General features: G+C 64.6%; 48 protein-coding genes and 1 tRNA gene (1 of these 49 running past the window's edge). 27 read left to right on the top strand and 22 right to left on the bottom strand.

All coding sequences use genetic code 11. The features are described 5' to 3' along the window. Window positions 1-427 carry the 5' portion of a TetR/AcrR family transcriptional regulator gene (locus tag QA645_RS05890; RefSeq protein ID WP_283048839.1) on the bottom strand. The gene continues 182 nt to the left of window position 1, outside the view, so 427 of the gene's 609 nt are visible here — the first part of the coding sequence; the start codon lies at window positions 425-427; its stop codon lies beyond the left edge, outside the window. A gap of 141 nt (window positions 428-568) precedes the next feature. Between QA645_RS05890 and QA645_RS05885 the strand changes: the two genes are divergently transcribed. The 3 genes from QA645_RS05885 (at window position 569) to QA645_RS05875 (ending at window position 5,222) form a co-directional block, all read left to right on the top strand. Continuing rightward, the gene (locus tag QA645_RS05885; protein ID WP_283048838.1) at window positions 569-1,825 is read left to right on the top strand and encodes an HlyD family secretion protein; all 1,257 of its coding nucleotides are present in this window, start codon (window positions 569-571) and stop codon (window positions 1,823-1,825) included. A gap of 61 nt (window positions 1,826-1,886) precedes the next feature. After that, complete coding sequence (locus tag QA645_RS05880; protein ID WP_283053098.1) at window positions 1,887-3,389, top strand: MDR family MFS transporter; 1,503 nt, start codon at window positions 1,887-1,889, stop codon at window positions 3,387-3,389. Between the two features lie 111 nt (window positions 3,390-3,500). After that, entirely contained in the window at window positions 3,501-5,222 is a 1,722-nt protein-coding gene (locus QA645_RS05875) for an ATP-dependent Clp protease adaptor ClpS (RefSeq protein ID WP_283048836.1), read from the top strand. A 28-nt stretch (window positions 5,223-5,250) separates the two neighbouring features. Here QA645_RS05875 and QA645_RS05870 read toward each other — a convergent pair whose 3' ends face one another. The 9 genes from QA645_RS05870 to QA645_RS05830 form a co-directional block, all read right to left on the bottom strand. Then, a complete protein-coding gene (locus QA645_RS05870; RefSeq protein WP_283048835.1) occupies window positions 5,251-6,912 on the bottom strand; it encodes a tannase/feruloyl esterase family alpha/beta hydrolase in 1,662 nt (553 codons plus the stop codon). 93 nt (window positions 6,913-7,005) lie between these two features. Next, complete coding sequence (locus tag QA645_RS05865; RefSeq protein WP_283048833.1) at window positions 7,006-8,460, bottom strand: GntP family permease; 1,455 nt, start codon at window positions 8,458-8,460, stop codon at window positions 7,006-7,008. Window positions 8,461-8,463: 3 nt separating this feature from the next. Further along, window positions 8,464-9,483: a patatin-like phospholipase family protein gene (locus QA645_RS05860; protein WP_283048832.1), complete on the bottom strand. Its 1,020-nt coding sequence runs from the start codon at window positions 9,481-9,483 to the stop codon at window positions 8,464-8,466. A 115-nt stretch (window positions 9,484-9,598) separates the two neighbouring features. Beyond that, window positions 9,599-10,843 (bottom strand): phosphoglycerate dehydrogenase, encoded by a 1,245-nt coding sequence (serA, locus tag QA645_RS05855; protein ID WP_254128077.1) that lies wholly within the window; start codon window positions 10,841-10,843, stop codon window positions 9,599-9,601. 241 nt (window positions 10,844-11,084) lie between these two features. Next, a complete protein-coding gene (locus QA645_RS05850) occupies window positions 11,085-12,317 on the bottom strand; it encodes a rhodanese-like domain-containing protein (RefSeq protein WP_283048829.1) in 1,233 nt (410 codons plus the stop codon). 92 nt (window positions 12,318-12,409) lie between these two features. Next, on the bottom strand, window positions 12,410-13,699 hold the full coding sequence (locus tag QA645_RS05845; RefSeq protein WP_283048828.1) for a DUF1963 domain-containing protein: 1,290 nt from the start codon (window positions 13,697-13,699) through the stop codon (window positions 12,410-12,412). A 154-nt stretch (window positions 13,700-13,853) separates the two neighbouring features. Then, entirely contained in the window at window positions 13,854-15,035 is a 1,182-nt protein-coding gene (locus QA645_RS05840; RefSeq protein WP_283048826.1) for a PepSY-associated TM helix domain-containing protein, read from the bottom strand. Continuing rightward, window positions 15,028-16,050: an extracellular solute-binding protein gene (locus QA645_RS05835; protein ID WP_283048824.1), complete on the bottom strand. Its 1,023-nt coding sequence runs from the start codon at window positions 16,048-16,050 to the stop codon at window positions 15,028-15,030. Before QA645_RS05835 ends, QA645_RS05840 begins: the two co-directional genes overlap by 8 nt. A 2-nt stretch (window positions 16,051-16,052) precedes the next feature. Next, window positions 16,053-18,389 (bottom strand): TonB-dependent siderophore receptor, encoded by a 2,337-nt coding sequence (locus QA645_RS05830; protein WP_283048822.1) that lies wholly within the window; start codon window positions 18,387-18,389, stop codon window positions 16,053-16,055. Window positions 18,390-18,786: 397 nt separating this feature from the next. On the opposite strand from QA645_RS05830, the gene QA645_RS05825 reads away from it, so the two are divergent. The 4 genes from QA645_RS05825 to QA645_RS05810 are packed head-to-tail and all read left to right on the top strand — an operon-like array spanning window position 18,787 to window position 21,395. After that, window positions 18,787-19,239, top strand: coding sequence for a MarR family transcriptional regulator (locus tag QA645_RS05825; RefSeq protein WP_254135209.1), 453 nt, complete (start codon window positions 18,787-18,789; stop codon window positions 19,237-19,239). A 34-nt stretch (window positions 19,240-19,273) separates the two neighbouring features. Continuing rightward, window positions 19,274-19,843: an isochorismatase family protein gene (locus tag QA645_RS05820; RefSeq protein WP_283048820.1), complete on the top strand. Its 570-nt coding sequence runs from the start codon at window positions 19,274-19,276 to the stop codon at window positions 19,841-19,843. Continuing rightward, window positions 19,840-20,169, top strand: a complete 330-nt coding sequence (locus tag QA645_RS05815; protein ID WP_283048819.1) for a hypothetical protein — start codon at window positions 19,840-19,842, stop codon at window positions 20,167-20,169. The genes QA645_RS05820 and QA645_RS05815 overlap by 4 nt, the downstream gene beginning before the upstream one ends. Before the next feature lie 8 nt (window positions 20,170-20,177). Further along, window positions 20,178-21,395, top strand: coding sequence for an MFS transporter (locus QA645_RS05810; RefSeq protein ID WP_283048818.1), 1,218 nt, complete (start codon window positions 20,178-20,180; stop codon window positions 21,393-21,395). Between the two features lie 9 nt (window positions 21,396-21,404). Here QA645_RS05810 and QA645_RS05805 read toward each other — a convergent pair whose 3' ends face one another. Next, on the bottom strand, window positions 21,405-22,289 hold the full coding sequence (locus tag QA645_RS05805; protein WP_349253188.1) for a dihydrodipicolinate synthase family protein: 885 nt from the start codon (window positions 22,287-22,289) through the stop codon (window positions 21,405-21,407). 177 nt (window positions 22,290-22,466) lie between these two features. Between QA645_RS05805 and QA645_RS05800 the strand changes: the two genes are divergently transcribed. Together QA645_RS05800 and QA645_RS05795 are read left to right on the top strand one after the other, a co-directional pair. After that, the gene (locus tag QA645_RS05800; RefSeq protein ID WP_283048816.1) at window positions 22,467-23,879 is read left to right on the top strand and encodes an FAD-binding oxidoreductase; all 1,413 of its coding nucleotides are present in this window, start codon (window positions 22,467-22,469) and stop codon (window positions 23,877-23,879) included. Between the two features lie 8 nt (window positions 23,880-23,887). Beyond that, the gene (locus QA645_RS05795) at window positions 23,888-24,553 is read left to right on the top strand and encodes a GntR family transcriptional regulator (protein ID WP_283048815.1); all 666 of its coding nucleotides are present in this window, start codon (window positions 23,888-23,890) and stop codon (window positions 24,551-24,553) included. A 67-nt stretch (window positions 24,554-24,620) separates the two neighbouring features. On the opposite strand, the gene QA645_RS05790 is transcribed toward QA645_RS05795, so the two are convergent. From QA645_RS05790 to QA645_RS05780, 3 genes are all read right to left on the bottom strand, one after another. After that, on the bottom strand, window positions 24,621-24,821 hold the full coding sequence (locus QA645_RS05790; protein WP_254191567.1) for a hypothetical protein: 201 nt from the start codon (window positions 24,819-24,821) through the stop codon (window positions 24,621-24,623). Window positions 24,822-24,931: 110 nt separating this feature from the next. Next, complete coding sequence (locus tag QA645_RS05785; protein WP_283048814.1) at window positions 24,932-25,876, bottom strand: DMT family transporter; 945 nt, start codon at window positions 25,874-25,876, stop codon at window positions 24,932-24,934. Beyond that, entirely contained in the window at window positions 25,857-26,141 is a 285-nt protein-coding gene (locus QA645_RS05780; protein ID WP_283048813.1) for a hypothetical protein, read from the bottom strand. The genes QA645_RS05785 and QA645_RS05780 overlap by 20 nt, the downstream gene beginning before the upstream one ends. Before the next feature lie 271 nt (window positions 26,142-26,412). Between QA645_RS05780 and QA645_RS05775 the strand changes: the two genes are divergently transcribed. Beyond that, entirely contained in the window at window positions 26,413-28,434 is a 2,022-nt protein-coding gene (locus tag QA645_RS05775) for a YgiQ family radical SAM protein (RefSeq protein WP_283048812.1), read from the top strand. Between the two features lie 16 nt (window positions 28,435-28,450). Here the strand turns inward: QA645_RS05775 and QA645_RS05770 are convergent, their stop codons facing one another. Beyond that, a complete protein-coding gene (locus QA645_RS05770) occupies window positions 28,451-28,744 on the bottom strand; it encodes a DUF718 domain-containing protein (protein ID WP_283048811.1) in 294 nt (97 codons plus the stop codon). A 310-nt stretch (window positions 28,745-29,054) separates the two neighbouring features. On the opposite strand from QA645_RS05770, the gene QA645_RS05765 reads away from it, so the two are divergent. Continuing rightward, window positions 29,055-30,755 carry an ATP-binding protein gene (locus tag QA645_RS05765; protein ID WP_283048810.1) on the top strand — a complete coding sequence of 567 codons (1,701 nt, stop codon included), beginning with the start codon at window positions 29,055-29,057 and terminating at the stop codon, window positions 30,753-30,755. Between the two features lie 162 nt (window positions 30,756-30,917). Further along, window positions 30,918-31,940 (top strand): LLM class flavin-dependent oxidoreductase, encoded by a 1,023-nt coding sequence (locus tag QA645_RS05760; protein WP_254128058.1) that lies wholly within the window; start codon window positions 30,918-30,920, stop codon window positions 31,938-31,940. Between the two features lie 15 nt (window positions 31,941-31,955). On the opposite strand, the gene QA645_RS05755 is transcribed toward QA645_RS05760, so the two are convergent. Continuing rightward, window positions 31,956-32,198: a DUF1488 family protein gene (locus QA645_RS05755; protein ID WP_283048808.1), complete on the bottom strand. Its 243-nt coding sequence runs from the start codon at window positions 32,196-32,198 to the stop codon at window positions 31,956-31,958. A gap of 81 nt (window positions 32,199-32,279) precedes the next feature. Next, window positions 32,280-32,618 (bottom strand): hypothetical protein, encoded by a 339-nt coding sequence (locus QA645_RS05750; RefSeq protein ID WP_254128055.1) that lies wholly within the window; start codon window positions 32,616-32,618, stop codon window positions 32,280-32,282. A gap of 230 nt (window positions 32,619-32,848) precedes the next feature. On the opposite strand from QA645_RS05750, the gene QA645_RS05745 reads away from it, so the two are divergent. After that, on the top strand, window positions 32,849-33,934 hold the full coding sequence (locus QA645_RS05745; protein ID WP_283048805.1) for an AraC family transcriptional regulator: 1,086 nt from the start codon (window positions 32,849-32,851) through the stop codon (window positions 33,932-33,934). Window positions 33,935-34,122: 188 nt separating this feature from the next. Here the strand turns inward: QA645_RS05745 and QA645_RS05735 are convergent, their stop codons facing one another. After that, entirely contained in the window at window positions 34,123-34,563 is a 441-nt protein-coding gene (locus QA645_RS05735) for a hypothetical protein (protein WP_283048804.1), read from the bottom strand. A 120-nt stretch (window positions 34,564-34,683) separates the two neighbouring features. Here QA645_RS05735 and QA645_RS05730 point away from each other — a divergent pair, with 120 nt between their 5' ends. Beyond that, the gene (locus QA645_RS05730) at window positions 34,684-35,082 is read left to right on the top strand and encodes a VOC family protein (RefSeq protein ID WP_283048802.1); all 399 of its coding nucleotides are present in this window, start codon (window positions 34,684-34,686) and stop codon (window positions 35,080-35,082) included. A 19-nt stretch (window positions 35,083-35,101) separates the two neighbouring features. Here QA645_RS05730 and QA645_RS05725 read toward each other — a convergent pair whose 3' ends face one another. Both QA645_RS05725 and QA645_RS05720 read right to left on the bottom strand, forming a co-directional pair. Then, window positions 35,102-36,421, bottom strand: a complete 1,320-nt coding sequence (locus QA645_RS05725; RefSeq protein ID WP_283048801.1) for an aminotransferase class V-fold PLP-dependent enzyme — start codon at window positions 36,419-36,421, stop codon at window positions 35,102-35,104. A 187-nt stretch (window positions 36,422-36,608) separates the two neighbouring features. After that, window positions 36,609-37,205 carry a TetR/AcrR family transcriptional regulator gene (locus QA645_RS05720; RefSeq protein WP_283048799.1) on the bottom strand — a complete coding sequence of 199 codons (597 nt, stop codon included), beginning with the start codon at window positions 37,203-37,205 and terminating at the stop codon, window positions 36,609-36,611. Window positions 37,206-37,295: 90 nt separating this feature from the next. Between QA645_RS05720 and QA645_RS05715 the strand changes: the two genes are divergently transcribed. The 7 genes from QA645_RS05715 to QA645_RS05685 all read left to right on the top strand — a co-directional run bounded on the left by QA645_RS05715 (window position 37,296) and on the right by QA645_RS05685 (window position 50,578). Beyond that, complete coding sequence (locus QA645_RS05715; protein WP_283048797.1) at window positions 37,296-38,591, top strand: MFS transporter; 1,296 nt, start codon at window positions 37,296-37,298, stop codon at window positions 38,589-38,591. 198 nt (window positions 38,592-38,789) lie between these two features. Continuing rightward, on the top strand, window positions 38,790-39,887 hold the full coding sequence (locus tag QA645_RS05710; protein ID WP_283048795.1) for a glycoside hydrolase family 3 N-terminal domain-containing protein: 1,098 nt from the start codon (window positions 38,790-38,792) through the stop codon (window positions 39,885-39,887). A 200-nt stretch (window positions 39,888-40,087) separates the two neighbouring features. Beyond that, entirely contained in the window at window positions 40,088-41,323 is a 1,236-nt protein-coding gene (locus tag QA645_RS05705; protein ID WP_283053095.1) for an efflux RND transporter periplasmic adaptor subunit, read from the top strand. An 8-nt stretch (window positions 41,324-41,331) separates the two neighbouring features. After that, a complete protein-coding gene (locus QA645_RS05700; RefSeq protein ID WP_283048793.1) occupies window positions 41,332-44,517 on the top strand; it encodes an efflux RND transporter permease subunit in 3,186 nt (1,061 codons plus the stop codon). Beyond that, window positions 44,514-47,624: an efflux RND transporter permease subunit gene (locus QA645_RS05695; protein ID WP_283048791.1), complete on the top strand. Its 3,111-nt coding sequence runs from the start codon at window positions 44,514-44,516 to the stop codon at window positions 47,622-47,624. The genes QA645_RS05700 and QA645_RS05695 overlap by 4 nt, the downstream gene beginning before the upstream one ends. A 155-nt stretch (window positions 47,625-47,779) precedes the next feature. Beyond that, the gene (locus QA645_RS05690; protein WP_283048790.1) at window positions 47,780-49,567 is read left to right on the top strand and encodes a tetratricopeptide repeat protein; all 1,788 of its coding nucleotides are present in this window, start codon (window positions 47,780-47,782) and stop codon (window positions 49,565-49,567) included. 69 nt (window positions 49,568-49,636) lie between these two features. Then, entirely contained in the window at window positions 49,637-50,578 is a 942-nt protein-coding gene (locus tag QA645_RS05685) for a sensor domain-containing diguanylate cyclase (protein WP_283048789.1), read from the top strand. A gap of 89 nt (window positions 50,579-50,667) precedes the next feature. Here the strand turns inward: QA645_RS05685 and QA645_RS05680 are convergent. After that, window positions 50,668-50,744: transfer RNA gene (locus QA645_RS05680), tRNA-Arg, on the bottom strand. Between the two features lie 258 nt (window positions 50,745-51,002). Next, window positions 51,003-52,532, bottom strand: a complete 1,530-nt coding sequence (locus tag QA645_RS05675; RefSeq protein ID WP_254128041.1) for a HAMP domain-containing sensor histidine kinase — start codon at window positions 52,530-52,532, stop codon at window positions 51,003-51,005. A gap of 362 nt (window positions 52,533-52,894) precedes the next feature. Here QA645_RS05675 and rpmH point away from each other — a divergent pair, with 362 nt between their 5' ends. From rpmH to argB, 6 genes are all read left to right on the top strand, one after another. Next, window positions 52,895-53,029 carry a 50S ribosomal protein L34 gene (rpmH, locus tag QA645_RS05670; RefSeq protein ID WP_008542748.1) on the top strand — a complete coding sequence of 45 codons (135 nt, stop codon included), beginning with the start codon at window positions 52,895-52,897 and terminating at the stop codon, window positions 53,027-53,029. Between the two features lie 27 nt (window positions 53,030-53,056). Then, complete coding sequence (gene rnpA, locus QA645_RS05665; protein ID WP_283048787.1) at window positions 53,057-53,449, top strand: ribonuclease P protein component; 393 nt, start codon at window positions 53,057-53,059, stop codon at window positions 53,447-53,449. A gap of 16 nt (window positions 53,450-53,465) precedes the next feature. Beyond that, window positions 53,466-55,319 carry a membrane protein insertase YidC gene (gene yidC, locus QA645_RS05660; protein WP_254128039.1) on the top strand — a complete coding sequence of 618 codons (1,854 nt, stop codon included), beginning with the start codon at window positions 53,466-53,468 and terminating at the stop codon, window positions 55,317-55,319. A gap of 89 nt (window positions 55,320-55,408) precedes the next feature. Beyond that, window positions 55,409-56,062: a ribosome biogenesis GTP-binding protein YihA/YsxC gene (yihA, locus tag QA645_RS05655; protein ID WP_254128038.1), complete on the top strand. Its 654-nt coding sequence runs from the start codon at window positions 55,409-55,411 to the stop codon at window positions 56,060-56,062. Continuing rightward, entirely contained in the window at window positions 56,062-56,421 is a 360-nt protein-coding gene (locus QA645_RS05650) for a DUF423 domain-containing protein (protein ID WP_283053093.1), read from the top strand. Before yihA ends, QA645_RS05650 begins: the two co-directional genes overlap by 1 nt. Before the next feature lie 273 nt (window positions 56,422-56,694). Further along, the gene (argB, locus tag QA645_RS05645) at window positions 56,695-57,582 is read left to right on the top strand and encodes an acetylglutamate kinase (protein WP_254128037.1); all 888 of its coding nucleotides are present in this window, start codon (window positions 56,695-56,697) and stop codon (window positions 57,580-57,582) included. The last annotated feature ends 89 nt before the right edge of the window (window positions 57,583-57,671 follow it).

Genomic DNA, 57,671 nt, shown 5'->3' with positions numbered 1-57,671 from the left:
TCTTCCTGACTTGGTCGCGCAGCCAGCCCGCGAGCGCTGCCGCGGTGCGGGCGATGCCGTCCCTGTAGAAATTCGCGGCAAGGTCGGGGAACGTGGCCGATTGCTGCAACACCATGCGCTGCAGCGCCACGACCTCCGGATCGAGCGCGAGATCGGCGCAGGCGACGAGCACGGCAGCCAGACTCGTTTCGATGTCGGCCTGATTGTTGGCCTGGAGATTGACGTCGGAGAGTAGCCGCTCGAGCCGATCCGCGCACATCGCTTCGAACAGCGCCGCCTTGCCCGGAAACAGCCGATAGAGCGTCTTGGTGGAGATGCCGGCGCCGCGCGCCAGCTCTTCGGTGCTGGTGGCAGCGTAGCCATCGACGGCAAAGGCATGCCGCGCGGCCTCGATGACGATCCGCTTCGTCTCGTCGTCGCTGCGCACCGGCGGCCGTCCGCGCGGGCGGCTCTCTGATGACGGTTTTACCTGAGCCATGTTTTTAGATGATGCCTGTCATTCCATTGACTATCCCAAAGCTAGTCCTATTTTGGAAATCGTCAAGTTTCCTAATTCAGGGAGGCGGTCATGACCGTCCACACCAACCCGTCCAAGACAGAAGCCACCGTGGTCCCGCCCCCCGGACTGGAAGGCGTCCTGCCCGCCCAGTCGCAACCGGCGCGGAGCCAAAAGCTGAACCTTCGCAAGCTGTTGCTGGTCGGTGTCGCAGCTGCGGCGCTGGCCGGTGCCAGCTGGTACGGCTACGATTACTGGACCGTCGGCCGGTTCCTGGTCTCTACCGATGACGCCTATGTGAAGGCCGACAACACCACCATTGCGCCGAAGGTCAGCGGCTATCTCGACCGCGTTCTGGTCGGCGATAACGAGCATGTGAAAGCCGGCCAGGTGCTGGCCCGGATCGACGACCGCGACTTCCGCGTCGCGCTCGACCAGGCCAAGGCCGATGTCGCCGCCGCGAATGCGACAATCACGAGCAAGCAGGCGCAGCTCGATGTGCAGGATGCGGTGATCGCCGCAGCCAGGGCGACCATCGATGTCGACACTGCCGCAAAGACCTTCGCGCAGCAGGAGAACAAGCGCTACACCGATCTCGCCGCCACGGGCTATGGCAGCGTGCAGAACGCGCAGCAAGCGCAGTCGCGCAATGCCGGCGCCGACGCCGCGATCCAGCGCGACACCGCCAATCTCGCCTCCGCCCTCAAGCAGGTCGAGCTGCTGAAGGCCGAGATCGCGCAAGCCAACGCAGCCGCCGCTCGTGCCGCCGCGCTTCAGCATCAGGCCGAGCTCAATCTCGGCTACACCACCATCGTCTCGCCGATCGACGGCGTCATCGGCAACCGCACGCTCCGCGTCGGCCAGTTCGTGCAGGCCGGCACGCAGCTGATGTCGATCGTGCCCGCCGAAGGCGCCTACGTCGTGGCCAATTTCAAGGAGACCCAGCTCACCCATGTCCGCGCCGGACAAGAGGTCGAGATCGAGGTCGATACGTTCCCGGGCCAGGTGGTGCACGGCCACGTCGACTCCATTGCGCCGGCCAGTGGCCAGGAGTTCGCCCTGCTGCCGCCCGACAACGCCACCGGCAATTTCACCAAGATCGTGCAGCGCATCCCCGTGAAGATCGCGCTGGATGCCGAAACGCAGCCTGCGATCGAGCTGCGGCCCGGCATGTCCGTGATCCCGACGATCGCAACCCGTTCAGCGCCGACCGCGCAAGCGACAACGACGCCTAAAGCAACATCCAGAGCGAAGCTTGTTTCCGGAGGGTCGTGCCATGTCAAACAGCCTCTCAATCTCGACGCCCGCAACATCGACCGCGACGCCTGAGCGCGTCGCAGCCGATCCCAACCGCGCGAGCGCCACGGTCTGGATCGCCGTCTTCGCGGCGATGATCGGCGCCTTCATGGCGATCCTGAACATCCAGATCACCAACGCCTCGCTGCTCAACATCGAGGGCGGCATCGGCACCGGCGTCGACAACGGATCCTGGATCTCGACGTCGTATCTGATCGGCGAGATCATCGTGATCCCGCTCACCGACTATCTGTCGCGGGTGTTCTCGTTCCGGAACATCATGCTGAGCTTCGCGACGCTGTTTGCAGCGTTCTCGGTTGCCTGCGCCTTCACCCACGATCTGCCGTCGATGATCGCAATGCGCGGCTTTCAGGGCTTCTTCGGTGGCGTGCTGATTCCCATGGCCTTCACGCTGGTCTTCACCAAGCTGCCGAAGGGCCAGCAGCCGATCGGCCTTGCCATGTTCTCGCTCGCCGTGACCTTCGCGCCCGCGATCGGCCCGACCATCGGCGGCTATCTCACCGAGAACTACGGCTGGCAGACCATCTTCTTCGTCAACGTGCTGCCCACCGCGGTCATGGTGGCGATCCTGTTCGCGACCCTGGAGCGCCAGCCGATGAATCTGTCCCTGCTGCGCGAGGGCGACTGGTTCGGCATCGCGACCATGGCGGTCGGACTCGCCTCGCTCCAGGCCGTGCTCGAGGAAGGCAACAAGGACGACTGGTTCGGCTCGCCCTTCATCGTGCGGCTTGCGATCATCGCCGCGGTCAGCTTGTCGCTGTTCATCTATAATGAGCTCGTGGTCGAGAAGCCGCTGCTGCGCCTGCGCCTGCTAACGCAGTGGAATTTCGGCGTCGGCACGATCGCCGCGGTGTTCCTCGGTTTTGCCCTGTTCGGCTCGGTCTACCTGCTGCCGGCCTATCTCGGGCAGGTACAGGGCTACAATGCCGAGCAGATCGGCAACGTGCTGGCCTGGACCGGCCTGCCGCAGCTGCTGCTGATTCCGCTGGTGCCGAAGCTGATGCAGCGGTTCGACACCCGTTACATCGCGACGATCGGCCTGCTGCTGTTCGCCGCGAGCTCGTTCATGAACATCATGATGTCGCTCGATTACTCCGGCGATCAGTTCTTCATCCCCAACGTCGTCCGCGCCGTGGGTCAGGCCCTCACTTTGGCGCCGCTGTCCGCGCTCAGCCTCGGCAGTGTCGCGCCGCAGGACGCGCCCGCGGCCTCCGGCATCTCCAACATGATGCGCAACCTCGGCGGCGCCATCGGCACCGCCGTGCTGGCGACCATCGTCACCAAGCGCGAGCAGTTTCATTCCAACATCATCGGCCACTCCGTGACGCTCGGCCGCGAGGAAGTCCGCAGCCGCATCGCGCAGATGACAGACTACTTCATCGCCCATGGCGTGCCTGACCCCAACGCTGCGCGCGAGCAGGCCATCATCGCGCTCGGCAAGACGGTGAAGCGCCAGGCGCTGGTGATGGGCTTCTCCGACACCTTTGCGGTGATCGGCGTGGTGCTGGTGCTCGCCGCGATCGCGGTGCTGCTGACGCGCCGGGTGAAGGCCGCCGGTGGCGGCGGCGCGCACTAACGCCTCAGAGAACGAACCACCGAATTGTCGCGGCCGTCACGCTTGACGGCCGCGCCTTTTTATGTTCCCTATTTGTTCATATCGACTATAGGTTGCGTAAAGGGATATTCCATGAGCGATACTCAGGTCGCCGACCTGCCGGCCCAGCTTGTCCTGCACGGCGACGAAGATACTCCGCGTGCATTCATCGTTGATCTGTTGCGTCGCGTCTTCGGCAAGTCAGAGAGTGAAGCCGACTCCGTTTTTGCCGACATCGAGAGGCATGGCGCGGCAGCCTGTGGTCCCTATCCGTCATCCGTCGCTGGCGCCCTGCTGGAATCCGCACGGCGGCGCGTCGCGTCCGCCGGCCACCAGCTCGATATCACAAGCGAAACGGTGAAGCCTTGCTGCGAGCTTTGCGGCCAGCCTAAAGCGCAATCGGAAGCGCAATTAGTCAATCGCACAGCGTGGCTCTGCGCCGATTGCATGCTCGCTGCAGCAAGCGCGTCGCAGGATCTGCCCTCGGAGGAGTTCAATTACACGTTTGGAGTCTTGAATTGGCACTTCGCTGACGTGCCGCTGAGAGAGTTGGTGACGACGGTACGCCAGTTTCCCGGCCACATGCGGGCAGACGTCCAGGCCGCTCTCGACAGATTGTTGGCGTCACCGGTCCGCCTGTTAGGTATCGCCGAGGACCGCGGTTACGAAACGCTATCCATGTCGCGATTGATGCAGAACGACAATTTCGCGGCCGCAATCGCACCGCTTCAGTACAACGACGTTGATATCGGCGAACCGACACCGGCTAAATGCCTCGGCAATGGTCTTTGGCTTTGCGCGACCTCAGGCCTTCGCTATGCAGTGCTTCTGGCCATTCATCGGGAATATGGCCGCGAGACTGGCGTGCGGATCGAAATCATGGCGCCGGCCGGGGCAGCGGGCTCGACACTTGTCCAGCAGTGCTTCACCGCACTGGAGGACGCCGTTCAGGCCGCGCGCACCTACCGCGGCAAGATTCTCTCTCTCGATGCCGATTCCGATTATCGCGGGCGTTCGCGCGGGATCACGGTGCACCGGCTTCCGTCGGTCGGTCGCGATGAGGTGATCTTGCCTGAACAGACATTGCGGCTACTTGAGCGCAACGTCCTGAACTTCGTGGGCACACGGGACATGCTGCGCCGCCTCGGGCAATCGACCAGGAAAGGCATCTTGCTCTACGGCCCACCCGGTACGGGCAAGACTCACACGATCCGCTATCTCGCGACCCATCTACCCGGGCATACGACGCTGATCATCACGGCAGAGCAAATCGGCTTGCTCGGCGCCTATATGAATCTCGCCCGCCTCTTGCAGCCCGCCATGGTGGTGATCGAAGACGTCGATCTGATCGCACGTCAACGCGAGAACATGAGCGGCTGCGAGGAACCGCTACTCAACCGGCTGCTCAACGAGATGGACGGCTTGAAGCAGGATGCTGACATCCTGTTCGTGCTGACCACCAATCGGCCTCAGCAGCTTGAGAGCGCTCTCGCGGGTCGCCCCGGCCGCATCGATCAAGCGATCGAAGTGCCGCTCCCTGACGGGACCGGCCGCGCCAAGCTGGTCCGGCTCTACGGCAAGGGACTGCCACTCGACGACGCCGTCGTCGCGGAAGCGGCAAGACGCAGCGAAGGCACGAGTTGCGCGTTCATCAAGGAGTTGATGCGACGGCTGGCACAAGCGAGCATCGCGCGCGACGGCGGCAACTCGGTAACGTCAGCCGATATCGACGAGGCGCTCGACGACATGCTGTTCTCCGGCGGCCGGCTCAATGCGCAATTGCTTGGCGGCGCACAGGCCATGGCGGCGGGGTAAATCCACCGCCGCCATGTTCGCATTGCGGCTACGGTGCGCAGCTGAAGCTCGCCGCCTCCGTCACAGGACCGGATTTGTAGTGCGGCCAGCCCGGCCAGCGGCACAGCGGCATCGCGCGTGTCACTGCGAATGACGGTGCCTCGACCTTCTGCTCGGCGACCTCCAGATCGCCGGGCGCCGTGCCCTTCTCGACCCAGTCAACCAGCGCGCTCAGCATGTCGACATTGGCGGGCGCGCCGGAGCCGACATGGTCGACGCCGGGGGCGGTGTAGAGCCGCGCGAACTCGGCGGTCTCGGCCTTGCCGAGCTTGCGCTCGACGCTCTCGAAATAGCGGATGCCGGCATAGGGGCTCTGCGCGTAGTCCGCCATGTGCTCGAGCATGATCAGCCGGCCGCCGCGGGCGCGGAAGCGGCTGAGATCGGGATCGGTCGAATCCATCAGGCTCGAGACCTCGAGCAGCCGCGCCTTGTGGTCCTCCACCTTGTAGGTGGTGACGTCGAGCTTGGGATCACGCGCGAACACGTATTGAATGCCGCCGGCACCGTAGATCCAGGCGATACCGTTGTTGGGCGCGGGCGGCTGCGCCGGCGGCGCGGCGCCGAGCCACCACGCCATCCAGCCGCCGGTCGGCCCGATCGCCGGCGTATCCTCACCCGACACGCCCCAGCCCGGATAGTCGTCGAGACCATTGGCGAGCGTAAACGGGAATTTGTAGGTGGCATGCAGCGTGTCGATCGCCTTGATCTGGGCGTCGGTGAGGCACTGATCGCCGCTCTTGCCGTCGGCGCAACGCAATGTCTCGACCTTGAACGCCGCCTTGCAGCCGACGGGATCCTGCACCAGCGCATCGTCGGATCCGTCCGCCTTGTCGCAGGCCGCGCGCACGGCATCGCCCACGAGCTTAACCTGCGCTGGATTGATCCAGCCCGCTCCCATGGTGACGAGACCGGAGCGGGTGCCCGCATGCTGCAGGCCGACCCAGTTGATGACGGGCACGCGCGCGAAGATCCCGTCGAAATCGTCAGGATAACGCTGCGCCATCGTGAGCGCTTCGCGGCCGCCTTCGGACGAGCCCATGAAGTACATTTTTCCGGGCTTCTTGCCGTAAGCCTGCTGCATCAGCGCGACCGCGGCGTCACGCACCTTCTTGTAGGCGCGGTGGGCAAAATTCTCGAACGCTTCGTCATTCAACGCGAACAACTGCGGCGGCTCGCCGGGCTTGGACTCATGACCGGAATCGGTGCCGTAGGTGACGAAGCCGCGCGCGAGTGGCGACGGCTTGCCGAAGGGATAGGCCGGCGGCAAAGCGAGGCCGGTGATCAGCACGCCGTTGAAACCGCCGCCGCCATATTGCACCGAGCGCCCGTTCCATTCGACCGGCAGATTGACCTGGAATTTGACCGGCGGCGCCTTGGGATCGACGGGCTCGATATGGCCGAGCACCTTGCAGAAGACAGGATTGGCCGGCGTGATGCGTCCCGACGGCGTCGGTCCGCGCTCGGCCACGGCGAGTTGAGACGCTGTCTGCAACATCGCGGCGTCGATCTTGACGGCATCGATACCGCCGGCGAGACCTTTGCAGACGGTATCCGCATCCTCCGGCAACGTCGCCGCCAATGCGGCGGTCGCGCCGAACGTGACTACCGCGCCTGCGAGCAATGCACACAGTCTCGCATCCATTCGCGCCATCGTTTCCTACCCTTGCTTTTGTTCGTTCCGACAGAGGGACGCATTGAAAGCGACCTTCACGGGCGCGTCAATTCATTGACTTTTGTGTCCAGATCAGAACGATCCCAACACGCTGCCCAAGGCGATCACGGCCACCAGCGCCAACAGCGACGTCACGATGCCCACCATCACGATGTCCAGATAGCTGTCACGATGGGTCAGGCCGCAGATCGCGAGCAGGCTGACCACCGCGCCGTTATGCGGCAGAATGTCCAGCGTCCCCGATCCGATCACCGCGACACGATGCATCAGCGCAAGATCGATGCCCGTGCGCGCGGCGAGTTCGACATAGGTCTGGCCGAGCGCATCGAGCGCGATGGTCAGGCCGCCCGACGCCGAGCCGGTCAGGGCTGCCAGGATGTTGGTCGCGACCGCGAGCGAGACCAACGGACCGCCTTCGATCGCGAGCACCCATTCGCGCACCAGCGCGAATGCCGGCAGCGCGGCGACGACCGCGCCGAAGCCGACGAGACTGGCGACGCTGAACGCCGGCAGCACCGACGCATTGGCTCCGGCATCCATGGTCTGCCGCAATGCCGGCAGCCGTGCCCAGTTCAACGCGATGGTCGTGACGATCGCCGCGGTCAAGGCGACCGCGACCGACCACACGCCCGCGACGGCGGCCAGCGACGTGTTGCCGAAGCGCTCATCGGCCAGATAGGCGACGTCGAGCCGCGGCAACACCACCAGCGACATCAGGAGATTGACCGCCACGACGACGACCAATGGCAGGACGGCACTCAGAACCGGTGACGGCTGATCGCTACGGCGGCCATGCTGCAACTCCGCCGGATCGAACTCGCGCGCCGTCGTCGCGCGTTCACGCACGAGTTCGTCGGATGCCGCGCGCTCGGTCGCATCCTCGACGTCATCGCCATAGCCCTCCCCGGCACGCCGGGCCTTGGCCTCGGCGCGATGCAGCCACCACAATCCCGTGCCGAGCATGATGAGAGAGGCAACGATACCCAGGCCCGGCGCCGCAAAGGGCGTCGTACCGAAGAACGGCATCGGGATCGCATTCTGGATCGACGGCGTGCCCGGCAGGGCCGACATGGTGAAGGTCGATGTCCCCAGCACGATCGCGGCCGGAATCAACCGGCGCGGAATGCCAGCTGCGCGGAACAGCGACCGCGCCATCGGGGCGATAACGAAGAAGGCAACGAACAGGCTGACGCCGCCATAGGTGACGAGTGCGCCTGCCAGCACGACCGCGAGAATCACGCGGCGCTCGCCGAGACGCTTGGCCATGAAGGCGGCGACCGACGTGACCGCGCCGCTATCGTCCATCAGTTTGCCAAAGACGGCCCCGAGCAGGAAGATCGGGAAGAACTGCGCCAGAAATCCCGCCGCGTTCACCATGAATACCTGGGTCAGGTTCGCCAGCAGCGGCTCGCCGCCAAACCGCGCGGCAACGAGCGCGGCGACCGGCGCGAGCAGCAGCACGCTCCAGCCGCGAAAGGCAAACAGGACGAGCAGCCCGAGCCCGACGAAGAGGCCAAGAAGCCCCATGCCTCAGCACTCCGCCAGGAGGACATCGAGATCGGCGGTCGATTGCCGGCCGATATCCATGCCGTGTTTGGCGAGGAACGCCTCCGCGGCGACGCGTCCCTCGGCACGCAGCATCGAGACGAACTCCCATTCCGCATTGAGCTTTGACGATGAGCCGAACTTCGCCAGCATGTCGCTCTTGATCCGGTGTGTCCGCATCTTCGCCCAGCGCGCGCCCTCGCCGCTGCCGGGATCAGCCGCCTGCCGCAGCAGCGCGATCATCCGCAGCTCCTTCATCAGCGGTGAGTTGAAGGAAATCTCGTTGAGACGGTTGAGGATCTCCGCGGCGGTTCGTGGCTCATCCATCCGCTCGGTCGGATTGATCTGGACGAGGATCGTGTCGTGCGCATCGCTCTCGCGGACCAGCGGCGTGATGGTCGGGTTGCCGGCGTAGCCACCGTCCCAATAGGGCTCGCCGTCGATCTCGATCGCGCGGAACATGGTCGGCAGGCAGGCCGACGCCAGCAGCACATCCGCCGTGATCTCGGCGTTGCGGAAGATCCGGCCGCGGCCGGTACGCACGCGCGTCGCGGTGATGAAGAGCTGGATCGGCGAGCGTGCGAGCCGCTCGAAATCGATGCTCTCAGCCAGCACCGCGCGCAGCGGATTGTAGCCGGTCGGATTGAGATCGTAGGGCGACAGCACCCGCGACATCAGGTCGGTCAGGATGTAGAAGGGCGAGGTATCGAGCGTCCAGCGCCCCATCAGCCGATCGAGTGGCGAGCGCTGCAGCGGGCTGAAGGCCGCGGCCTTCGAGACGCGACGCCAATATTGCTCCAGCGCGTCACGCGCGCCCTCGGCGCCGCCGGCCGTCCAGCCATCCGCCAGCACCGCCGCATTCATCGCGCCCGCGGAGGTTCCGGAGATTGCGGCGATGGTGAGCCACTTCTCCTCCAGCAGGCGCTCGAGCACACCCCAGGAGAAGGCGCCGTGCGAACCGCCACCCTGAAGCGCGAGATCGATCAGTACGGCGTCTCGTTCCATGGCGGATACTCACGCGACTGAAGCTCAAATTCGACGTGATTTGCAGCACGCCGAAGATGATACGGACAGTGTAATGAGCTTACGCCGCGGAATGCAACCGGAACGTGACGTCGGGCTAGTGCTCGAACACCAGCCGCGCGCCGATTGTGCCTTCGAGCGCCCGGATCTGCGCCAGCAGCGCGCCTGAATCCTCGCCGCCGAGATCGGCGTCCAGCACGACGTAGCCGAGATCGCCCGCGGTCTCCAGATATTGTGCGGCGATGTTGATATCGCGCTGGAGGAACACCTCGTTCAGCCGGCGCAGCATGCCCGGAACGTTGCGATGGACGTGGCTGAAGCGCACGCCGGAGGGACGCAAATGCAGCTGCACCTCCGGGAAATTCACCGCGCCCATGGTCGATCCCGTGATGAAATAGTCGACCAGCTTGCGCGCCACTTCGCCGCCGATGCGCTCCTGCGCCTCTTCGGTCGAACCGCCAACATGCGGCGTGAGGATCACGTTGCCGAGGCCTTGTACCGGGCTCTTGAAACGCTCCGAATTCGAGGACGGCTCGACCGGAAACACGTCGATAGCGGCACCGGCAATGTGTCCGTCACGCAAAGCGCCGGCGAGCGCATCGAGATCGACCACGGTGCCGCGGCTGTTGTTGATCAGGAACGAGCCTGATTTCATCGCCCGCAGCTCCTTCTCGCCGATCATGCCTGATGTCTCGGGCGTCTCCGGCACATGCAGGCTGACCACGTCGCTCTGTGCGAGCAGCTCTTCGAGCTTCTCGACCGGCTCGGTATTGCCATGGCGGAGCTTATCGGTGCGATCGTAGTAGATCACCCGCATGCCCATGGCTTCCGCTAGCGTCGAGAGCTGCGAGCCGATATTGCCGTAGCCGATGATGCCGAGCGTACGGCCGCGCACCTCGCGGCTGCCGGCCGCGGATTTGTCCCAGCCGCCGTCATGGGCCGACACCGAGCGCGGAAAGATCTGCCGCAGCAGCATCACGATCTCGCCGATCACGAGCTCGGCGACGCTGCGCGTGTTGGAGAACGGCGCGTTGAACACGGGAATGCCGCGCTTGCGCGCCGCCAGGAGATCGACCTGATTGGTGCCGACGCTGAAGCAGCCGACCGCGAGCAGCCCGTCGGCGGCTTCCAGCACCTCGTCGGTGATCTGGGTGCGGGAGCGGATGCCGAGCAGCGACACGCCCTTGAGCGCCTGCCGCAGCGCCTCGCCGTCCAGCGCCTTGGTCAGACGCTCGACATTGGTGAAACCCGCGCTCTTGAACAGATCAACGGCGCTGTCGTTGACACCTTCAAGCAGCAGCGCCTTCGCGCTCCGCTCAGGGCTTTGGCCTGGGGCTGGCATAATATCTCCATGAATGGCGGCTTTGCCGCAGCACATAGACCGCCGGCGACGCACAGCACAATAGGGTTTGGATATGGGATTTCGCTTCGCTCCGTCCAGGTGACGCACTAAAAGCATACCGAACCGCCGGAACATCCGCCTTATGCGCCCAGCCGCTTCGCGACTTGCTGGCCGCGGATGGCGGTATCGTCGATGCGACGTGTTTTTGCCCGCAACTCCGGTGGATCAACGCGGGCCGCGTTCAGATCACATAGAACCCGTGCGTGCCGTCGCGGCGCAGCTGATCGACGAGGCCGTACTCCCAGTCGAGATAGGCCTGCATCGCGCGCTCGGCGATGTCGGTTCCCTCATAGGGGCGGCGGTAGCGATGCGCCGGGTCGGGTTTCGGCAGCACCAGCGGCGGGCTGACCTCGAGCGTGCCGGCATAGCCGCCCTCGAGCACATAGACCTCCCAGCCCATCTGGGCGAGCCAGGATGCCGTCATGTCGGCGCGCACGCCCTTGTCGTCGGTCAGGACGATGCGTGCGCCGCGCACTGGTGCTGCCATGTCGGTCTCCTGCACGAGCTGGCCGCCCGGATAGTGCCGGAAGCCCGGGAGGTAGCCGGCCGCATATTCCTCCACATCGCGTACGTCGAAGCGATAGAGCGTGCGACTGGTCTCGGCGACCATCGCCGACATCTCGTTCGCGCCGATATGGCGGACGCCGGCGCGATAGGCCACGTCGCGGGCATTGGCCGGGCCGCCCTCGAACGACCCGATCGCGCCGTGCCGGTCGGCACCATGAGCCAGCGTGTGCCGCGCCAGCGTCCAGCCGATCGTGCCGTTGCGCAGCGCCCGCACCTTGTTGGGCACGCCGGCGTTGATCAGGGACTGGGTGCCGATGATCGAGCGGGTGCGACCGGCGCAATTGACGATGATGGTGGTGTCGGGATCCGGCGCCGCCTGGCCGGCCCGCAGCACCAGTTCCGCACCGGGCACGCTGACCGAGCCCGGAATGTTCATGGTCGCGTATTCGTCGAAGCGACGAACATCGAGGATGGCGATGTTGGCCTTCTCGGCGATCAGCTTTGCCACCTCGTCGGCGCTGAACGACGGCGTGTGGCGGCGCGACTCGACCAGCTCGCCAAATGCCTTGGAGTAGGAATTGACGTCCTCGAACACCTCATGGCCAGCCGAACGCCAGGCTTTCAGCCCGCCATCGAGCGCACGGACATTGCTGTAGCCAAGTGCAGCAAGGCGTTCGGCGCCGGATGCGACGAGCCCCTCGTCATCATCGAAGAGCACGATCGGCGCATCCTTGCGCGGCAGCCTCACCGCAGCCTCGATTGCGATCCGGTCCACGGCCATGTTGGCCGCGAACAGCGGATGGCCGGTGGCGAAGGCGGCCTCGTGCCTGAGATCGAGCAGCGCGATCTCCTCGCGCAACAGCAGCGCGCGGCGGATATCGGCGGGTGTGACGGTCGAAAGCTTCATGGCGTGAACCTTGGGAAGAGGGCCAGAAGCTTTTGAACCATTGCCGCAATGTTGGCTAGTCGTACCAGCGTATGGGAGCAAAAAGCGGTGACCTAGTCACATTGGAATGTGGCGACGGTTCGAGAAAAGTCGAGCTGCGCAAGAGCATCCCGGTCAATCCAGAAATGTAGCATGCATCCGACGTTGGAGTGCCAATCGAAAAAGGCCAGCTCACCTTGCATTTGAAGTAACAGTATGTCCTTGAAATGCTCATCAGTCGCATCTTGCGGGCCACTCCCGTATCCCAGCATCTGATGAAGTGCCGTGCTGAAGTAGCGATGTTTCCCATTTTCCGCGGTCGGCGTCTTCCAATGATTCTGCTGCACGAGATTCGCAACGTAGCTTCGAGGGGCATCGTCGGAAACATCATCATCCAAGGTCGCCATGCAACGAATCGTGTGATTGATGGCATTGCCCAGGTCCGCCGTAATTTCCGCCGCATACGTGCGTACCTGCCTGTTCATCCTCTCATACGCCTGCGCGACGTCGAGCCACCAGGACCTGAAGGCCGCCTTTGTGTCCGCATCGACGTCGTCCATCGGCGTCAGTGCGCGGCAACGTTCAAGCCATCCGATCGCACCGCCGCGTAAACGCCTCAGTTCTGCGGCCGCCTCGTCGGTCAGCGGCTTGAAATAGGATCTGGGGGCTAGATCGCGCTGAGCATGCAGCAAGATTGAGCGAACCACATAGGTGATCAAGAGCCAATTGAAGGGCCAGTCCTCGTCCTTCTCATATTTGAGGACCCCTCTGAATTGAAGCAAGTCCGGCTCCGGCGGCTTGCCTGGACCTAACACCCTGCACAGTTCTGCGACCATGAGCTCTCCCCCGACGGCATCCTCACGGAAGTGAAAGTCGCGGAACGGCAGGAACGAAAGCGGGTACTTGAACTCGACCTTGGAATGAAAATCGAGCGCGGGATCAAGCCACCTGACCTGCGCATCTCCGTCATCGCCCGCCAGCGGCATGAGATTCAGCGGTGGCGCTCGATCCGGATACGCATTGCCGTCGGTCGGGCTATAGAGGACGCGGCAAGGTGGGTGTCCCTCGCCGACAAACACCGAGCTGCAAAAGAAATAGAGCGTGCCTCGCTTCGGAAGCGGCGACCGGCCGGAACGGGGTACTTCGGCCAAGTCGATCTGGGCAACAAAGGTGAGAGCCACACTCTCTGGCGTCGCGTTCGCCGTCACGACCGCCACAGGCCATTCGAACTGCGGAGGAAGCTTGGGAAGTCCGCCGAAGAAACTCCGCGCCGGATGAGCGAGCGGCACAGGCAAATCGCTACGCCTGACGAGCACTGCAGGCCGCGCTGATTCTTCAAGCTCGTCTCGTTCGGATCGCGCCATCAAGCCCCCACGACTCCAGCGTGTATCCCTTCAATCGATGCCATCTCGCGAGGCCGCCGACAAGCGTTTCTCCCGCCACTCGAGATAAGCTTGGCTGTAACCGCCAAGACGGACGACCGGGCAACCGATGAGCCTCCTGCAGGGTGCCCAGCGATCACTCGCCCGGAACAAGCCGACCGAGCGGTGGCCGCAATGGACGCCGCAATTTGCGGCGCGACAGGTACAGGAGCCCGCCGGTGATCGCGAACAGCGGCATCAGCGCCGCGGCGATCATGAACGCAAGCTTGCCGGGCCAGCCCAGCACGGCGCCGCGGTGAATATCGAGCACGCCCGCAATCGCCTTCTCGCCAAGCGTCTTGTCGGCATAGCGCTCCGCCGAGACGACCTGGCCGGTGACGGCATCGATGCGGAATTCATCGCGCATGGACTCGAGCGTCGAGTCCTTCGGCCACGACCGGATCCGCATCACCGTGCCCGGGCCAGCCTGCAGCGTCAGCTGAGCCCTGGCGAAACCGCCGCTCTCCTCATGTTGGAGGGTCGACCATGCGCGATCGAATCCGACCGGCTCCGCCGGCCCGGAACGGCCGGCTGGACGCGATTGCTTCGGCTGCATCTTCGCTGCCGCCACATGTGGACGCGACAGCAGCCAGACTACACCGTCCTTGTACCAGTCGAACGAGTACCAGAGCCCGGTCAAGGTCATCACGAGATAGACCGGCAGGACCCAGGTGCCGATGACGGCGTGCAACGAGCGATGCAGGCCGCGGCCCCTGAGCCCGAGATTCGGCTTCAGCCACGTCTTCACGCTGCTTGCCCGGCGCGGCCAGCGCAGCACGAGGCCCGAGATCAGCATCACGATCAGGCCCAGCGCGGCAACACCGGTGATCTGGCGCCCCCAGCCCTTGGCGTCGCCGGGAATGAGCAGCCAGCGATGCAGCCTGCGCACCGTTGCGAAGAACTCCTCGCCGCGCGGAACGCCAAGCACGCCGCCGTCATAGGGGTCGACATAGAGCGAGGACGGCCGCGCGCCCTGCTCGTCACGAGCGAAGCGAACATGCACGGCCGCCGACGGATCGCTCGACAGCATGATCCCCGTAACCTTGCCGGTATCCGACACCGCCTTCAACCGCGCCAACAGCGCGTCAGGCAGCAGCGCCGGCGTTGTCCGTGGCGCAACCTGCATGATGCCGGCATTCAGATGGTCGACGATCTCGTCCTCTAAGCTCATGATCACGCCGGTCAGCGCGATCAGGGACAACAGCAGCGCGAGCACGAGGCCGGCAATGGAATGGACCTGAAGCAGCGACGCCTTGATTGTGGAGCCAAGCCTACCCATCGAAGCCCGCCTTCCTGATGAGCGCGATGGCGGCTTGCTGAGTCCGGCCGATCTCGTCGATCGATAGCGCATCGGCCGTGAACGCGCCCATTTCGGCAACGATCGGCGCGCGCTCCGCGTTGGCTAGCACCGGATATTCAAGCTCGGCGGCCGCAAACATCCGCTGCGCCGGCGGCGTGGCCAGGAATTCCAGGAATTTCTGCGCGCCGGCGACGTGCGGCGCATGTTTCGCGATGGCTGCACCGGTGAGATTCACATGCGTGCCGCCGCCCTTGAAAGCGGTCGGAACCACCCTGACCGCCATCGCCCAGGCGCGCCAATCGGCCCCTTCCCGTCCGTCACGCAATTGCGCCAATGCCACGGTGTTGCCGATACCGATCTCGCACGTTCCTTGCGCGATCTCGCGGATCACGTCGTTGTCCTTGCCATCAGGCTTGTGGGCGAGATTGGCCTTCAGGCCGGCGAGCCAGGCCTCGGTCGCCGCTTCACCATGATGAGCGAGATACGCGGCAACAAGCGCGACATTGTTCTGATGCAGCGGTGAGCGCATGCAGAGCTTGCCGCGCCATTGCGAATCCGCGAGGTCTTCATAGTCGATCGCCGTGATGACGCTGTCGCTGCGTGCCATCACGACGCGCGGGCGGATCGCAAGCGCGATCCACTGCGAGCTGTCTCCGCGAAGATTGGCCGGAACGGCCTGCTCAAGACGTGGCGACGCGAAAGCCCGTGTCCAACCACCCGAGGCAAGCTGGGTGGTCTTGTCCAGCCCGATCGTCAGCAGGACGTCGGCGGGCGATGCATCACCTTCCGATGCCAGCCGCTTGACGAGACTGTCCTCGACGAAGACGATTTTCACCGTGATGCCGCTCGCTTCCGTGAAGGCCGCGACAACGGGCGCAACCAGGGCAGCCTCCCTGGTCGAATACAGCGTGATCTCCTCGGCGCGACTCGCAGCCGCAAGGCAGACAGACGCCAGCGCGATCACGGCCACGATGGCTTTGCGCCGTATCCCCATCGCTAGAACTTCACCGTCGCCGACAGCGAAATGCGCCGGCCATCGCCCATCGCAACGGCCAAGGCGCTGCCGGTGGTTGACGTATAGTAGACCTTGTCGAACAGGTTCTTGACGTTGAACTGATAGGTGACGGGTACCTTGTCGATTTTTGTATCGTAGGTCGCGAAGACGTCGGCAACGGTGTAGGCCGGCAGGAAGAACGAGTTGAGCGAGTCGCCCGGCCGGTCGCCGACATAGTGTGCGCCGCCGCCGAGTCGCAGACGTCCGGGCAACCGCTCGCCGAAATCGTAGACCAGATAAAGCGACGCCGTGTTCATCGCGGCGTTCAGCAGTTTTGCGTTGCCGTTGACGGGATCGCCCTCCAGGCGCGCGTCGGTATAGCCATAGCTCCCAATCATGCTCCAATCGTCGGTCAGCTTGCCCGTCACATCCAGTTCGACGCCGCGCGACCGCGCCTTCGCAGACGTCCGAATTGCGATGACATTGTTGCCAAGATCGTCGCGGACCAGCACGTTCTTCTTCTCGATGTCGTAGATCGCCAAAGTGCCGGACAACCGCTTATTGACGTCGAATTTGACGCCGGTCTCCCACTGGGTTCCCTCTTCGGGCGCAATGGTGGAGTCGACGACGAAGCCGGTGGGGGCTCCGGAGAAAAGCGCGATCGTCGAGGTTGGCTTCAGCGACTGCGTATAGCTCACGTAATACGAGAGCTCCTCGCTCAGCTTGACGATGACGCCGCCAAGCGGCAGCACCTTGTCGCCCGCAAGATTGGTGTTGGTGATGAAGACTGGCCGGCCTTTTCCGGCGAGCTGCTCATACTCCATCCAGCGCACGCCGCCGACCACCGACAGCCAGTTGGTCAAATGGAAGGTGTCCTGGGCGAAGAAGCCGCGGGTACCGAGCTTGTCGGTCTGTTCGCTGTCGGTTGCCGAGACGGTCGTGCCAGGCGTGACCAGGCCATAGACCGGGTTGTAGAAATTGAAGCTCGGCGTCGCCTGGCGGATCAGGTCGCGGCGATCGATCGTGCGATACATCGCCTCGCCGCCGAACAGGATCTCGTTGCGGAAGCCGCCGACCCAGACGTCACCTTGCATATAGGAGGTGCCGTAGCTGGCATTGCTGAGCGAGTTCTGGGTGCCGTCGTTGCTGCGAGTCTCGACGCCAGTTTTGGCGTTGACGTTAGTAATGCGGAGCTGGTTGGCGCTGTAGGTCTCGGTGTTGTAGCTGTACGCTGCCGTGACCTTCCAATTGTCGTCGAGCTTCTGTTCGACCGAGCCCTGCACCAGGTCCGACGTCCCCCACATGTTGTTGAAGGGTTCATCAAGCCGGCGCTCCTTTGGGATCGCCAGCGGCGCGCCGTCGACGAAGGCGGTGCCGCGGTCGAACGGATAGATGAATTCGCGGTGCTCGTAGGTGAGCTGGACCGTCGTGGTCTCGCCGTACCAGGCGAGCGACGGGTTCACCAGCATTTCCCGATGGCGGCCGAAATTGCGCCAATAATCCTCGCTGACGCCGTAACCGATGAAACGATAGGCCAGGCCGCCATCACCGATCGGACCGGTGACGTCGAGTGTGCCGTCAGCCCCGTTGCGATTGTTGGCGTAGGTCGAGCCAAGCAGCGTGACCGAGCCGTGCTGATAGAGCTCCGGGCGCTTGCTGATCGTATTGACGATGCCACCGGGGTCCATGATGCCGTAGAGTAGCGAGGCCGGTCCCTTCAACACTTCGACGCTGTCGACTGCGGCGTTCAGGCTGCGGCCCTGTACCAGCGGCATGCCGTTGCGCATGATCGAGCCGTCGCGATTGTCGCCGAAGCCGCGGCGGATCACGGCGTCCTGGGTACCGGCGAGCGTGTTGGTCTGGGTGATGCCGCTGATGTTGACCAGCGCATCGTCGATATTGCGCGGCAACTGATCCTGGAGAACTTGCGCGGGCACGACGTTGACGGATTGCGAGGTGTCGAGCGGCGATGCGCCCGAGCGCAGCGTGGTCGCGCTCGGCATCGCGCGATAGCCGAGCTTTGCGGCTTGTTGTGCGGCGGCTTCAGCCGCAGCACGTTCCGACGGCGTCGGCGCTGCGGGTGGGACGGCACTCCGGTTGCGCTGGCGCGCAGCCGCCTGTGTGCTTCGCTGCGACTGCTCCGAAGCCCGTGCCTGCTTCGGCCGCTGCGTCGGCGCATCCACATTCACCGGCGGCAGCGCCGTTTGCGCCTTGACGGTGTCGAAGGGATATCCGGCGAGCAGCACGGCCGCTCCGATGAGAAGGCTTGCGCGGCTCTTGCCGGCGCGAATTCGACGACCGCTCACACGAGGGCCATCCACAGGAGCACGCACTTTCAATTCACTTCCAAGTCACAGCATTGAAGTTCGCGCATCTATCAGCCGCTGCGAATGAAGAGAACCTGGCTGTGACTTGAATCGCTCTAGTGTTGAATCGTTCTAAGAGCGGGAACGATCGCGCAATCAACGATGCGCGATGCCGTGATGCTTACGTGGGCAGGAACCGGCATGTCACGATCGGAACGCGCACGAAATGAGCGCATCTGCTCATCGTCGATGCTGGCGGCGCGCCATCGACGCGACGCCGTGTCGCACGGTTGCCGCGCGACCTCGGCGCTCATGCAAGCGAGCCCCAACGACATCACCGTGGCCGCATGTTCGCTCACGTCTTTTTGTACAGATTATCTGTACAGGCGATCTTTACAGATTATCTTCATATATGCCATTTCCTTCCGTGATGATCAATTCGTCCGACCAACGCCCCTCCGCGCGCGCCGGCGCGCTCGCAGAAGACCTCCGTTCGCTGGTCGGAAAGCTCAAGCGCCGGCTGCGCGAGCAGGCAGGTCCGGAGGATTTGACGCCGTCCCAGGTGTCGATCCTGCTCCGCCTGGAAAAGGATGGACCCGCCACGGTGTCGAGCCTGGCACGATCGGAAAAGATGCGCCCGCAATCGATGAGCACCGCGGTCGCCGCTCTGCTGGCCGCGGGCCTCGTCAGTGGCGCCCCCGACCCGGAGGATGGTCGCCAGACCATTCTGTCGCTGACGAAAGCATGCCGCGACTGGATCCGGGTTGGTCGCGCCGCCCGGCAGGATTGGCTCTCGCGCACCATTTCGGCACGGCTTTCACCGCGGGAGCAGGACGAGTTGGCCGCCGCCGTCTCCTTGCTCAAGCGGCTCGTCGACGACTGACGCGGCCCCCGTCGCGCTGCCGGAAGGACAGATCATGGCTCTCACGCTGCTCGACCCGATCACCGCGCTCGTCATCGTCGACCTGCAGCGCGGCATCGTCGACCTCCCTTCCGTTCCCCCGATGGGCGACGTCGTGGCGCGCGCCAGCGCGCTTGCCGCGGCTTTTCGGCGGCATCACCAGCCGGTCGTGCTCGTCAATGTCGCCGGTGGTGCACCGGGCCGCACCGAGCGGCCGCGCCCTCGCGGCCCGTTCCCCGACGGATGGACCGATCTCATTCCCGAGCTCGATCAGCAGCCAAGCGATCTCACCGTGACCAAACGGACATGGGGCGCATTTGCCAGCACCGATCTCGAGAGCCAGTTGCGGCAGCACGGTGTCACGCAGGTCGTCATCGCCGGCGTCGCCACCGGCACCGGCGTCGAATCAACCGCGCGGCAGGCCTATGAGGCGGGCTTCAACGTCACCCTTGCCACCGACGCCATGACCGACCCGCGTTCCGAGGCGCACGACTACAGCATCGCAAACGTGTTTCCGCGGCTCGGCGAGAGCGGCCCGACACAGGCGATCATCGATCTACTGGCAACCCGGAGCGCGCAGGCATGAACTGGCTTCATCTCGTTTCCTATTTTTGGGGGGGCGCATTTCTGGCGAACGCCGTTCCACATCTCGTCAGCGGGCAGCGCGGGGAACCGTTCCAGACTCCATTCGCAAAACCGCCGGGCGAAGGTCTGTCCTCTTCGACGATCAATGTCCTCTGGGGCGCCTTCAACGTGATCGTCGGTTATCTCCTCGTCTGCCGCGTCGGAGAGTTCGCTCTGCTGGACACGGGCGATGTCACAGCCCTCGGACTTGGCGCGTTGCTCCTGAGCCTCTTTCTCGCGCGGCGGTTCGGCCGGTTCCACGGCGGTAACCGGCCCACGGGTTCGTGAGCGCGCCGGTGGCGGGCACGTTTCGCTCACTGCGCAACTACAATTACCGCGTCTGGGCCGCGGGCGCCCTGGTATCCAACACCGGGACATGGATGCAGCGCGCTGCGCAGGACTGGCTGGTTCTGACCGAGCTCACGCGGCACAATGCGTCGGCGGTCGGCGTGGTGATGGCGCTTCAGTTCGGGCCCCAGCTTTTGTTGATGCCGTGGACGGGTTTTGCCGCCGATCATTTCAACCAGCGGCGGCTTCTGGTCGCGACCCAGGCGACCATGGGTGTATTGGCGCTGGTGCTTGGCCTTCTCACGGTCACCGGGAAGGTCGCGCTCTGGCATGTTTACGTGTTTGCCTTCCTGTTCGGCTGTGCCGCGGCCTTCGATGCGCCGGTGCGCCAGACATTCGTGGCCGAACTCGTCGGCGACGGCGAACTCTCCAACGCGATCGCGCTGAACTCCACATCCTTCAACGCCGCACGGATGGTCGGGCCCGCAGTCGCAGGGATCGTCATCGCTTCGATCGGCACAGGATGGGCCTTCCTGCTCAACGCCGCATCCTTCATGGCGGTGCTCTGTTCGCTGGCCATGCTACGCGGCTCGGAGCTCCGCCCGAATGCGCGGGCGCAGCGGGCACCGGGCGGCATGACGGAAGGTTTTCGCTACGTGTGGGCGCGCAGCGATCTCAGGGCGATCATGATCATGCTGTTCCTGATCGGCACGTTCGGGCTGAATTTCCCGATCTTCATCTCGACCATGGCCGTCAGCGTCTTCCACACCGATGCGCGCGGCTTTTGCCTTTTGTCGTCGACGATGGCGGTCGGCACGATCTCTGGCGCGCTGCTGGCGGCAGGGCGCGCCCAGCCGCGATTCGTCTCACTGTTGCTGGGAAACGCGGCTTTCGGGGCAGGATGCACGCTGGCCGCGCTTGCACCCAGCTATTGGCTGTTCGCCGGCAGCCTTGTCCTGATCGGCGTCGCGGCGCTGACGGTCACCAATACTTCCAACGCCATGATGCAGCTCTCCACCGAACCGCGGATGAGAGGACGCGTGATGGCGTTGCGCCTCGGCGTCGCACTCGGCGGCACGCCGATCGGCGCACCGATCGTCGGATGGGTCGCGGACAATCTGGGCCCGCGCTGGGCGCTCGGCGTGGGCGCGGCGGCCGGCTTCGCGGCCGCGCTGGTCGCGGCCCGCGCCATGTCGGCGCGCACCGCGGAGGTTCACAGCGAATGAGACTCGCGTTCAGGCGATCGCGGGGCTGGTCAGTTCGTCCAGCTTCGCCTTGAGCGCGGCGCCGTCAGACAACGCCCGCAGCGGCGGCCGCACACGCAACCAGCCGGCATCGCCGGTCTGCGCGGCGAGAATGGCCTTCAGCGTCGTCAGGAAGGACGGCGACTTCACCACGATATCGACCGCGTCCTGCATGCGGGCTTCGACATCCTTGCCGTCGATCATCGCCTTGACCAGCTCTGGCGTAATGTTGGCCATGCCGCAGATGGTGCCGGCGCCGCCACCGGCGATCGCACGCGCGATGTCGGTTTCGTTGCCGACGGTGATGGCGAGTTCCGGCGCAGCAGCGCGGAATGCCTGGAACTGCTTGAAGTCGCCGCTGGAGTCCTTCAGGCCCGCAACCACCTTGCCGTAACGCTTGCGCAAATTCGCGGCAACCGTCGTCGGGATCGCAACGCCCGAGACCTGCGGGATATGATAGAGATAGGCGCGGAGGCGATCGTCGGCGACACCATCGAAGATCGCCGCGAACGCATCCTCGATGCCTTCAGGCGTCGCGCTGCGGTCGAAGTACGGCGGCAGATACAGCACGTGGCGCAGACCAAGGCCGAGCACGGCGCGCGTCAGCGCGATGCTATCGCTGATGGCGGGGAAGCCGCCGCCGATGCCGATACGCTCCGCCGGAACGCCGGCCTTGAGCACGGCTTCGATCGTTGCGACGCGCTCAGCGACATTGAACGAGGTGCCCTCGCCCGTGGTACCGAACAGCACGACGCCGTCGACGCCCTTGCCGAAGAGTTTTTTGGCATGCGCGGCAAGCTTGGCGGGGTCCACGCTGCCGTCCGTCGCCAGCGGCGTCGCCGACGCCACCCAGAACCCGCGAATTGCCTCCGACATAGCACCACCCATTGTTGCAGCTCCCGAATAGGCCCCGATCGCCAGCGATCCAAGAGGGTTTACCGAGCCTTGTTTTTGCTTTACTTTTAATCTTGTACCTTACATACAACATGGACGCAAATCCTTTCCGCCGTCGCCGTGCGCATGAGGCGCAGCCAAAATTGGAGGAGGTCTCGCATGAACATGGTGACCCCCGTCGGACATCCCGAGCCATTGCTCGTCGCCTTGCGTGACAAGCTCGGTGCCGCAGCCGTGCTGACCGGCAGCGACGTGCCCGCGCGCAATTGCAACGACTGGAGTGCGAGCCTGCCGCAGACGCCGCTCGCGGTGATCCGGCCGATCGATGCGCGGGGCGTTGCCGATGCGATTCTGACCTGCCGGCAGGCGCGCCTGCCCTTCGTGCCGCAGGGCGGCTTGACCGGGCTCTGCCGCGGCGCCGCGCCCGAAGCCGGCTGGGTCGCGATCTCGCTGGAGCGCATGACCGGCATCGAGGAGATCGATCGCGCCTCGATGACGATGACGGTGAAAGCGGGCACGCCGCTGGAGACGATCCAGAAGGCCGCAGATGAAGCCGGCTTCTTCTTTCCGCTCGATCTCGGCTCGCGCGGCTCCTGCGCGATCGGCGGCAATCTCTCGACCAATGCCGGCGGCAACCGCGTGATCCGCTACGGCATGACGCGCGAGCTGGTGCTCGGTCTCGAAGTGGTGCTGCCCGACGGCACCATCATCACCAGCCTCAACAAGCTGATGAAGAACAATGCCGGCTACGATCTGAAGCATCTCTTCATCGGCTCGGAAGGCACGCTCGGCATCATCACCCGCGTGGTGCTGAAGCTGTTTCCGAAGCCGCGCTCGACCATGGCTGCGCTCTGCGCATTGAAGGACTATGCCGCGGTGATCGCGCTGCTCGATGCCGCACGCAGCGGGCTGGGTCCGCTGCTGTCGGCGTTCGAGGTGATGTGGCCGGACTATTGGGACGTGATCACGACGCGTGCCGGCGTGAAGCCCCCGGTCGCCGCCGGCCAGGGTCTCTACGTGCTGGTCGAGGCGCAGGGCACCGACGAGAGCGTCGATGCGCCGCGTTTCCAGGCCTGGCTCGAAGAGCTGATGGAACGCGGGCTGCTCGCGGATGCCGCCGTGGCGCAATCGCTGGCGCAGACGCAGGCGTTCTGGCGCGTTCGCGACATCTGCGCCGAATTCGGCCAGGTGCTGGGTCCCCATATCTCCTACGACATCGGCCTCGCCGTGGCGCGGATGGACGAGTTCGCCACGCGCTGCAAGGCGGCGCTCGCCTCCGGCATCAAGGGCTGCGAGAGTGTTTATTACGGCCATATCGGCGACGGCAATCTGCACCTCGTCTCTTGGGTCACGGGCCTTCCCGTCGAACAGCAGCCCAAGGAGGAGATGGACACGATCATCTATGGTCTCGTCCGCGACATGGGCGGCAGCGTCTCCGCCGAGCACGGCATCGGCACGCTGAAGAAGAAGTGGCTCGGACACGCCCGCAGCGAGCCCGAGATCGCCTTGATGCGGACTTTGAAGGCCGCGCTCGATCCCGATCAGCTGCTCAACCCCGGCAAGGTCATCTGAGGGCGTCCATGCGCTCGCTGAAGCTCGATGCGCCGAAATCGCTGTCGCAGCGGGTGATGCTGCGGCTGCGGCAGGCGATCATCGACGGCGAATTCGCGCTCGGCGCCGCCATCTCCGAAGAGATGGTGGCAAGCTCCTTCGGCGTCAGCCGCACGCCGGTGCGCGAGGCGATGGGCCAGTTGCAGGCGCAGGGGCTCGTGGTGATCCGGCCGCAGGTCGGCAGCTTCGTGTTCACGCCGAGCGCCGAGGACATCACCGCGCTCTGCACGTTTCGCATCGCGCTCGAACCCAAGGCTGCCGAGCTCGCCTTTCGCCACGACCGTGACGGTGCGATCGCGACGATGAGCGAGGCGATCGCGGCGATGGAGCCGGCGGTCGAGGCACGCGACAACATCGCCTATGGCCGCGCCGACGCCACCTTTCACGAGGGCCTGTTCGCGCATTGCGGCAACCGCTACCTCGCCGAATCCTACCAGCTCGTCTCGGGCCGCGTCGCAGCGCTCCGCACCAATCTGACCTCGCCGATCGACGTGCGCACCCGCTCCTCCTTCGAGGAGCATCGCAAGCTGCTCGATCTGTTCGCGCACGGCCAGCACGCGGCGTTCGAGGCCGCGATGACGACGCACATCACCAATTCGGGCCTGGTCTACGCCAAAGCGCTGAAGGTGGACTGAACTATTCAGGCCATTCTTTGAGCATGATCTTTACGGAAAGCCGCTTCACGCTTTTCCGGTTCATGCCTTACCGCGCGTCTCTCGATCCCGGCCTGTCCAGAAAATCCAACGCGGTGTTGATCTGCTCGAGCTGCTGCTCAATTTTATCGCGGTCCTCGACCGACGATGCCTTCTCGAGCTGTTCCACAAGCTTCTGCTTCCGCGACAGCAAATTCTCTATGACTGTACTCACAGCTCCCCCATCGCCCGAGGCGAATATCGAGGTCATCCGGATCCTGGACACGAGCGCGCGCGAGCCGGACTCGCTGCAAACCCTCCCCTCAATGTTCGCCGCGGCGGATAGTTCCTGCGCGTGAACCACAACACGTCGAGATGGAACTATCGGCGCAGGCTGGCCCAGACACCGCCCAGGATCAGCAGACCGCCCAGGAGATGGATCAACTTCGGCGGCTCGCCGAGGATCGCAAACGACAACAGCGCACTGGCGACCGGTCCGAGATACAGGACAAGCGAGGTCCGCACCGATCCGAATTTGCCGCCGAGCCAGGCAAAGCCGGCATAGGCGAGCAGGCCCGGAACGATCCCCGCGAAGAGATAGGCCGCGAGCGCCTTGGTGCTGAAAACCTGGGCGGGCATGGCCCACATCTCCCAGGCCGCGAGCGGCAGCGAGAACAACGCGCCGGCGGCCGAGAACAGGCTGATGCGCGCAAGCAGGGAGGCCTTTGGCGCGGCGCGCGACTGCAGCAGGGTGTAGCCCGACCAGCCGAGCATCGCGATCACGACGAGGCCGTCGCCCGATGCCGTCTCCAGCGCAAACAACGTCGCTGGATGGCCGCCGGAGATGATGAGCAGCGCGCCTGACAGCGCCAGTGCCGTGCCGAGCCATTGCAGCGGGCCGACACGCTCGATGCCGAGCACCGCAGAGATCATCAGCACCGTGATCGGCGACAGCGCCATGATCAGCGCAATGTGGATCGCCGTCGTCGACACGCCCGCGGCATAGACCGGACCACCGCAGACGAACATGCCCATGAAGCCGGCGGCGAGGATCGGCCAGACATTTTGGCCCAGCGGCACGCGGCCGGTGCGAATCTCCGCAAGTGCAATCGGCGCGAGCCCGATCGCAACGATGCTCCAACGGAAGAAGGCCAGCGCGAAGGGAGGGACAGAGCCCGCCAGTCCGCGCGCCAGGATCTGATTGGAGGCCTGAGCGGTCGCCACCAGGATGAAACCGATCAGCGCAATGGCGCCGAGCCAGCGCTCAGCCGACGGCGCGGCGCCGCCGGCCGCTCCGTGACCGCCTTCAGATATTCCCCTGCCCATGCAGCAACCGAATATCGGATGCGGACCACGATGAGAAGCCGGAAGACGGCTTTCCGAGGATGTGCGGCGATTGCAACGCTCCGGGAGATCCGGACACGCTCGCGAGCAGCACCGGTGCGACATGGGTGCGGCTGACGGAGACCGAGAGCACCGCAAACAATGCGCAGATCATGCAGAGCCTCATCCGCACCGTTCTGCGATCGGTGATCGGCAGGAACAGGAAAAACAACATCGCCAGGATCAAAAGCGCGTCGACCAGAAACATGAATCTCTCCTTCGAAACTGGAGAGAGGATGACGCGCGAGAGCCCGCTGGTATGTGGACGGCATCACAGAGGGGACGGCACTGGTCAGGCGGGCGGAGGACGCGGCTGGCGGGCCACCGATGGTCCGCGAACATGGCACCGAGCCGGCCAGCGTGCCCCAGGTGAGGCAGGCGCTTGCGAACGGTTAACGCGCCCGAGCGACTACGGAACCTTCATCTTTCACGCGTCCGTCGGTTGTATTCGCGGGCCCGGAGTCCTATGCCTGTGCGCCATGGACACCCAGATCGTCACCGCCGAAAAGCCCCTGATGGCCCAGGCACGCCCGCGCAAGCCGGCGCCGTTCCTTCCCATGAGCCGCGCCGAGATGGATGCGCTCGGCTGGGATGCCTGCGATATCGTGCTGGTGACGGGCGATGCCTATGTCGACCATCCGAGCTTCGGCATGGCGATCATCGGCCGGCTGCTGGAGGCGCAGGGTTTCCGGGTCGGCATCATCGCGCAGCCGGACTGGCATTCGGCCGAGCCGTTCAAAGCGCTCGGCAAGCCAAAGGTGTTCTTCGGCGTCACCGGCGGCAACATGGATTCCATGGTGAACCGCTACACCGCGGACCGGCGCATCCGCAGCGACGATGCCTATACGGCCGGCGGCGAAGGCGGCAAGCGGCCGGACCGCTGCACCATCGTCTACGCCCAGCGCTGCCGCGAGGCGTTCAAGGATGTGCCGATCGTGCTCGGCGGCATCGAGGCCTCGCTGCGCCGGATCGCGCATTACGACTACTGGTCCGACAAGGTGCGCCGCTCGGTGCTGGCCGACGCCAAGGCCGACCTGCTGCTCTACGGCAATGCCGAGCGCGCCGTCGTCGAGGTCGCGAACCGCCTTGCCGCGGGCGAAGCACCGCGCGAGCTCGACGACGTCAGGGGCGTCGCGCTGTTCCGCCGCGTGCCCGAGGACTACGCCGAGCTGCACGCCGACGATCTCGATTCCGCCGACGAGGGCGCGACGCGCCAGAAAGGCGCGACCGTGATCCGTCTGCCCGCGCTGGAGCAGGTCGAGCAGGACAAGGAAGCCTATGCGCGCGCCTCGCGCGTGCTGCATCGTGAGAGCAATCCCGGCAATGCGCGTCCGCTGGTGCAGCGGCACGGCGACCGCGATCTCTGGCTCAACCCGCCGCCGATCCCGCTCACGAGCGAGGAGATGGACGCGGTCTACGATCTGCCCTACGCGCGCGCGCCGCATCCGTCCTATGGCGATGCCAAGATCCCCGCCTGGGACATGATCAAGTTCTCGGTCACGATCATGCGCGGCTGTTTCGGCGGCTGCACCTTCTGCTCGATCACCGAGCATGAAGGCCGCATCATCCAGAACCGCTCCGAGGGTTCTATTCTGCGCGAGATCGAGAAGATCCGCGACAAGACGCCGGGCTTCACCGGCGTGATCTCCGACATCGGCGGCCCCACCGCCAACATGTACCGGATGGCGTGCAAGGACCCGAAGGTCGAGGCCGCGTGCCGCCGGCCGTCCTGCGTCTTTCCCGAGATCTGCCCGAACCTCAACACCTCCCATGACGACCTGATCCGGCTCTATCGCAAGGTGCGCGAGACCAAGGGCATCAAGAAGGTGATGGTCGCCTCCGGCGTGCGCTACGACCTCGCGGTCGAGAGCCCGGAATACATCAAGGAGCTCGTCACCCACCACGTCGGCGGCTATCTGAAGATCGCGCCGGAGCACACCGAGCGCGGGCCGCTCGACAAGATGATGAAGCCGGGCATCGGCGCCTACAACAAGTTCAAGCGGATGTTCGATGCCGCAGCCGAGCAGGCCGGCAAGAAATATTACCTGATCCCGTATTTCATCGCGGCGCATCCGGGCACGACCGACGAGGACATGATGAACCTCGCGCTCTGGCTCAAGAAGAACCGCTATCGCGCCGATCAGGTGCAGACCTTCCTGCCCTCGCCGATGGCGACCGCGACCGCGATGTACCACACCGGCGTCAATCCGCTGCGCGGCGTGCGCCGCGGCGGCAGCGACAAGGTCGAGGCGATCAAGGGCCTGCGCCAGCGCCGGCTGCACAAAGCCTTCCTGCGCTACCACGACCCCGACAATTGGCCGGTGCTGCGCGAGGCCTTGATCGAGATGGGCCGCCGCGACCTGATCGGCTCCCGTCCCGACCAGCTCGTGCCAGCGCACCAGCCGCCGGGCACCGGCAAGGCCGCCGGCACCAAGCGTCCCCTGCGCCCCGGCGGCAAGACGCAGAAGTTCACGACCAAGGGCATACGGTTGATGAAGTAGCGGGCGATCGCGCCCGCTAAATGTCGAGCACGACGGCGCCCGACACTGCATCCGTGACGCCGCGTCCGTTGCCCTGGTCCTCCAGCACCGACCTGAAGCTGTCGAGGGTCTTGATCATCGCGGGCCGCGCCGCGACCATCGCGTCCTGTCCGGACCAGGTGCCGATCAGGCAGAAGGTCTGCTCGCCGGTCTTGATGATGACGCCATGCTCGAGGCCCGGCCACTTGGCCTTGCCGTTCCGGTGCGCATCGAGGAAGGCAGCCTCCTCACCCTGCTTCACCTTGAACCTGACCACATTGTAAACCTGCATGATGCGCCTCCCAAAAATGGATTGATGAAAAGCGGGCACCGGACGAGGTCCGGTTCAGCCTGATGATCTTGCGCCTCCCAAGACAAAATGTCGAAAACAACCCCATGCACCGTAGCGGCGGATAGCGAAATCAAGGGCTTATCGCGCATCAAGATTTGAGTGAATCGTCGTCGCGCCCGAACCCGTCGCGCGGGTGCAAAATTTCCGAAAAACCGCAAAACACTTGACCCGTCGGGCAAAACAGGCGCATCATGCCATCAACGCGGCGTATCTTCGCGGTGATTGCCAATGATTCGCGGAGAGGAATAGCTTGCGCACGGAACCGTCTTTGCAGCACGCGCCCGATTTCCAGGCAATCTTCGAAGGCGTCCCTGGCCTCTACCTCGTCCTCACCGCCGATCTCCACATTGTCGCGGTGAGCGACGCCTATCTGAACGCGACGATGACCGATCGCGTTTCGATTCTGGGGCGATATTTGTTCGAGGTCTTTCCGGATAATCCCGACGATCCGGCCGCCGACGGCGTCCGCAATCTGAAGGCTTCGCTGTACCGGGTCCTGCACAGCAAACGAACCGATCCCATGGCGGTGCAGAAATACGACATCCGCAAGCCGGAGGCGGAAGGCGGCGGATTTCAAGAGCGCTTCTGGAGCCCGCGGAACTCCCCCGTGTTCGGTCCGGACGGGCACATCGCCTATATCATTCATTGCGTGGAAGACGTCACGGAGTTCATTCACCTCAAACAGCACGGCGTTGAACAGGACAAGCTGACGCGAGAATTGCGCGATCAGACCGGGCGGATGGAGGCGGAAATCTTCGCCCGGGCGCGCGAAGTCAAGGACGCGAATGAACGGCTGGAGGAGGAACAACGTCAACGCCAGATCCAGAAGATGGAAGCCGTCGGGCATCTGACCGGCGGCATCGCTCACGACTTCAACAACATCCTGACGGTCATCATCGGGATGACCGAGATCCTTCACCAGGCGGTGGCCGATAATCCGCAACTGTCGTCGATCACCCGGATGATCGACGACGCGGCGACGCGCGGCGCCGAAGTCACGAAACATCTGCTGGCGTTCTCTCGTCGGCAGCCGTTGCAGCCCCGCGACACGAACCTGAACGCCCTGGTGGAGGACACCGCCAAACTGCTTCAACGCTCGCTGGGCGAACAGATCGAGATTCAGACATCCCTCGAAGAAGACGCCTGGCCGGCCTTCATCGACCCCAACCATCTGGCAACAGCCATCCTCAACCTCGCCGTCAATGCGCGCGATGCGATGCCCGAAGGCGGAAAGCTGATGCTGGAAACGGGCAATGTCGTGCTCGACGACGGCTATGCGAGCGCGAATCCGGATGTGAGGCCTGGCCACTACGTCATGGTGGCCGTGAGCGACACCGGCAGCGGCATTCCCGAAGCAATCCGCGACAAGGTGTTCGAACCATTCTTCACGACCAAGGAGACCGGCAAGGGCACGGGACTTGGACTCAGCATGGTCTATGGCTTCGTCAAGCAATCCGACGGCCACATCAAGATCTATTCCGAGGCAGGCCACGGCACCTCGATCAAGCTCTATCTTCCGCGCGCCAGCGGGACCGGGCCCTGGTCGGAGCCGACGGCAAATGTGGAGATCCGCGGCGGCAACGAGACCATCCTCGTCGTCGAGGACGATCCGCTGGTGAGCGAATATGTCAGCGCACAGCTCGCGCATCTCGGCTATCGCGCAATCCTGGCGGCCAACGGTTCAGAGGCATTGGCGCAGGTCGCGAACGATGTTGCTTTCGACCTGCTCCTGACCGACGTGATCATGCCCGGCGGGATGAACGGGCAGCAATTGGCCGAGGCCGTGCTCGCGCGCCGTCCGACCACGCGCGTCCTGTATACGTCGGGCTACACCGAGAACGCGCTTCTCAGTCACGGCCGGCTTGAACAGGGCGTGCTGTTGCTGCCTAAACCCTATCGCCGATCCGACCTCGCGCGAATGATCCGCGTGGCGCTCCATCGAGGCAATTGAAATCTCCACCGCCTCGATCGAAACACGGCATAGTGTGCCCGTTCGACGCATTCCAGTGCTACACCCGCCTCCGTTTCCACCGCTGGACAGGTTACGGTTCGCCAATCCGCCAGACGTCATCCCAACATCACGATCCCAAGACCACGTGCACCAGATAGCCCCATGAAGAAAATCGGATTCCTGTCCTTCGGACACTGGACGCCCTCGCCGCAATCGCAGACCCGCTCGGCCGCGGATACGCTGCTGCAATCCATCGAGCTTGCGGTTGCCGCGGAACAGCTCGGCCTGGACGGCGCGTATTACCGCGTGCATCATTTCGCGCGACAGCTCGCCTCGCCGTTCCCGCTGCTCGCAGCCGTCGGCGCGAAGACGAGCCAAATCGAGATCGGCACGGCCGTGATCGACATGCGCTACGAGAACCCGCTTTATATGGTTGAGGACGCAAGCTCCGCCGATTTCATCGCCGGCGGCCGGCTTCAGCTCGGCATCAGCCGCGGCTCGCCCGAGCAGGTGATCGATGGCTGGCGCTATTTTGGCTATCGCCCGGCCGAGGGCCAGAGCGACGCCGACATGGGCCGGCGTCATGCGGAAGTCTTTCTCGACCTCCTGCGCGGCGAGGGTTTTGCCGAGCCCAATCCGCAGCCGATGTTTCCCAACCCGCCGGGACTGTTGCGCCTAGAGCCGGTCGCCACAGGCCTGCGCGAACGGATCTGGTGGGGCGCCGGCTCGAACGCCACCGCGGTATGGGCCGCAAAGCTCGGCATGAATCTGCAGAGCTCGACGCTGAAGAACGACGAGACCGGCGAAGCTTTTCACGTGCAGCAGGCGGCGCAAATCCGCGCCTATCGCGCGGCGTGGAAAGAGGCCGGCCACAGCCGCGAGCCCCGCGTGTCGGTGAGCCGCAGCATCTTCGCGCTGATGGACGATCGCGACCGCGCTTATTTCGGCCGTGAACGCGGCGGCGAAGACCAGATCGGCTTCATCGATCCGCGCACCCGCGCGATCTTTGGCCGCTCCTATGCGGCCGAGCCGGAAGCGCTGATCGAGCAGCTCAGGCAGGACGAAGCCATCGCCGAGGCCGACACGCTGCTGCTGACGATCCCGAACCAGCTCGGCGTCGACTATTGCGCCCATGCGATCGAGGCGATCCTGACGCACGTCGCGCCGGCGCTGGGGTGGCGGTGAGACGATTGCGCCGCCTCAGGCAGGTCTGAGGCTTTTGACGTGCTTGGAGAAGATGCGGACCCGCACGCCGCGACGCTTGCCGTGCTGTTCGAAGGCGGATGACGCGACACGCTCGATGACATCGCGGAGGCGCAGGAACTGGGCCTGCCTTTCGTCGGGACGGGTGCCCTTCGTGGCATCGAGGTCGTCCAGCGCTGCGCTGCTGACCTCGCAGTCGACCATCCTGGCCCCATGCATCATCGTGAACAGAAAGGCCATCCGCTCCGCGTCATACCCCAGTGGCAGGCCACGTGTCAGTTGCACGGCTTTGACGGGAGCTGCTCCTGGACGCGGCAATCGTCAGCCCACCGTTTCGCCGACCATGCCTGGCGATACCTCAGCCAGGCGGCTCGCTTGCGAAGCAAAATCCTCGAATGTTGCGACTGCATCGCGCATGTTGTGGCAGCCGCGACTGTCGCGCGACGCGTGAACGCGAAGGTCGAACAACTCCATCCAGAACAACGGGCTTTGGGGCAAGCCCCCTCCCAGCGCCTCGAACATGCTGATCTCGCAATCCCCGACACGTTCGAGCGCGACGATTCGCGCGCCGTGGGCGACGTCGGGAATTCCGAGCAACGTTCCGTACCCTCGCAATATCTTCACGTTGATGGGCGGCGCGGCGCCGTCGCTGCTGGACATCAAGACCATCGTAGCTTTCGGGGAAGGGGGCTGCCCCCCGACAACGCAAGACTGGTCGGAGGGCAAGCAACCGATTTAAGTCACACGACCCCCGGTTTCTTGTTATCGTGAGCCAATAACTTGATTTCTCCTGCCGCGATCACGATCTGCGAGCCAAGGGAGCAAGGCCCGCAGCGGCAACGACGAAAGGGTTCGGTGTGCCGACTGCCCGTTCGCCCCATTTTGAAACAATGCCCAGTGCCACCGGCGGAATCGCGCGCCTGGTATGGGCACGTTTGCAGGACGCCGGCATCGAGGCGGACGGACTATTATCCAGGGCCGGATTGACGCGCGAGCAGATCGAAGATCGCAAGGCGCGCCTTGGCGCTGAAAGCCAGATCCGATTTCTGGAGCTTGGTGCGGAGGTCCTGCAGGACGACACGCTCGGATTTCATCTGGCTCGGGACTTCGACCTGCGCGAAATCGGCCTGCTCTATTACGTCGCGGCATCCTCCGGCACGGTCGCCGAAGCCTTGTCCAAGGCAGAGCGCTATTGCTACCTCGCCAATGAAGGGGTTTCGCTGCGATTTGCCGCCAAGGACATGACGATTGCGCTGAGATATGTCGGCGTCAACAGGCGATCGGATCGGCACCAGATTGAATTCTGGCTGACCACCATTATTCGGATCAACCGCGCCCTGACCAATCGTCGGCTGGTTCCGAGTCGCGTGCGGGTCGCCCATCGCCGTCGCACGACGCCTGCGGGGATCAAATCGTTCATGGGATGCGAGATCGAATTCGGCTGCGACGTCGACGAGATCACCTTCCCGACATCAACAGGTCTCATCCCGATCGAGAGCGCTGACCATTATCTGAACGACCTGCTGGTGACGTATTGCGAGCAGGCGCTCGCGCACCGGAAATCCGGTGCGGCCTCGCTCAGGTCAAGCGTCGAGAATGCGATCGCCCCCCTGCTCCCGCATCGTGAGGCACGGGTCGAAGAGATCGCCCGCCGCTTGGGGATGAGCCATCGGACGCTCGCGCGCCGCCTCGCCTTGGAGGGAGTGACCTTCAGCGGCATCCTCGACGAGATGAAGATCGACCTCGCCAAGAGCTATCTGAAGGACGATGAGCTGCCCATCTCGCAAACCGCCTGGCTGCTCGGCTACGGAGAGGTCAGCGCGTTCACCCATGCGTTCAAGCGCTGGACCGGAATGACACCGAGGCAATGGCGTACTCTGGACACCCCCGAACAGGATGACGACACGGGAGACGGCTCCGCTCGTGACCAGGTTTCCTCCGAGGTGCCCATCGCAAAGGCTCCCGATCGCCACTAGATGGCTCCGTGAAGAAATCCGGATTCCCGTCCTTCGAACATTGGACACCCTCGCCGCAATGAGCTGTTGCTGACGATCTCGAAGCAGCTCCGCGTCGACTATTGCGCCGATGCGATCGAAGCGATCGTGAAGCATGTCGCGCCGGAGCTCGGGTGGCGGTGAGACCGCGACCCAATTCGCTGCGCAAGTCAGCTCGTCTCTTGCCGACCCCGGATCTTCGCGAGCCAGGCCGCCAAACGCGGATGCCTGGTATAGCGGCCCTCCATGCTTGCCAGCTCCTGCTGAAACACCGGCAGAGACAGCAGCCGTTCGATGTCGGGCTCGCGGATCTTCCAGATCGCCGGCGGAAAGAAGCCGTGCACCTTGAGCTCGTAGAGCTCGAAGATCGAGTGAATGATCTCGTGCACGGCCCGGCGCTCTTCCGCCGTGATCTCGATGTCGCCGGCAGCCTCGTGATCGACGAACACCGAGACCGGTAGGCGGCGTCGCAGATCGGAGACCCGGTCGGAATATCGCAGGAAGATGTCCGCGCCCAAGCGCCGATTGTTGGTATGCAGCGCCGCATAAATCGCGGCCATGCCAACGATGATCGATCCGAGCGTCATGAACCTGAGAAGATGGTCGAGCACGCGTCTGTCTCCTTGCGCCGGGCGCCGGAGTGACAGAGATAAACCAGACTGCCGGCTGATAAAATGGGGCGGCCGCCTTGCCACTCTTGCCGCTCTTGCCGCCATTCACCGGATTGCACCATGAACCAGCACCTGTCGCTCGTCAGTCTCGTGGTCGCGGACTATGATAAAGCGATCGACTTCTTCACGCGTGCCCTGAATTTCGAGCTTTGTGAGGACACGCCGCTTGGCGGCAGCAAGCGCTGGGTGGTGGTGCGGCCTCGCGGCAATTTGGGCTCTGGCCTGCTGCTGGCGCGGGCGGACGGTCCGGCGCAGACGGCGCGCATCGGCGACCAGACCGGAGGCCGCGTCTTCCTGTTCCTGGAAACGGACGATTTCGAGCGCGATCATGCTCGCATGATCGCCGCCGGCGTCCGTTTCGTTCGGCCGCCGCGGCAGGAGGCTTATGGCGTCGTGGCTGTGTTCGAGGACATTTGCGGCAACCGCTGGGACCTGATCCAATCCATCAAGCGCGGTTGACGCCCGGCCGTCTCCCGCCTCACCCCGTCTTCGTGCCCGTGACGACGGCGAGCGCCTCGACGAGACGGTCGAGATCGGCTTCATCGGTAAAGAGCGCCGGCGTCACGCGGATGCACTGGCCCTTGGCGACACCGGCGCGGCGCACCGTCATGATCTTGTGGCTGTCGCGGAGCTTCACCACGATCGCCTCGTTGTCGGCCTTGCTGGTCTTGCCGGCGAGGCGGAAGGACGTGATCGCGCCATAGGAGCCGGCTTCATCCGGCGTCAGGATCTCGATGTCCTTGAAGCCGCGGGCGCGGCTCACCCAATAATCGCGCAAATAACGCAGGCGCGCCTGCTTTGCCGCGGCGCCGATCTGCTGATGCAGCGCGACGGCGGTGGGCACCGTCAGCACGGTCGCAAAATTGACCGTGCCGGTGTGAACCCGCGAGCGGATGTCGGTCTCCGCAAAATCCTCATCGCCCATGTCGCGGTCGATGGCGGCGAGGCGGTCCTTCCTGATGTAGAGGAAGCCGACGCCGAGCGGCGCGCCGATCCATTTGTGCAGGTTGAATCCGACGAAATCGGATTCGAGGTCATTGACGTGGAAGTCGATCTGTCCCCAGGAATGCGCGGCGTCGACGATGGTGTCGATGCCCTTCGCCTTCGCCATGCGTGCGATCTCCGCGACCGGCATGACCAGGCCGGTGCGATGGCTGACATGGGTCAGCAGCAGAAGTTTCGTCTTCGGATTGGCCTCGATGGCACGGGCATAGGCATCCAGCACCGCCTGGCGGGTCGCGGGCTCCGGCACGTCGAACCTGACCACGTCGACGCCACGGCGCGCCTTGAGCGAATTCATCGCATACTGCATCGAATCATAATCGAGATCGGCATAGAGCACGCCGTCGCCAGGCTTCAGCCTGTTGTAGCCGCCGATGAGCAACTGCAGCGCTTCGGTCGCGCCGCGCGTCAGCGCGATCTCCTCGGGCGCGGCACCAACCGCCTCGGCCACCCTGGCGCGCACGGCTTCGAAATCCGCGCCGACGCGCTGCCGTGCGTAAAAAGTGTTCTGGAAGTTGACCATGTCGGACTGGCGGATGAACTCGCGCCTCACCGGCTCGGGCATGATGCCCCAATAGCCGTTCTCGAAATTGACGACATCGCCCGTCACGGCATAGAGCCCCTTCACGGCGGCCCAATAGGCCTTGTCGGTGGCGATGGCGGCGGCCGTTCCGGTCGGCGACGGCGGCAAGCCTTCGGCTGCCATCGCCGGTGTCGCAAGCGGGGCCACGGCTGCGGCCGCGAGGCCTTTCAGAATCGACCGGCGGTTGGACGAAATGGTCTCAATCAGATTCATGTCAGCCTCTACGAATGCGCAGCGAACGGAGCCGCAATCAATAGAGCGCGAATGACAGCACAGTGACAGTTGAATGATGCGGACTTGCGCTTGCGGCCATCCTTCGAGACGCCCGCTTAGGCGGGCTCCTCAGGATGAGGACGGAGGGCGTGGCCACCGCTTCGAAGGCTCCAGATGCCGATTAGCCTCACCCCGCCTTCACGCTCGCATCGATCAGCAGCTTCGCCGCTGCGAGCGCCGATTGCGCGGGGCCGTCTTCGGACTGCTGGCCGGTGACGTAGATGCCCTCGATCAGGAGCAGCAGCGCGTCGCCGAGCACGTTCGGCTGGCGCGCACCCATGCCGGCTGCGAGCTCGCGCAGGCGTTTGCGAAACACCTTCTTGTGCGCTTCGGCGACTTGCCGGGCGGGATTGTCCCGCGAGGGATATTCCACTGCGGCGTTGCTCAGCCCGCAGCCGCGATAGCCCTTGGCCACGGCGCGCGACGAGAGCTGGCCGATATAGGCCAGCACGTGATCGCGCGCATTGCCGTAGGTCTTGCCGCCGGGGCGTTCGAAATTTTCCCAGAAGCTCAGATCGTAGTCGCGCAAATAAGCAGCGGCGAGATCGTCCTTGGAGGCGAAGGCGCGATACAGGCTCGGTTTTGTCACCCCGGCGCGGTCCACCACCTCGTCGACACCGACGGCGCGAATGCCCTCGCGGTAGAACAATTCCCTGGCGGAGGCGCGGATCCGGTCGGCGGCCCGGAGCGGCGCTTCGGCGGGTTTCTCGGCTTTCTTGGGCATCTCGCTTCGTCTCGTCTCAGGCACGGGGCTTGACAATGTTACTGACCGGTACGTATTAGTACCGCATCGCAATACGTACCGGTAAGTAACATGCCCGAACCCTCCTTTCAATCCACCTCCGTCTCCCGGCGGCCGTTCGGCCCGAACTACGCTTTCGTGGTCGTCGCCGTGATCTTCCTGGCGCTGCTCGCCTCGGCCGGCCTGCGCGCGACGCCGGGCGTGCTGATGCTGCCGCTGCAAAAAGCCTTCGGCTGGGACGTCAGCGTGATCTCGTCGTCGGCCGCGGTCGGCATCTTCCTCTACGGCCTTGCGGGTCCGTTCGCCGCGGCGGTGATGCAGCGCTTCGGCATCCGCCGCACCGTGCTGGGCGCGCTGGCATTGATGTCGGTCTCGACGGCGATGAGCTATTTCATGACCGCGCCGTGGCAGTTGTTCATGAGCTGGGGACTGCTCTCCGGCATCGGCTCGGGCGCGGTCGCCAACGTGCTCGGCGCCACCATCGTCAACCGCTGGTTCACCACCAATCGCGGCCTCGTCATGGGACTGCTGACCGCGAGCACGGCCACCGGTACGCTCATCTTCATGCCGGGCCTCGCATCGCTGGTCGAATGGGGCGGCTGGAAGCCGGTGGTGCTGACGGTGGCGGCCTGCTGCGCGGCGCTGATTCCGCTGGTCTATTTTCTGGTGCCGGAGCGGCCCGCAACGATCGGCCTGCGCTCCTATGGCAGCACGCATGACGACCAGCCGGCGGCACCGGCGCAGGGCAATCCGTTCGTCGCGGCGATCGGCAACCTCGTGCGCGCCGCGAAGACGCAGACATTCTGGTTCCTGTTCGCGACCTTCTTCATCTGCGGATTCACCACCAACGGCCTCGTCGGCACCCATCTGATCGCGTTCTGCGGCGACCACGGCATCTTCGAGGTGCAGGCCGCAAGCCTGCTGGCGCTGATGGGATTCTTCGACCTGTTCGGTACCACGCTGTCGGGCTGGCTCACCGACCGCTTCGATCCGCGCAAGCTGCTGTTCTTCTATTACGGCCTGCGCGGGCTGTCGCTGATCTACCTGCCCTACTCGGACTTCTCGTTCGTCAGCCTGTCGGTGTTCGCGGTGTTCTACGGCCTCGACTGGATCGCGACCGTGCCGCCGACCGTGCGTATCGCCAACGAAGCCTTCGGCGACAAGAACGCGCCGCTGATCTTCGGCTGGGTCGTCGCCGGCCATCAACTCGGGGCCGCCTGCGCCGCCTTCTTCGCCGGCTTCATGCGCTCGTCGCAGGGCGATTATCTGCAGGCCTTCATGATCGCAGGCATGACCGGCATCGTCGCAGCCGTGCTGTCGCTGATGATCGGGCGGCGGCCGAAGCAGCCACAGTTCGCTGCGGCGTGAGAGACGACGTGCCGGCAAGGCACTGACCTTGCCGGCGCAGCTGCCCGCGTTGCTTGATTTGGAGGTTGATTCCGTTAAGGAATTTGAAATATTGTGATGACGAAGCGGGCCACGCGATGGCTCGTGCAGGAGCTTGAGAGTTCGCGTTGCGTCCAGCTCCATCCCAATCAACCGAAACGATCTGTGGCGGCCTGGCGAATGAGCGCTTCCCTCCTTTCAACGGTCGGTGACCATTTCTTCATCGGCCTGAAGCCGACCAGCGTGCTCGATGACCGCGACCGCGCGCTGCTGCGGGATCTCCGGCCCGCCGGCGTCATCCTCTACAAGAGCAATTTCCGCCACGACCTGCCCTATCGGGACTGGCTGTCGGTCCACCGGGATCTGATCGCCGCGATCCGCGACGCCTCGCAGCGCGACAAGCAGTTCATCGCCATCGATCACGAAGGCGGACGCGTCTGCCGCACGCCGGCACCGATCACGCGCTTTTCCTATGCGGCGCGCTGGGCTGGGACCTCCGAGCAGGTCGGCGACGCCATGGGCGTCGAGCTCGCCTCGCTCGGCTGCAATCTCAACTTCGCGCCGGTGCTCGACATTCACTCCAACCCCGCCAACCCTGTCATCGGCGAGCGCGCCTTCGGCCGCACCGCTGACGACGTCATCAAGGCGATGCTGCCGTTCGCCAGGGCGATGGAGCGCCGCGGCGTCCGGGCCTGCGGCAAGCACTTTCCGGGGCATGGCGACACGCAGGTGGATTCCCATCACGAATTGCCGGTCATCGATCTCGACCTCGACCAGATCAAGGCGCGCGAGCTGAAGCCCTTTGCCGCCGCGATCGACGGCGGCATCGGGATGATGATGACGTCGCATATCCTGTACCGGAAGCTCGATGCCAACGACCCCGTCACGCTGTCGCGCGCGATCACGCAGGGGCTGTTGCGCGAGGCGATGAATTTCCGCGGCGTGATCGTGTCCGACGACGTCGGCATGCGCGCGATGGCGGGCCGGCTGGACGCGCCGGATGCCGGTGCGCGCTTCATGGCAGCCGGCAACGACATGCTGATGATCTGCTCGCATCTGACTGACACCGAACGCGCGCGCGCGCTCGCCCAGTCGATCATCAACGGCGTCGATTCGGGCAAGCTCGATCCGGCCGTGCTGAAGGCTTCCAGCCAGCGCGTCAACGCGATGCTCGAGAGCACCGCGCAGAACGCCGTGTCGGAGCTGCCCGCCGAGGTGCTTGCCCGCCATCGCGGCGCCGGCACCCAGTTCGAGGCGGCGACCGTCGAAGTCGTGTAGGGCCTCCCCGACGAAATCCATCAGCGGACCTGACGTTCAGCAGCGCCGGCGCCGTTGATCTCGATATGCTACACGTGCTAATGTTACGAATGGTAGCATATCGTGCCCTGCCGATATATCAACGTCAGGTTGCTTCGTGCTAAGGAGGTTCCACGCCGGGACGATCGACCCGGCGGCCGGCTCAGGTGATGGGTTTGAACGTGAAACGCGCAGCAAAACTCCTCATCGGCGCGCTGGTCGTGTTGCCGGCCGGCACCGCGGCCTATTATTTCAGGAATGACCTGAAGGACATCAAGCTCCCGTTCGCGCTGCCCTTCATGCAGGCAGCGGAGGCCGAGCGCGGTGTCGCGCCCGCTCCTCCTCCGCGGCCGCCGGTCGCCGTCAAAGTCGCCGCCGCGAAGGCGGAGGACGTCCCGATCTATCTGACCGGCATCGGCACCATCCAGGCCTACAACACCGTCAACGTGCAGAGCCGGGTCGACGGCGAGATCGTCCAGATCCTTTTCCAGGAAGGGCAGGACGTCAAACAAGGCGACATCCTCGCGGTGATCGATCCGCGCCCGTTCCAGGCCCAGCTCGATCAGCAGATCGCGGTGAGGCAGAAGGATCAGGCGCTGCTCGACGGCGCCCAGATCGACATGGAGCGCTATGATGCGCTGATCCAGAAGGCCGCCGCGATCTCGCGGCAGGTCGTGGACCAGCAACACGCGCTGGTCGAGCAGTACAAGGCGCAGGTCCGCAACGACGACGCCCAGATCGAATATGCGCGCACGCAGCTCGGCTTCACCAATATCCGCGCGCCGATCAACGGACGACTCGGCATCCGCCAGGTCGACCAGGGCAATTACGTCCGCGCGGTGTCGCCGACGACCATCGTCACCGTCACGCAATTGCAGCCGATCTCGGTGATCTACACCCTCGCCGCGGTCGCGGTCGGCCAGACCCGGCTCAGCCTCGGCCAGGCCGATGCACCTGTGGTCGCGCTCACCGCCGACAACACCACCGAGCTCGACAAGGGCACGATCACGCTGGTCGACAACCAGGTCGATCAGGCCAGCGGCACGATCAAGCTGAAGGCGACCTTTCCGAACAAGGCGCTGAAACTCTGGCCGGGCAATTTCGCCAACGGGCGGATCACGGTGGACACGCGCAAGAACGCGATCACCGCGCCGGCGATCGCCGTGCGGCACGGCCCACGCGGCGATTTCGTCTGGGTCGCGAAGGCGGACGATACGGCGGCCTTTCGCCCCGTCACGGTCGGACAGATTTTCGACGGACGCGCGCTGATCGACAAGGGTCTCGCCAGGGGCGAGCGCGTCGTCACCGACGGCTATTACCGGCTCGAGAACGGCGCGCGCATCACGATCGAGGGCCAGACGCCGACCGCCAAGGCGCAGCCCGCCACCCAGCCGCGCTCCGAGCCGCGCGTTGACTGAGGTCCGCCATGTCCGCGCCCTTCATCCTCCGGCCAATCGCAACGACGCTGATGATCGTCGCGGTCGTGCTGCTGGGTATGCTCGGCTATCGTGAGCTGCCGATCGCGCCGCTGCCGAATGTCGACTTCCCCACCATCCAAGTGGTGACGCGCTATCCCGGCGCCTCGGCCACCGTCGTTGCAACCTCGATCACCGCGCCGCTGGAGCATTATTTCGGCACGATCTCCGGGCTGACCGACATGAGCTCGACCAGCTCCTACGGCTACAGCCAGATCACGCTGCAATTCGACCTGTCGCGCAAGATCGACGCGGCCGCGCAGGACGTGCAGGCGCGGATCAATGCGGCGGCGGGCTGGATTCCGGTCGAGCAGCTGCCGAGCCCGCCGACCTATCGCATGGTCAATCCGGCCGACACGCCGGTGCTGATCCTGGCGCTGACCTCGAAGACGATGGCGCTGCACGAGGCCAATGATCACGCCGCGACCATTCTGGTGCCGAAACTGTCGCAGATCCCGGGCGTCGGCGCCGTCAGCATCGAAGGCGGACAAACCCGGGCCATACGCCTGCAGATGAACCCGACCCGGCTGGCCGGGCTCGGCATGTCGCTCGACGACGTTCGCCGCGGCATCGCCGCCACCACCGCGGACAATCCCAAGGGCTCGCTCGACGGTCCCAGGCAGGCGTTTCACGTCGACACCAACGACCAGCTGTTCACCGCGGAGGCCTATCAGGACGCGGTGATCGCCTATCGCAACGGCGCGCCGGTGCTGCTGCGCGATGTCGGCAGCGCCATCGACGGCGTCGAGGATGCCGAGCAGGCGGCCTGGTTCCAGGGCGAGCGCGCCGTGCTGCTGGACATCCAGCGCCAGCCCGGCGCCAACACCATCGAGGTCGTGAATGCCATCAAGAACATCCTGCCGAAGCTGCAGGATTCGCTTCCCGCGGCGCTGAAGATCTCCGTCGTTAGCGACCGCACCACGACGATCCGGGCCGCGATCCACGATGTGCAGTTCACGCTGGTGCTGACGGTGGCCCTCGTCGTGCTCGTGATCTTCATCTTCCTGCGCAAGCTGTGGGCGACCGTGATCCCGAGCGTCACGCTGCCGGTCTCGCTGGTCGCAACCTTCGGCGTCATGGCGCTGTGCGGCTTCAGCCTCGACAATCTCTCGCTGATGGCACTGACGATTGCTTCAGGATTCGTCGTCGACGACGCCATCGTGATGATCGAGAACATCGCGCGCTATGTCGAGGACGGGGAGGATCCGCTTCAAGCGGCCTTGAAGGGCGCGCGACAGATCGGCTTCACCATCGTCTCGCTGACGGTGTCGCTGATCGCGGTGTTCATCCCGCTGCTGCTGATGGGCGGCGTGGTGGGCCGGTTGTTCCGGGAGTTCGCGATCACGCTGTCCTTTGCCGTCGTCATCTCCGGCCTCGTTTCGCTGACGCTGACGCCGATGATGTGCGCGCAGCTGCTGCGGCACGAGGACCCCAACGCGCAGCACGGCTTTCTGTACCGCATCAGCGAGCGCGGCTTCGACGCCTCCGCCAGCTTCTATGTGTGGGGGCTCGACTGGGTGCTGAGACACCGCAAGCTCACGCTTGTCTTCACCGTACTCACTCTGGTCGCGACCGTGATGCTGTACGTCGCGATCCCGAAGGGATTCCTGCCCTTGCAGGATACTGGTCTTTTGATCGGCACCACCGATGCGGCCCAGGACATCTCCTTTGCGGCGATGGCCGAGCGACAGCAGCAGCTTGCCGCCGTGATCGGGCGCGACCCCGACGTCGTCACCGTCGGCAGCTTCGTCGGCATCGGATCCGTCAACACGACGCTGAACAGCGGCCGGCTCTATATCGATATCGGTAGCCCCGACGCGCGGACATCGTCCGCGGCAACCGTGATGGCGCGGCTGCAGCATGCGGTCGAGGGCGTTCACGGCATCACGCTGCATCTGCAGCCGGCGCAGGATCTGCAGATCGAATCGCGCGTCGCGCGCACGCAATACCAGTATGCGCTGCAGGATCTCGACGAGGACGAGCTTCGGCTGTGGAGCCGGCGCCTGGTCGAGGCGCTGCGCAAGCGGCCGGAGCTCGCCGACGTCGCCGACGACCGTCAGGACGAAGGCCTGCAGATGTCCGTCACCATCGACCGCCAGCTCGCGGCGAGCTACGGCGTCAGCCTGAACACGATCGACCAGACGCTCTATGACGCGTTCGGGCAGCGCCAGATCGCAACCGTGTTCGGTCCCCTCACCCAGTATCACGTGATCCTCGAGGTCGATCCTGCCTTGCGCAACGATCCCGATATTCTGGGCAAGATTTATCTGACCGCGGCCGCCGCCGCGGCCAGCACGATCGATCAGTCGACCAGCGGCTTCAGCGGTGCCTTCAGCAAGGCTTCCGCGCCGGTGCCGCTGTCGGCCTTCGCGCGGATCGAGCGGCAGCACGCGCCGCTGCTGATCTCGCACCAGGGGCTGTTTCCCGCCACCACGATCTCGTTCAATTTGGCCGACGGCGTTTCGCTGAGCCACGCAACGGAGGCACTGCGCCAGACCGAGCGCGAGATCGGACTGCCGGATGCGGTCACGACCAAGCTGGTCGGCACCGCCGCCGAGTTCGCCAACTCGCTCTCGGACGAGAAGTGGCTGCTGCTGGCCGCGATCGTGACGGTCTACCTGATCCTCGGCATGCTCTATGAGAGCTACATCCACCCGATCACGATCCTGTCGACCTTGCCGTCGGCGGGCATCGGCGCGCTGCTGGCGCTGATGCTGTATCGGCAGGATCTCAATCTGATCTCGCTGATCGGCATCATCCTGCTGATCGGCATCGTCAAGAAGAACGCCATCATGATGGTGGATTTCGCGCTCGCGGCCGAGCGCGAGGACGGCGCGTCCTCGTTCGACGCCATCCGGCAGGCCTGCATTCTGCGCTTCCGCCCGATCATGATGACGACGATGGCGGCGCTGTTCGGCGCGCTGCCGCTGGCGATCGGCTCGGGCACCGGCTCCGAGCTGCGCCAGCCGCTCGGCATCGCCATCGTCGGCGGACTGATCGTCTCGCAGGTTCTCACGCTCTACACGACCCCCGTCGTCTATCTGGCGTTCGCCTCGCTGCGCACCCGGTTCGGATGGAAATCCGGATCCGCCATTGATCCGGCGGCGCTGCCGCAGGCCGAACGGCCGGCGCCGTGAGCATCACCGCGCAATTCGTGCTGCGGCCGGTAGCGACGACGCTGCTGATGATCGGCGTGTTCCTGCTGGGTTGCGTCGCCTATTTCCGTCTGCCGATCGCCTCGGTGCCGGCGGTGGAGCGGCCCACCATCGGAATCTACGCACCTTTCCCCGGCGCAAGCCCGACAACGGTCGCCAATGCGCTGTCGCAGCCACTCGAGACCACGCTCGCGCTGATCCCGGGCGTGACGGAAATCACCTCGTTCAGCGCCATGGGCGGCACCAGCATCACGGTGCAGTTCGAGCTCTCCGTGGATATCGATGCCGCCGCCGGCGCGGTGCAGGCCGCCATCAATTCGGCCGGGCCAAATCTGCCGAAAGGACCTTGGCCGCCGACCTATTGGAAGGCAAACCCGGCAGGCTTCGCAGTCGTGGCGCTCGCCTTGACCAGCGACGTGTTCACGCCCGGTGAGGTCTACAGCCTCGCCGACGGCGTGATCTCGCCAAAACTGTCGCAACTGCCCGGCGTCGCGCGGATCAACGTCACCGGCGCGGAGCGTAGTGCGGTGCGCATCCAGGTGTCACCGGCCCGACTCGCCGCCATGAACCTGTCGCTGGAGGCAGCGCGCGTCGCTGTCCTCAATGCGTCGCAGAACCTGCCCAAAGGCGCGATCTCGGTCGACGGCCAGCGTCTCACCATCGAAGCCAACGACCAGCTGCTCCAAGCCGTCGATTATCGCGATATCGTGCTGGCCTGGCGTAACGGCGCGCCGGTTCGCCTCGGCGATGTCGCCTCCGTGAGCGACAGCGTCATCAACAACCGCCTCGCCGGCTGGTACGGCACCGAGCGCGGCGTCGTCCTGTTCGTCTACAAGCAGTCGGACGCCAACATCGTCGAGACCGTCGATGCCATCAAGGCCGAGCTGCCGGAAATCCAGCGCTGGCTGCCGCCCGGTATCAAGCTGCACACGATCTATGACCGCACCACGCTGATCCGGGCCGCCGTGAACGACGTCAAGCTCACGCTGGTGATCGCCTCCGTGCTCGTCGTGCTCGTTATCGCGCTGTTCCTGAGGCGGTTCTGGGCGACGATGATCCCGAGCGTCACCATCCCCGTCTCGCTGGCCGCGACCCTGTTCGTGATGAATCTGTGCGGCTTTAGCCTGGACAATCTGTCGCTGATGGCGCTGACCATCGCCGCCGGCTTCGTCGTGGACGACGCCATCGTCATGATCGAGAACATCATTCGGCGCATGTCCGGAGGTGAGCCGGCGCTGCAGGCCGCCATCAACGGCGCCCGCCAGATGGCGTTCACGGTCATCGCCATCACCGTCGCCCTGATCGCGGCGCTGATCCCGATCCTGTTCATGCCCGACGTCGTCGGGCGCTATTTCCGCGAGTTCGGCGTGACGCTGGTGGTCGCGATCGTTTCTTCGGCGGTGATCTCGCTGACGCTGACGCCGATGATGTGCGGACATCTGCTGGATCGCGGCCGGCAGCGGCTGCACAACCCCGACGCAGACCCCGGCCACCGCACTTTCTATGCCCGCAGCCTCGACTGGACGCTGCGCCACCGTTTTCTCACCGTCCTGATGATCACAGCCCTGACAGGGGCCAGCGTCTGGCTCTATCTGCAACTGCCGAAGGGTTTCATGCCGACCCAGGACACCGGCGTCATGTTCGTCCGGACCGTGGCGCCGTCGAACATCTCGTTTCTCTCCATGGAAGACCGGCAGCGAGCCGTCGGCGAAGCGATCCTCGGGGATCCCGCGATCTCGGGTCTCACATCCTATATCGGCGAGGGCAATGGCAACGCGCTCAGCGTCGGGCAGATGCTGGTCGCGCTGAAGCCGCCCGAGGTGCGCAAGCTGTCGATCCAGCAGGTCATCACGCGCCTGCGCGAGCGCATGAACCGGATCGACGGCGTCCGGGTGTTCTTCGTGCCGCTCCAGGATCTCAATCTCGGCGTCCAGTCCGGTGGGTCGAGGTTTCAATATACGATGTGGGGCATCGACGAAGCGGAAGTGATACGCGCCGCTGAAAGCATGATCCGGCGCGTGCGCGGCATTCCGCAGATCATCGACGTCATCGCGAGCTGGGAGACCGGAGGCCTGCAGGCCGGGCTCACCATCGACCGCGTTCGCGCCGCGATGCTCGGCGTCACGCCCGTCGCGGTCGACAACACGCTCAACGACGCCTTCGGCCAGCGTCAGATCAATCTTCTCTTCCTGCCAACCAACTATGCGCGTGTGATCTTCGAGGTCGAGCCGGAGGCGGCGAGCGGCCCCGACTCCATGAGCCAGATCTACGTGCCGAGCGCCAGCGGCAAAGCAGTGCCGCTGACAGCCTTGACCAAGCCGCAGCGCGCGCACGCGGCGATGTGGGTGCGTCACAGCGCCCAGTTTCCGGCCGCGACGATTTTCTTCGACATCAAGCCCGGCACGTCGATCGGCGACGCCATCGCCTCGATCCGCAAGGAGGAGGCCGAGGCCAAGCTGCCCGACGACGTCAAGGCGGAATTTCGCGGCGAAGCCAAGGAAGCCGACAAGTCGATCGTCAAACAGGCCGCGCTGTTCGGAGCCGCGCTGATCGCGATCTACCTCGCGCTCGGCATGCTCTACGAGAGCTACGTCCATCCGCTGACCATTCTCTCGACCCTGCCGCCGACCGCCTTCGGGGCGCTGGTCGCGCTGTGGGCGACCGGAACGCAGTTCACGCTGGTGACCACCATTGCCTGCATCCTGCTGGTCGGCATGGTGATGAAGAACGCCATCATGATGGTCGACTATGCCCTCGATGCGGAGCGGCATCGCGGCCTCAACGCCCATGACGCCATCCTGCTCGCGGCACGGCTGCGGGCGCGGCCGATCACGATGACGATGCTGGCCGCGTTCCTCAGCGCCGTCCCGATCGCCTTCGGCACCGGCCCGGGTTTCGAGATCCGCCAGCCGCTCGGCATCACCATCATGGGTGGCCTCGTCGTCGCCCAGCTGTTCACGCTGTACTCAACGCCGGCGATGTACCTGCTCCTGGACAGGCTGCGGCGGAGGAAGAAGACACCCGCCGCGAGCGCGCCTCAGGCATCCGCTGCCGTCGGCGCTTCGTCTCTTCCCGGTCTCAACGGCTAGGACGCCCAGGGACTCCGAGCCTGGCCGTAAGCCTCGCGCAATCTCCCCCTGCTGAAGTCGAATCAACCGCGACGCCAGAGAGGCGGGGTTGCGCCCGTCAGAAGCCGCTGCCGCCGTCGAGGTGGACGTTCGCCATGAACGGGACTTGAGCAGCGATGAGCACAGCAGCCGCCTTCTGCGAAGCGGGCCTTGCGCATGTCAGGGAGGGACGGCCTCTCGACGCGCGTGCCTGCTATCAGCAGGCCCTTGGCATCGATGCGGAACACACCGACGCCCAGCATCTCATGGGGCTGCTGTTTCTCCAGGCCAGGCAATACAACGAGGCCCTCGCGTGGATCGTTCGCGCGATCCAGCGCGCGCCGAAGCCCGAATATCTGGCGAGCTTCGCGACGGTCCTGCAGCAATATGGGCGCTGCGATGAGGCGCTTAACGTCATCGACCAGGCGATTCAGCTTCGGCCCGACGATGCCGAGCTGTGGCGACAGCGCGGCGACATCTTCATTCAACTTGCGCGGCTCGATCAGGCTCTGCCGAGCTTTCAACAGACACTCAAGCTCGATCCATATCACCCCGACGCTCTGTATAAGAGCGGGGCTCTCCTCCACAAGCTCGAGCGCAACGAGGAGGCCGTGGCAGCTCTTGATCTCAGCGACAGCCTGTGCCCGAACCATGCCCCGACGCTGCGGACGCGCGCATGGGTTCTCTATTGCCTGAAACGGTTCGAGGACTCCGCGGCCGACGGCAGGCGGGCACACGAACTCGATCCCGACAATGCCGAGATCTGCAACAATCTCGGCCTTTCGTTGCGGCGGCTCGGCCGGAATGACGAGGCGCTGGCGTGGTTCGACAAGGCCATCTCGATCAAGCCGCGCTTCGTCGATGGCTTCGACAACAAGCTGGTCGCGCTTTTCCAGCTTCATCGCTTCGACGAGGTGTTCGCGCTGTCCGATCGCATGAATTCGCTCGGGCTGAGCAGCACGGTGACAGCGTGGAATGTATCTCTGGCCCACCTCCTGACAGGCAATCTCGAAGCCGGCTGGCGCGGACACCAGGCCCGATTGAAGCTGTCATCGGCAAGACACCCTCAGTTTCAGCGACCGATGTGGCTCGGGGAGGACGACATCGCGGGAAAGACGATCCTTGTCGCGGCCGACGAGGGGTTGGGCGACACCATCCACTTCGTCCGCTACGTCCCCATGCTGGCGGAGCGCGGAGCACGCGTCATTCTCGTCGTTCAGGACCCGTTGCATCGGCTGATGTCGACGCTGAGCGGTGCATCCCTTTGTATTCCGAGGTCGGCCATGGGCACGCTGCCGGCTTTCGATCTGCACTGCCCGATATCCAGCCTGCCGCTCGCCTTCAAGACCCGTATCGATACGATCCCCTCGGGACCGTATCTGCCCGCCCCTCCAGACAGCCTTGTTCAAGCCTGGGAGAATCGCCTCGGTCCTCGCACCAGGCTTCGGGTCGGCCTGGTCTGGTCCGGCGATCCACACCACGTGAACGACGAGACCCGCTCGATTCCGCTGCGAACGCTGACCGGCATCCTCGACGTCGATGCCAGCTTCGTCAGCCTGCAGAAGGCCCCGCGCCCGCACGATGCGGCGGTCCTGCGCGAGCGAAGCGACATTGTCGACCTGACCGCCGATCTCACCGACTTCACGGATACGGCCGCGTTGATCAGCTGCCTTGATCTCGTGATCACCGTCGACACCAGCGTCGCCCATCTCGCCGGCGCCCTCGGCCGCCCGACCTGGATCCTGCTGCCATGGACGCCCGACTACCGCTGGCTGCTCGATCGCGCGGACAGCCCCTGGTATCCGAGCGTGCGGCTGTTCCGGCAGACCGAGACGCGCGACTATGAGAGCGTGCTTGATCGCGTGCGGGAGGAATTGCGGGCACGGACCGAAGCATTCGATCATTGCAGCCGAGCCGGCGTATAGAGTTCGTTAACGCAGCCGCCTTAGCCTTTAAGTCCTTGGGCGAAATCGTGACGGGCTGCCGGATCGTCGATGACAGAACACCATGCTGCCTCGACTTTGCCGGACGAGGTTCGCGTACGACTGTACGATCAGGCTCTGAATGCCGCTCGCATCGGCGCCTGGGAATGTGAACTCGGGACGGAGCGCCTGAGCTGGACCCAGGGCGTCTACGACATCTTCGGCTATCCCGAGAGCAATCCGCTGCGGCGCGCGAATATCGTCGATCTCTACATGGACGAATCGCGGCGCCACATGGAGCTGGCGCGTGCCGAGGTGATCCGGAGCGGTTGCCCGGTCACGCTCGATACCGAGATCAGGACCTGGCGCGGTGAAAAGCGCTGGATGCGCCTCTCGATCAACGCGGTGCGCGAGGGCGGAAGGCCGGTGCGGATCTTCGGCTCCAAGCAGGACGTCACCTCCGACCGGCAGGCCCTGGAGAACCTGCGGCAGCAGGCCGAAACCGATCCGCTCACGGGGCTCGCCAATCGTGCGGTGTTTCAGGCCCGTTATCGCGAGGTCGTCAACGACAGCCTGAATCACAGCTTTGCGTCAGCGCTCGTTCTGATCGACCTCGACGGCTTCAAGCAGCTCAACGATACATCAGGCCATCTGGCCGGAGACGCATGCCTGTGCGAGGTCGCGCAGCGTCTGCGGCGGGCCTTCCACAATGCCGGCCTGGTCGGCCGGCTCGGCGGCGACGAATTCGCGATCATCCTGCGCGCTCCGAAAGATCCTGCGCGGATCGCGCGCGTGCTGCAGCAGACTGTCATGATGTTGAACCGCCCGCTGTTCTGGAACGGTCTGCGCCTCCAGGTCGGTGCCTCGATCGGAGCTGCCCTGGTTGGCCGCCCGCATCGTCGACGGATCGTCGAATTGTTCGCGGAGGCCGACATCGCGCTCTATGACGCGAAGGCCGCCGGCCGCAACCGGGTCCGTCTGATCGGCGACGACAAGCAGGGCGTGGCGGCCTAGGGCAGGTTGCGGCAGATGCGCGCGCGAACGGCTGCCCGGTCTGATCAAAACTCGCGGTTGGACAGGTTTATTCTGCACAGGGGGCAGAATGGCGCGCCCGGAACGATTCGAACGTCCGACCCTCAGATTCGTAGTCTGATGCTCTATCCAGCTGAGCTACGGGCGCGTTTTTCGCAAGACAGCGGGCTGGGCCCGCTTGCAGCCTCCAGACAGCGCCGGGAGGGGTGCGAAAGAGCGCTCTGACTAACCGCTCTTGGCCGGATTGGCAAGGTCCGGGATGGGGAGATTTTCAACTCGCTCGTCATTCCGGGATGGCCCGAAGGGCCAGGCCCGGAATCCATTACCCCGGCTGGTGGTTATGGATTCCGGGCTCGCGCCAAGAGGCGCGCCCCGGAATGACAGGAGATTGCAGGCCGCTGGCCGATCAGGCCCGCTGCCGCTCGTTGCGGATGGAGAGGAGTTCCACGGGGCGGTCGGGAATGACGATCCGGAAGGTGGCGCCGATGGTGCCTTCGACCAGATGGATGTCGCCGCCATGGGCCCGGACGAGCTCGGCTGCGATGGCAAGGCCGAGCCCGCTGCCGCCGGGGCGGCCGGAGGTCTGGAACGCCTCGAACAGATGCTCCCGGGTCTTCTGAGGCACGCCCGGGCCGGTATCGGAGACTTCCAGGATGGCGACCCCGCCTTCGCGTTTTCCGGTGATCCGGATCTGTTGCGGGCCGCCGTCGCCGGAGGCATGGCTCTCCAGCGCCTGGGCGGCGTTGCGCACGAGGTTGAGCAGCACGCGGAACAGCTGGTCTGGATCGGCGTCGACCGCGAGCCCGCGCTCGATCGCGGCGACCCAGGCAATCGAGACGTCATTGGCAAGACCGGCGGTCTCGCGCACCTCCAGCACGACCGGCTCGATCAGCATCATGCGCCGGTCGGGCGCGGCCTCCTGGGCGCGACCATAGGACAGCGTCGACTGGCAGAAGGCGATGGCGCGTTCGAGCGAGCGCACCAGCTTTGGCGCGAAACGCTGCACCCGCGGATCGGGCACGCTGGCGAGTTGGTCCGACAGGAGCTGCGCCGAGGCCAGCAGATTGCGCAGATCGTGGTTGATCTTGGAGACGGCGAGGCCGAGGGCTGCGAGCCGGCTCTTCTGATGCAGCATCGACATCAGGTCGCGCTGCATGTCCGACAATTCGCGTTCGGCGACGCCGATTTCGTCGCTGCGCTGGCTCGGCACGATGATCCGCGCCGAGCTTTCGGGATTTTCGTGGAAGCCGACCAGGCTCGCCGTCAGCCGCCGCATCGGCCGCACGAACAGATAATGGAGCGCGAGATAGACGAGGCCGGCGGTCAAAATGCCGATGATCAGCGCGACCACCACGACGTTGCGGGAGAAGCGATACATCGACTGCCGCAGCGGCAGGTCGTCGGTCACGATTTCGATGAACTGGGCGTTGCCGACGCCGGGGCCGACGATGCGGATCGGCTGGTTGCCGGTCTCCAGCATCATCTGGAACGAGCCGGTGATGGCCTGCCACACCGTCATGTCGCGCAGATCGATGTCATGCTCGATCGTGGCGGGGAGATTGTCGCTGGCGAGCAGGCGGCGCTGCTGGCCCATCTTGATCGCGACCGCGCGCGCATTGATGCTTTTGAGGATTTCCCGCGACAGCGAATCCGGCACCATGCCGAGCGGCGCCGCATCGAGCACCAGCGCCGCCGTGTTGGCCGCGGCGACGCGGTCGTTGAGCCGGTTGACCCAGAAGTTCGCGATCGCGGGCACGTAGAGCAGGACGGCCGCGATCATCACCAGTGGGACGGTCAACAGCAACAGCTTGCCGGACAGGCCGAGGCCACCCGGTCCGCGGGATCGCGTCACCGGCTGGTCCAATGGCCCATCCGGATCCTGATCGGTCACGCGATCCGGATCCTGGGTCGGCTGCTGGAGGTCTGTCGCTACCACGAAAATCGCCCCTGCTGGCCTTCTGATAGAGCTCGACTGCTGGAGGATGCGACCCGACCCTGGGGGTGGTCAAATTACGGATCGCTAATCTGCCAAGGTGGGATGTAGGCGCTGATACCGCCATCCGCCACCTCAAGGGTTAAAAACCCCAAGGAAACAGTGATATTCACCGGAACTGCGCGGTCCTGTGGCGTTGACGAAAACAAGTCGCTCGCTTATAAGCCGCGCAAATTGTCCGCGATGACCCGGTGCGACACCGGGAGCGGCTCTTCTGGGGCCGGAAAGGACCCATTTGGGGCCGCATCTTCCGGACTTTACCATCAATTCTACAGGCAAATTGCCCGGTCAGCGGAGAAAAACCCGTGAAGCGGACTTATCAACCCAGCAAACTGGTGCGCAAGCGCCGCCACGGCTTCCGGGCCCGTCTCGCGACCGCCGGCGGTCGCAAGGTTCTGGCTGCCCGCCGCGCCCGCGGCCGCAAGCGTCTGAGCGCCTGAGCCGGACCCCCTTTTTGGGATTTCATTATGGATCGGCTGAGGCAGCGAGCGGATTTCCTCGCCGTTGCCAATGGCGCGCGGGTGAATAGTCCCGCGTTCGTCCTGCAAAGCCGCATCCGCGACGACGCTGGCCCGATCCGGATCGGCTTCACCGTTACCAAAAAGAACGGCAACGCCCCCGAGCGCAATCGCATCCGGCGCCGGCTTCGCGAACTGGTGAAGCGGCTCGATCCGGTTTCGATGCAACCCCATCATGATTATGTGCTGGTCGGCCGCAGGGACGCGCTCTCGCGCGACTTCACGACCATGCTCGACGATCTGCGCATAGCGTTCACGAAGCCCGCGCGGCATACGGCCAAAGGACCTAACAAGGGACGCGGGCCGAGGCCCGGCCCAGCCGCCAGCCGCAAACCGGATTGATGACGAGATCAAAGTGATGACCGACAATCGCAATACCATCCTCGCCGTCATTCTCTCCGGCCTGGTGCTGATCGCCTGGCAGTACTTCTACAATGTGCCGGCGATGGAGAAGCAGCGCGCCCAGCAGCAGGCCCAGGCCGAGCTGCAAAAGGCCAATCCGCAGCCGACCGCATCCGCCACGCCGGGTGCCACCCCGCAGGCCGGCACGACGCCCACCACCGCGCCGGGCGCCAACCAGCAGGTCCAGCCGACCGTCAGCCGCGACACCGCGATTGCCGCAAGCCCCCGCGTGAAGATCGATACGCCGCGCCTCGCCGGCAGCATCTCGCTCAAGGGCGGCCGCATCGACGACCTCGCGCTGCTGCAGTTCCGCGAGACGGTCGACCCGAAATCGCCGCCGATCATTCTCTATTCGCCCTCGGGCACCGCAGAGCCCTATTACGCCGAGTTCGGCTGGGTGGCCGCGACGGGCGTGACCGCGAAGATGCCCGATGCCCAGACCGTCTGGCAGCAGGAGGGCAGCGGCAGCCTGACGCCGACCTCTCCGGCGGTGCTGAAATGGGACAATGGCGAAGGCCTCACCTTCCGCCGCACCATCTCGGTCGACGACCACTATCTCTTCACCATCAAGGACGACGTGAGCAATGTCGGCAACGCGCCGGTCACGCTCTACCCGTTCGCGCTGATCTCGCGCCACGGCACGCCGCAGGTGTCGGGCTATTACATCCTGCATGAAGGCCTGATCGGCTATCTCGATGGCCTGCAGGAATATGCCTACAAGAAGATCGACGAAGCCAAGTCGGTCAACTTCAAGGCCACCAATGGCTGGCTCGGCATGACCGATAAGTACTGGGCTTCGGCGCTGCTGCCCGACACCAGTGCCCAGCTTCAGGCGAAGTTCTCCTCGAACCTCGTCGGCAACGTCCATACCTACCAGACCGACTATCTGCTCGATCCCGTCACCGTCGCGATCGGCGGCACGGCGACCGCAAACGCGCGGCTGTTCGCCGGTGCCAAGGAAGCCGGCGTCGTCGGCGTGTTCCCGTTCGCAGGCCTCGGCGGCTACAACAAGGCGCTCGGGCTGAACCATTTCGATCTGTTGATCGACTGGGGCTGGTTCTACTTCATCACCAAGCCGATGTTCCTCGGTCTCGACTTCTTCTACCGCTTCTTCGGCAATTTCGGCATCTCGATCCTGCTCGTGACCGTGATCGTGAAGCTGTTGTTCTTCCCGCTGGCGAACAAGTCCTACGCCTCGATGGCGAAGATGAAGTCGGTCCAGCCGCAGCTTCAGGCGCTGAAAGAGCGCTATCCCGACGACAAGGTGAAGCAGCAGCAGGAGATGATGGAGATCTACCGCAAGGAGAAGATCAATCCGGTCGCCGGCTGTCTTCCCGTGGTGATCCAGATCCCGGTGTTCTTCTCGCTCTACAAGGTGCTGTTCGTCACCATCGAAATGCGGCACGCGCCGTTCTTCGGCTGGATCAAGGACCTCTCAGCGCCCGATCCCACCAATCTGTTCACGCTGTTCGGCCTGATCCCGTTCGATCCGACCACGCTTCCGCTGTTCGGCCATTACCTCGCGCTCGGCATCTGGCCGATCATCATGGGCATCACGATGTGGTTCCAGATGAAGCTGAACCCGACGCCGCCGGATCCGACGCAGCAGATCATCTTCAACTGGATGCCGCTGATCTTCACCTTCATGCTGGCGGGCTTCCCGGCGGGCCTCGTGATCTACTGGGCCTGGAACAACACGCTCTCGGTGCTCCAGCAGAGCTTCATCATGCGTCGCAACGGCGTGAAGGTGGAGCTGTTGGACAACATTCGAAACGTGTTCAAAAAAAAAGTGACGACTGAGGCGACGTAGCCGTCCGACACTGCCAGGCAAACTGCCTCCACAGCGTCATGCCCGGGCTTGTCCCGGGCATCCACGTTTAGGAGGGGGATAATTTTTAGATGACCGATAAGTCAGACGACAAGCTGATCGAAACCGGGCGGAAGCTGTTCGCCCGCGACTGGCAGTTCATCTGGGCTTCGCCCTCGATCCAGACGCTGCCGCCGATGGCGGGGCTGGAGATCGCTTTTGCCGGGCGCTCCAATGTCGGCAAATCGAGCCTGATCAACGCGCTTACGGGGCGCAACGCGCTGGCGCGCACCTCGCATACGCCGGGCCGCACCCAGGAGTTGATCTTCTTCGAGGTCCCCGGGAAAACCGACCTGCGTCTCGTCGACATGCCCGGCTATGGCTATGCCAAGGCGCCGAAGAGCCAGGTCGCGTCATGGACCGAGCTGATCCACACATTCCTGCTCGGGCGTGCCTCGCTCGCACGCGTCTACGTGCTGATCGACGCGCGGCATGGGCTGAAGGACGTCGATCTCGAGGTGCTCAAGACGCTCGACCGCTCCGCCGTCAGCTACCAGATCGTGCTGACCAAGGCTGACCAGGTGAAGGCCTCCGAGCTGCAATCGCGCATCGCCGAGACCGAGGCGGCGCTGGCCAAGCATCCCGCGGCGTTCCCGAACGTGCTCGCGACCTCGTCGCGCTCATCGACCGGCATGGCCGAACTGCGCGCCGCCATGGCCAAGCTGCTGGAGGAGCGGACCAAGTGATGGCTCGCCTCCTGATCGCGCTAGCCGGCTTGATGGGCGCCGCCGGCGTGGCGCTGGCCGCTGCCTCCGCCCATGGCGCCGACGCCAGCCGGCTTGCCTCCGCCAGCGCCATGCTGCTGTTTCATGCAACTGCCATATTGGCCGCTGTCGCCCTGCTCGCGCGCGGCCTTCTGCACGGCGGAATTGGCCTGATCGCCGCGATCGGCTTCGTGACCGGCGCGGCGCTGTTCGCGGGCGACCTGACCTTGCGGCAATATGCCGGGCACTCACTGTTTCCGATGGCTGCGCCGACCGGCGGAACGCTGATGATTGCGAGCTGGCTGGCGGTGACGCTGGCGGCGGTGATTTCCAGCAAATAGTGCCTGCTTCTTCCTTCTCCCCTTGCGGGAGAAGGTGGCGTAGGCGGCCTTCGGCCGCCGTCTCCTCAAGAACGCCGATGCTTCGCATCGGCTATGGCGCCGGATGAGGGGTCTCTCTCCACAGGCGCGCTCGCGGAGAGAACCCCTCACCCGCCTCGCTTCGCGAGGCACCCTCTCCCGCAAGGGGAGAGGGTAACAACACCACACTTTGCGCCTCGCCCGCCAATCAGATAGAACGCTGGCCGCGTTAGTCCCGCCAGCGAGATCCGCCTCATGACCGAAATCTCCCCGCTCGACCAGGCCCGCATCCTGTCCGAAGCGCTGCCGCACATGCAGCAGTACGACGAAGAAACCATCGTCATCAAATATGGCGGCCATGCCATGGGCGACGAGGAGACCGCGAAGAATTTCGCCCGCGACATCGTGCTGCTCGAGCAGACCGCGATCAATCCGGTGGTGGTGCATGGCGGCGGGCCGCAGATCGCGACCATGCTCAAGCGCCTGGGCATCGTCTCTGAATTCGCCGCGGGCCTGCGCATCACCGATGCCGCGACCATCGAGATCGTCGAGATGGTGCTCGCCGGCTCTGTCAACAAGCAGATCGTCGGCTACATCAACGAAGCCGGCGGCAAGGCCGTGGGCCTCTCGGGCAAGGACGGCAACATGGTGAAGGCGTCGAAGACGACGCGCACCATCATCGATCCGGACTCGCATATCGAGAAGGCGGTCGATCTCGGCTTCGTCGGCGACCCCGAAAAGGTCGACCTCACGCTGCTCAACCAGCTGATCGGCTACGAGCTGATCCCGGTGCTGGCACCGCTCGCAACCTCGAAGGACGGCCAGACGCTCAACGTCAACGCCGACACCTTTGCGGGCGCCGTTGCCGGTGCGCTGAAGGCCAAGCGTCTCCTGCTGCTCACCGACGTGCCGGGCGTGCTCGACAAGTCGAAGAAGCTGATCCCGCAATTGTCAGTGAAAGACGCGCGAAAACTGATCGCCGACGGCACCATTTCCGGCGGCATGATCCCGAAGGTCGAGACCTGCATCTATGCGCTGGAGCAGGGTGTCGAGGGCGTCGTCATCATCGACGGCAAGATGCAGCACGCCGTGCTGCTCGAGCTCTTCACCAACACGGGCACGGGAACGCTGATCCACAAGTGAGCGACGCAAAAACGAGAGACATCGTCATGGCCGGGCTTGTCCCGGCCATCCACGATCTTTCGTCTGGACCCAAGAACGTGGATGCCCGG

Origin of the sequence: Bradyrhizobium sp. CIAT3101 (genome assembly GCF_029714945.1) — a bacterium.
GTDB lineage: Bacteria > Pseudomonadota > Alphaproteobacteria > Rhizobiales > Xanthobacteraceae > Bradyrhizobium.
The sequence above is the reverse complement of the archived record's forward strand: the minus strand, read 5'-3'. Positions and strand labels throughout refer to the sequence as shown.

What these genes read in the sequence shown, in the direction of transcription:
- QA645_RS05885 (WP_283048838.1), top strand. Translation starts at nt 569, where the DNA reads ATGACCGTCCACACCAACCCGTCCAAGACAGAAGCCACCGTGGTCCCG.
- QA645_RS05880 (WP_283053098.1), top strand. Translation starts at nt 1,887, where the DNA reads ATGATCGGCGCCTTCATGGCGATCCTGAACATCCAGATCACCAACGCC.
- QA645_RS05875 (WP_283048836.1), top strand. Translation starts at nt 3,501, where the DNA reads ATGAGCGATACTCAGGTCGCCGACCTGCCGGCCCAGCTTGTCCTGCAC.
- QA645_RS05870 (WP_283048835.1), bottom strand. Translation starts at nt 6,912, where the DNA reads ATGGCGCGAATGGATGCGAGACTGTGTGCATTGCTCGCAGGCGCGGTA.
- QA645_RS05865 (WP_283048833.1), bottom strand. Translation starts at nt 8,460, where the DNA reads ATGGGGCTTCTTGGCCTCTTCGTCGGGCTCGGGCTGCTCGTCCTGTTT.
- QA645_RS05860 (WP_283048832.1), bottom strand. Translation starts at nt 9,483, where the DNA reads ATGGAACGAGACGCCGTACTGATCGATCTCGCGCTTCAGGGTGGCGGT.
- serA (WP_254128077.1), bottom strand. Translation starts at nt 10,843, where the DNA reads ATGCCAGCCCCAGGCCAAAGCCCTGAGCGGAGCGCGAAGGCGCTGCTG.
- QA645_RS05850 (WP_283048829.1), bottom strand. Translation starts at nt 12,317, where the DNA reads ATGAAGCTTTCGACCGTCACACCCGCCGATATCCGCCGCGCGCTGCTG.
- QA645_RS05845 (WP_283048828.1), bottom strand. Translation starts at nt 13,699, where the DNA reads ATGGCGCGATCCGAACGAGACGAGCTTGAAGAATCAGCGCGGCCTGCA.
- QA645_RS05840 (WP_283048826.1), bottom strand. Translation starts at nt 15,035, where the DNA reads ATGGGTAGGCTTGGCTCCACAATCAAGGCGTCGCTGCTTCAGGTCCAT.
- QA645_RS05835 (WP_283048824.1), bottom strand. Translation starts at nt 16,050, where the DNA reads ATGGGGATACGGCGCAAAGCCATCGTGGCCGTGATCGCGCTGGCGTCT.
- QA645_RS05825 (WP_254135209.1), top strand. Translation starts at nt 18,787, where the DNA reads ATGATCAATTCGTCCGACCAACGCCCCTCCGCGCGCGCCGGCGCGCTC.
- QA645_RS05820 (WP_283048820.1), top strand. Translation starts at nt 19,274, where the DNA reads ATGGCTCTCACGCTGCTCGACCCGATCACCGCGCTCGTCATCGTCGAC.
- QA645_RS05815 (WP_283048819.1), top strand. Translation starts at nt 19,840, where the DNA reads ATGAACTGGCTTCATCTCGTTTCCTATTTTTGGGGGGGCGCATTTCTG.
- QA645_RS05805 (WP_349253188.1), bottom strand. Translation starts at nt 22,289, where the DNA reads ATGTCGGAGGCAATTCGCGGGTTCTGGGTGGCGTCGGCGACGCCGCTG.
- QA645_RS05800 (WP_283048816.1), top strand. Translation starts at nt 22,467, where the DNA reads ATGAACATGGTGACCCCCGTCGGACATCCCGAGCCATTGCTCGTCGCC.
- QA645_RS05795 (WP_283048815.1), top strand. Translation starts at nt 23,888, where the DNA reads ATGCGCTCGCTGAAGCTCGATGCGCCGAAATCGCTGTCGCAGCGGGTG.
- QA645_RS05790 (WP_254191567.1), bottom strand. Translation starts at nt 24,821, where the DNA reads ATGACCTCGATATTCGCCTCGGGCGATGGGGGAGCTGTGAGTACAGTC.
- QA645_RS05785 (WP_283048814.1), bottom strand. Translation starts at nt 25,876, where the DNA reads ATGGGCAGGGGAATATCTGAAGGCGGTCACGGAGCGGCCGGCGGCGCC.
- QA645_RS05780 (WP_283048813.1), bottom strand. Translation starts at nt 26,141, where the DNA reads ATGTTTCTGGTCGACGCGCTTTTGATCCTGGCGATGTTGTTTTTCCTG.
- QA645_RS05775 (WP_283048812.1), top strand. Translation starts at nt 26,413, where the DNA reads ATGGACACCCAGATCGTCACCGCCGAAAAGCCCCTGATGGCCCAGGCA.
- QA645_RS05770 (WP_283048811.1), bottom strand. Translation starts at nt 28,744, where the DNA reads ATGCAGGTTTACAATGTGGTCAGGTTCAAGGTGAAGCAGGGTGAGGAG.
- QA645_RS05760 (WP_254128058.1), top strand. Translation starts at nt 30,918, where the DNA reads ATGAAGAAAATCGGATTCCTGTCCTTCGGACACTGGACGCCCTCGCCG.
- QA645_RS05755 (WP_283048808.1), bottom strand. Translation starts at nt 32,198, where the DNA reads ATGGCCTTTCTGTTCACGATGATGCATGGGGCCAGGATGGTCGACTGC.
- QA645_RS05750 (WP_254128055.1), bottom strand. Translation starts at nt 32,618, where the DNA reads ATGTCCAGCAGCGACGGCGCCGCGCCGCCCATCAACGTGAAGATATTG.
- QA645_RS05745 (WP_283048805.1), top strand. Translation starts at nt 32,849, where the DNA reads ATGCCCAGTGCCACCGGCGGAATCGCGCGCCTGGTATGGGCACGTTTG.
- QA645_RS05730 (WP_283048802.1), top strand. Translation starts at nt 34,684, where the DNA reads ATGAACCAGCACCTGTCGCTCGTCAGTCTCGTGGTCGCGGACTATGAT.
- QA645_RS05725 (WP_283048801.1), bottom strand. Translation starts at nt 36,421, where the DNA reads ATGAATCTGATTGAGACCATTTCGTCCAACCGCCGGTCGATTCTGAAA.
- QA645_RS05720 (WP_283048799.1), bottom strand. Translation starts at nt 37,205, where the DNA reads ATGCCCAAGAAAGCCGAGAAACCCGCCGAAGCGCCGCTCCGGGCCGCC.
- QA645_RS05715 (WP_283048797.1), top strand. Translation starts at nt 37,296, where the DNA reads ATGCCCGAACCCTCCTTTCAATCCACCTCCGTCTCCCGGCGGCCGTTC.
- QA645_RS05710 (WP_283048795.1), top strand. Translation starts at nt 38,790, where the DNA reads ATGAGCGCTTCCCTCCTTTCAACGGTCGGTGACCATTTCTTCATCGGC.
- QA645_RS05700 (WP_283048793.1), top strand. Translation starts at nt 41,332, where the DNA reads ATGTCCGCGCCCTTCATCCTCCGGCCAATCGCAACGACGCTGATGATC.
- QA645_RS05690 (WP_283048790.1), top strand. Translation starts at nt 47,780, where the DNA reads ATGAGCACAGCAGCCGCCTTCTGCGAAGCGGGCCTTGCGCATGTCAGG.
- QA645_RS05685 (WP_283048789.1), top strand. Translation starts at nt 49,637, where the DNA reads ATGACAGAACACCATGCTGCCTCGACTTTGCCGGACGAGGTTCGCGTA.
- rnpA (WP_283048787.1), top strand. Translation starts at nt 53,057, where the DNA reads ATGGATCGGCTGAGGCAGCGAGCGGATTTCCTCGCCGTTGCCAATGGC.
- yidC (WP_254128039.1), top strand. Translation starts at nt 53,466, where the DNA reads ATGACCGACAATCGCAATACCATCCTCGCCGTCATTCTCTCCGGCCTG.
- yihA (WP_254128038.1), top strand. Translation starts at nt 55,409, where the DNA reads ATGACCGATAAGTCAGACGACAAGCTGATCGAAACCGGGCGGAAGCTG.
- QA645_RS05650 (WP_283053093.1), top strand. Translation starts at nt 56,062, where the DNA reads ATGGCTCGCCTCCTGATCGCGCTAGCCGGCTTGATGGGCGCCGCCGGC.
- argB (WP_254128037.1), top strand. Translation starts at nt 56,695, where the DNA reads ATGACCGAAATCTCCCCGCTCGACCAGGCCCGCATCCTGTCCGAAGCG.